This is a genomic window from Sinobacterium norvegicum (genome assembly GCF_923077115.1).
GTDB lineage: Bacteria > Pseudomonadota > Gammaproteobacteria > Pseudomonadales > Sinobacteriaceae > Sinobacterium > Sinobacterium norvegicum.
In genome coordinates, this window is sequence record NZ_CAKLPX010000001.1 from 1,729,523 (window position 1) to 1,787,193 (window position 57,671).

The 57,671-nt window shown below is 50.7% G+C and carries 56 protein-coding genes (2 of these 56 running past the window's edge); 35 read left to right on the plus strand and 21 right to left on the minus strand.

Features of this window, described 5'->3' with window-relative positions; translation table 11 throughout:
- The 4 genes from L9P87_RS07735 to L9P87_RS07750 all read right to left on the minus strand — a co-directional run.
- Positions 1 to 51, minus strand: partial view of a YajG family lipoprotein gene (locus L9P87_RS07735; protein WP_237444099.1) — the 5' portion only. Its footprint begins 513 nt before the window's first position; the window shows 51 of its 564 coding nt (coding positions 1-51); it begins with the start codon at positions 49 to 51; the stop codon falls past the left edge of the window.
- Positions 52 to 56: 5 nt separating this feature from the next.
- Positions 57 to 1,121: a DUF2333 family protein gene (locus tag L9P87_RS07740; protein WP_237444100.1), complete on the minus strand. Its 1,065-nt coding sequence runs from the start codon at positions 1,119 to 1,121 to the stop codon at positions 57 to 59.
- 26 nt (positions 1,122 to 1,147) lie between these two features.
- Entirely contained in the window at positions 1,148 to 1,609 is a 462-nt protein-coding gene (locus tag L9P87_RS07745) for a copper chaperone PCu(A)C (RefSeq protein WP_237444101.1), read from the minus strand.
- 97 nt (positions 1,610 to 1,706) lie between these two features.
- The gene (locus L9P87_RS07750) at positions 1,707 to 2,579 is read right to left on the minus strand and encodes a hypothetical protein (protein ID WP_237444102.1); all 873 of its coding nucleotides are present in this window, start codon (positions 2,577 to 2,579) and stop codon (positions 1,707 to 1,709) included.
- Between the two features lie 186 nt (positions 2,580 to 2,765).
- Here L9P87_RS07750 and L9P87_RS07755 point away from each other — a divergent pair, with 186 nt between their 5' ends.
- From L9P87_RS07755 to coq7, 12 genes are all read left to right on the plus strand, one after another.
- Positions 2,766 to 4,493 (plus strand): protein-disulfide reductase DsbD family protein, encoded by a 1,728-nt coding sequence (locus tag L9P87_RS07755; protein ID WP_237444103.1) that lies wholly within the window; start codon positions 2,766 to 2,768, stop codon positions 4,491 to 4,493.
- 276 nt (positions 4,494 to 4,769) lie between these two features.
- Positions 4,770 to 5,207 (plus strand): type II 3-dehydroquinate dehydratase, encoded by a 438-nt coding sequence (aroQ, locus tag L9P87_RS07760; protein ID WP_237444104.1) that lies wholly within the window; start codon positions 4,770 to 4,772, stop codon positions 5,205 to 5,207.
- Between the two features lie 36 nt (positions 5,208 to 5,243).
- Positions 5,244 to 5,696 (plus strand): acetyl-CoA carboxylase biotin carboxyl carrier protein, encoded by a 453-nt coding sequence (gene accB / locus L9P87_RS07765; protein ID WP_237444105.1) that lies wholly within the window; start codon positions 5,244 to 5,246, stop codon positions 5,694 to 5,696.
- A 26-nt stretch (positions 5,697 to 5,722) separates the two neighbouring features.
- Positions 5,723 to 7,063, plus strand: a complete 1,341-nt coding sequence (accC, locus tag L9P87_RS07770; RefSeq protein WP_237444106.1) for an acetyl-CoA carboxylase biotin carboxylase subunit — start codon at positions 5,723 to 5,725, stop codon at positions 7,061 to 7,063.
- 181 nt (positions 7,064 to 7,244) lie between these two features.
- Complete coding sequence (prmA, locus tag L9P87_RS07775) at positions 7,245 to 8,141, plus strand: 50S ribosomal protein L11 methyltransferase (protein WP_237444107.1); 897 nt, start codon at positions 7,245 to 7,247, stop codon at positions 8,139 to 8,141.
- Positions 8,142 to 8,182: 41 nt separating this feature from the next.
- Complete coding sequence (locus L9P87_RS07780) at positions 8,183 to 9,319, plus strand: DUF3426 domain-containing protein (RefSeq protein ID WP_237444108.1); 1,137 nt, start codon at positions 8,183 to 8,185, stop codon at positions 9,317 to 9,319.
- A gap of 191 nt (positions 9,320 to 9,510) precedes the next feature.
- Positions 9,511 to 10,497 (plus strand): tRNA dihydrouridine synthase DusB, encoded by a 987-nt coding sequence (dusB, locus tag L9P87_RS07785; RefSeq protein ID WP_237444109.1) that lies wholly within the window; start codon positions 9,511 to 9,513, stop codon positions 10,495 to 10,497.
- Positions 10,494 to 10,802 carry a DNA-binding transcriptional regulator Fis gene (fis, locus tag L9P87_RS07790; protein WP_237444110.1) on the plus strand — a complete coding sequence of 103 codons (309 nt, stop codon included), beginning with the start codon at positions 10,494 to 10,496 and terminating at the stop codon, positions 10,800 to 10,802. Before dusB ends, fis begins: the two co-directional genes overlap by 4 nt.
- A gap of 79 nt (positions 10,803 to 10,881) precedes the next feature.
- Positions 10,882 to 12,450 carry a bifunctional phosphoribosylaminoimidazolecarboxamide formyltransferase/IMP cyclohydrolase gene (gene purH / locus L9P87_RS07795; protein WP_237444111.1) on the plus strand — a complete coding sequence of 523 codons (1,569 nt, stop codon included), beginning with the start codon at positions 10,882 to 10,884 and terminating at the stop codon, positions 12,448 to 12,450.
- Between the two features lie 122 nt (positions 12,451 to 12,572).
- A complete protein-coding gene (gene purD, locus L9P87_RS07800; protein ID WP_237444112.1) occupies positions 12,573 to 13,862 on the plus strand; it encodes a phosphoribosylamine--glycine ligase in 1,290 nt (429 codons plus the stop codon).
- Positions 13,863 to 13,935: 73 nt separating this feature from the next.
- The gene (locus tag L9P87_RS07805) at positions 13,936 to 16,719 is read left to right on the plus strand and encodes a hybrid sensor histidine kinase/response regulator (RefSeq protein ID WP_237444113.1); all 2,784 of its coding nucleotides are present in this window, start codon (positions 13,936 to 13,938) and stop codon (positions 16,717 to 16,719) included.
- 40 nt (positions 16,720 to 16,759) lie between these two features.
- Positions 16,760 to 17,401, plus strand: coding sequence for a 2-polyprenyl-3-methyl-6-methoxy-1,4-benzoquinone monooxygenase (gene coq7 / locus L9P87_RS07810; RefSeq protein WP_237444114.1), 642 nt, complete (start codon positions 16,760 to 16,762; stop codon positions 17,399 to 17,401).
- 53 nt (positions 17,402 to 17,454) lie between these two features.
- Here the strand turns inward: coq7 and L9P87_RS07815 are convergent, their stop codons facing one another.
- The gene (locus L9P87_RS07815; protein ID WP_237444115.1) at positions 17,455 to 17,877 is read right to left on the minus strand and encodes an OsmC family protein; all 423 of its coding nucleotides are present in this window, start codon (positions 17,875 to 17,877) and stop codon (positions 17,455 to 17,457) included.
- A 375-nt stretch (positions 17,878 to 18,252) separates the two neighbouring features.
- Between L9P87_RS07815 and crp the strand changes: the two genes are divergently transcribed.
- Entirely contained in the window at positions 18,253 to 18,882 is a 630-nt protein-coding gene (gene crp / locus L9P87_RS07820) for a cAMP-activated global transcriptional regulator CRP (protein WP_237444116.1), read from the plus strand.
- Positions 18,883 to 18,956: 74 nt separating this feature from the next.
- On the opposite strand, the gene trpC is transcribed toward crp, so the two are convergent.
- The 8 genes from trpC to L9P87_RS07860 all read right to left on the minus strand — a co-directional run bounded on the left by trpC (position 18,957) and on the right by L9P87_RS07860 (position 26,311).
- Positions 18,957 to 19,751 (minus strand): indole-3-glycerol phosphate synthase TrpC, encoded by a 795-nt coding sequence (gene trpC, locus L9P87_RS07825; protein WP_237444117.1) that lies wholly within the window; start codon positions 19,749 to 19,751, stop codon positions 18,957 to 18,959.
- 26 nt (positions 19,752 to 19,777) lie between these two features.
- On the minus strand, positions 19,778 to 20,809 hold the full coding sequence (trpD, locus tag L9P87_RS07830) for an anthranilate phosphoribosyltransferase (protein ID WP_237444118.1): 1,032 nt from the start codon (positions 20,807 to 20,809) through the stop codon (positions 19,778 to 19,780).
- Positions 20,810 to 20,841: 32 nt separating this feature from the next.
- Positions 20,842 to 21,435 (minus strand): anthranilate synthase component II, encoded by a 594-nt coding sequence (locus L9P87_RS07835; RefSeq protein ID WP_237444119.1) that lies wholly within the window; start codon positions 21,433 to 21,435, stop codon positions 20,842 to 20,844.
- 25 nt (positions 21,436 to 21,460) lie between these two features.
- The gene (trpE, locus tag L9P87_RS07840) at positions 21,461 to 22,942 is read right to left on the minus strand and encodes an anthranilate synthase component I (RefSeq protein ID WP_237444120.1); all 1,482 of its coding nucleotides are present in this window, start codon (positions 22,940 to 22,942) and stop codon (positions 21,461 to 21,463) included.
- Between the two features lie 246 nt (positions 22,943 to 23,188).
- Positions 23,189 to 23,860, minus strand: a complete 672-nt coding sequence (locus L9P87_RS07845) for a phosphoglycolate phosphatase (RefSeq protein ID WP_237444121.1) — start codon at positions 23,858 to 23,860, stop codon at positions 23,189 to 23,191.
- A 4-nt stretch (positions 23,861 to 23,864) separates the two neighbouring features.
- Positions 23,865 to 24,533, minus strand: coding sequence for a ribulose-phosphate 3-epimerase (gene rpe / locus L9P87_RS07850; protein ID WP_237444122.1), 669 nt, complete (start codon positions 24,531 to 24,533; stop codon positions 23,865 to 23,867).
- Positions 24,534 to 24,611: 78 nt separating this feature from the next.
- Positions 24,612 to 25,304: an N-acetylmuramate alpha-1-phosphate uridylyltransferase MurU gene (gene murU, locus L9P87_RS07855; protein ID WP_290368497.1), complete on the minus strand. Its 693-nt coding sequence runs from the start codon at positions 25,302 to 25,304 to the stop codon at positions 24,612 to 24,614.
- Positions 25,305 to 25,309: 5 nt separating this feature from the next.
- Positions 25,310 to 26,311, minus strand: a complete 1,002-nt coding sequence (locus tag L9P87_RS07860; RefSeq protein WP_237444124.1) for an aminoglycoside phosphotransferase family protein — start codon at positions 26,309 to 26,311, stop codon at positions 25,310 to 25,312.
- Between the two features lie 179 nt (positions 26,312 to 26,490).
- On the opposite strand from L9P87_RS07860, the gene L9P87_RS07865 reads away from it, so the two are divergent.
- The 10 genes from L9P87_RS07865 to L9P87_RS07910 all read left to right on the plus strand — a co-directional run bounded on the left by L9P87_RS07865 (position 26,491) and on the right by L9P87_RS07910 (position 39,702).
- Positions 26,491 to 28,896 (plus strand): LPS-assembly protein LptD, encoded by a 2,406-nt coding sequence (locus tag L9P87_RS07865; protein WP_237444125.1) that lies wholly within the window; start codon positions 26,491 to 26,493, stop codon positions 28,894 to 28,896.
- Positions 28,886 to 30,175, plus strand: coding sequence for a peptidylprolyl isomerase (locus L9P87_RS07870; protein ID WP_237444126.1), 1,290 nt, complete (start codon positions 28,886 to 28,888; stop codon positions 30,173 to 30,175). Before L9P87_RS07865 ends, L9P87_RS07870 begins: the two co-directional genes overlap by 11 nt.
- Complete coding sequence (gene pdxA, locus L9P87_RS07875; RefSeq protein ID WP_237444127.1) at positions 30,175 to 31,158, plus strand: 4-hydroxythreonine-4-phosphate dehydrogenase PdxA; 984 nt, start codon at positions 30,175 to 30,177, stop codon at positions 31,156 to 31,158. Before L9P87_RS07870 ends, pdxA begins: the two co-directional genes overlap by 1 nt.
- A gap of 92 nt (positions 31,159 to 31,250) precedes the next feature.
- A complete protein-coding gene (gene rsmA, locus L9P87_RS07880; protein ID WP_237444128.1) occupies positions 31,251 to 32,105 on the plus strand; it encodes a 16S rRNA (adenine(1518)-N(6)/adenine(1519)-N(6))-dimethyltransferase RsmA in 855 nt (284 codons plus the stop codon).
- A 31-nt stretch (positions 32,106 to 32,136) separates the two neighbouring features.
- Positions 32,137 to 32,508: a Co2+/Mg2+ efflux facilitator ApaG/CorD gene (gene apaG / locus L9P87_RS07885; RefSeq protein ID WP_237444129.1), complete on the plus strand. Its 372-nt coding sequence runs from the start codon at positions 32,137 to 32,139 to the stop codon at positions 32,506 to 32,508.
- Positions 32,508 to 33,326: a symmetrical bis(5'-nucleosyl)-tetraphosphatase gene (locus L9P87_RS07890; RefSeq protein ID WP_237444130.1), complete on the plus strand. Its 819-nt coding sequence runs from the start codon at positions 32,508 to 32,510 to the stop codon at positions 33,324 to 33,326. Before apaG ends, L9P87_RS07890 begins: the two co-directional genes overlap by 1 nt.
- A gap of 332 nt (positions 33,327 to 33,658) precedes the next feature.
- On the plus strand, positions 33,659 to 35,581 hold the full coding sequence (locus L9P87_RS07895; protein WP_237444131.1) for a PrkA family serine protein kinase: 1,923 nt from the start codon (positions 33,659 to 33,661) through the stop codon (positions 35,579 to 35,581).
- Between the two features lie 13 nt (positions 35,582 to 35,594).
- Entirely contained in the window at positions 35,595 to 36,863 is a 1,269-nt protein-coding gene (locus tag L9P87_RS07900) for a YeaH/YhbH family protein (RefSeq protein ID WP_237444132.1), read from the plus strand.
- A 33-nt stretch (positions 36,864 to 36,896) separates the two neighbouring features.
- A complete protein-coding gene (locus L9P87_RS07905; RefSeq protein WP_237444133.1) occupies positions 36,897 to 38,423 on the plus strand; it encodes a SpoVR family protein in 1,527 nt (508 codons plus the stop codon).
- Positions 38,424 to 38,481: 58 nt separating this feature from the next.
- The gene (locus L9P87_RS07910; RefSeq protein WP_237444134.1) at positions 38,482 to 39,702 is read left to right on the plus strand and encodes a multifunctional CCA addition/repair protein; all 1,221 of its coding nucleotides are present in this window, start codon (positions 38,482 to 38,484) and stop codon (positions 39,700 to 39,702) included.
- A gap of 14 nt (positions 39,703 to 39,716) precedes the next feature.
- Here L9P87_RS07910 and L9P87_RS07915 read toward each other — a convergent pair whose 3' ends face one another.
- Both L9P87_RS07915 and L9P87_RS07920 read right to left on the minus strand, forming a co-directional pair.
- Positions 39,717 to 40,475 (minus strand): TSUP family transporter, encoded by a 759-nt coding sequence (locus tag L9P87_RS07915; RefSeq protein ID WP_237444135.1) that lies wholly within the window; start codon positions 40,473 to 40,475, stop codon positions 39,717 to 39,719.
- Positions 40,476 to 40,509: 34 nt separating this feature from the next.
- A complete protein-coding gene (locus L9P87_RS07920) occupies positions 40,510 to 41,496 on the minus strand; it encodes an AI-2E family transporter (protein WP_237444136.1) in 987 nt (328 codons plus the stop codon).
- Between the two features lie 331 nt (positions 41,497 to 41,827).
- On the opposite strand from L9P87_RS07920, the gene L9P87_RS07925 reads away from it, so the two are divergent.
- The 8 genes from L9P87_RS07925 to L9P87_RS07960 all read left to right on the plus strand — a co-directional run bounded on the left by L9P87_RS07925 (position 41,828) and on the right by L9P87_RS07960 (position 48,145).
- On the plus strand, positions 41,828 to 41,986 hold the full coding sequence (locus tag L9P87_RS07925; RefSeq protein ID WP_237444137.1) for a periplasmic nitrate reductase, NapE protein: 159 nt from the start codon (positions 41,828 to 41,830) through the stop codon (positions 41,984 to 41,986).
- 5 nt (positions 41,987 to 41,991) lie between these two features.
- On the plus strand, positions 41,992 to 42,549 hold the full coding sequence (gene napF, locus L9P87_RS07930; protein WP_237444138.1) for a ferredoxin-type protein NapF: 558 nt from the start codon (positions 41,992 to 41,994) through the stop codon (positions 42,547 to 42,549).
- On the plus strand, positions 42,536 to 42,871 hold the full coding sequence (locus L9P87_RS07935; RefSeq protein WP_237444139.1) for a chaperone NapD: 336 nt from the start codon (positions 42,536 to 42,538) through the stop codon (positions 42,869 to 42,871). Before napF ends, L9P87_RS07935 begins: the two co-directional genes overlap by 14 nt.
- On the plus strand, positions 42,868 to 45,378 hold the full coding sequence (napA, locus tag L9P87_RS07940; RefSeq protein ID WP_237444140.1) for a periplasmic nitrate reductase subunit alpha: 2,511 nt from the start codon (positions 42,868 to 42,870) through the stop codon (positions 45,376 to 45,378). Before L9P87_RS07935 ends, napA begins: the two co-directional genes overlap by 4 nt.
- A 10-nt stretch (positions 45,379 to 45,388) precedes the next feature.
- Positions 45,389 to 45,826: a nitrate reductase cytochrome c-type subunit gene (locus L9P87_RS07945; protein ID WP_237444141.1), complete on the plus strand. Its 438-nt coding sequence runs from the start codon at positions 45,389 to 45,391 to the stop codon at positions 45,824 to 45,826.
- A complete protein-coding gene (locus L9P87_RS07950) occupies positions 45,826 to 46,413 on the plus strand; it encodes a NapC/NirT family cytochrome c (protein ID WP_237444142.1) in 588 nt (195 codons plus the stop codon). The genes L9P87_RS07945 and L9P87_RS07950 overlap by 1 nt, the downstream gene beginning before the upstream one ends.
- 150 nt (positions 46,414 to 46,563) lie before the next feature.
- On the plus strand, positions 46,564 to 47,778 hold the full coding sequence (locus L9P87_RS07955; RefSeq protein ID WP_237444143.1) for an MFS transporter: 1,215 nt from the start codon (positions 46,564 to 46,566) through the stop codon (positions 47,776 to 47,778).
- Entirely contained in the window at positions 47,759 to 48,145 is a 387-nt protein-coding gene (locus tag L9P87_RS07960; protein WP_237444144.1) for a PPOX class F420-dependent oxidoreductase, read from the plus strand. Before L9P87_RS07955 ends, L9P87_RS07960 begins: the two co-directional genes overlap by 20 nt.
- Positions 48,146 to 48,176: 31 nt before the next feature.
- Here the strand turns inward: L9P87_RS07960 and L9P87_RS07965 are convergent, their stop codons facing one another.
- On the minus strand, positions 48,177 to 49,055 hold the full coding sequence (locus L9P87_RS07965; RefSeq protein WP_237444145.1) for an ATP adenylyltransferase family protein: 879 nt from the start codon (positions 49,053 to 49,055) through the stop codon (positions 48,177 to 48,179).
- A gap of 234 nt (positions 49,056 to 49,289) precedes the next feature.
- Between L9P87_RS07965 and cmoA the strand changes: the two genes are divergently transcribed.
- Both cmoA and cmoB read left to right on the plus strand, forming a co-directional pair.
- Positions 49,290 to 50,021 carry a carboxy-S-adenosyl-L-methionine synthase CmoA gene (gene cmoA / locus L9P87_RS07970; RefSeq protein WP_237444146.1) on the plus strand — a complete coding sequence of 244 codons (732 nt, stop codon included), beginning with the start codon at positions 49,290 to 49,292 and terminating at the stop codon, positions 50,019 to 50,021.
- On the plus strand, positions 50,018 to 50,992 hold the full coding sequence (gene cmoB / locus L9P87_RS07975) for a tRNA 5-methoxyuridine(34)/uridine 5-oxyacetic acid(34) synthase CmoB (protein ID WP_237444147.1): 975 nt from the start codon (positions 50,018 to 50,020) through the stop codon (positions 50,990 to 50,992). Before cmoA ends, cmoB begins: the two co-directional genes overlap by 4 nt.
- 507 nt (positions 50,993 to 51,499) lie before the next feature.
- Here cmoB and L9P87_RS07980 read toward each other — a convergent pair.
- Positions 51,500 to 52,525 carry a phospholipase A gene (locus tag L9P87_RS07980; protein WP_237444148.1) on the minus strand — a complete coding sequence of 342 codons (1,026 nt, stop codon included), beginning with the start codon at positions 52,523 to 52,525 and terminating at the stop codon, positions 51,500 to 51,502.
- A 125-nt stretch (positions 52,526 to 52,650) separates the two neighbouring features.
- On the opposite strand from L9P87_RS07980, the gene L9P87_RS07985 reads away from it, so the two are divergent.
- Positions 52,651 to 53,370 (plus strand): GntR family transcriptional regulator, encoded by a 720-nt coding sequence (locus tag L9P87_RS07985; protein ID WP_237444149.1) that lies wholly within the window; start codon positions 52,651 to 52,653, stop codon positions 53,368 to 53,370.
- Here L9P87_RS07985 and L9P87_RS07990 read toward each other — a convergent pair.
- Positions 53,367 to 54,308, minus strand: coding sequence for a LysR family transcriptional regulator (locus L9P87_RS07990; protein WP_237444150.1), 942 nt, complete (start codon positions 54,306 to 54,308; stop codon positions 53,367 to 53,369). The genes L9P87_RS07985 and L9P87_RS07990 overlap by 4 nt on opposite strands.
- 202 nt (positions 54,309 to 54,510) lie before the next feature.
- Complete coding sequence (locus L9P87_RS07995) at positions 54,511 to 54,948, minus strand: YaiI/YqxD family protein (protein WP_237444151.1); 438 nt, start codon at positions 54,946 to 54,948, stop codon at positions 54,511 to 54,513.
- Between the two features lie 185 nt (positions 54,949 to 55,133).
- Between L9P87_RS07995 and L9P87_RS08000 the strand changes: the two genes are divergently transcribed.
- Positions 55,134 to 56,747, plus strand: coding sequence for a sulfatase-like hydrolase/transferase (locus L9P87_RS08000; protein ID WP_237444152.1), 1,614 nt, complete (start codon positions 55,134 to 55,136; stop codon positions 56,745 to 56,747).
- A gap of 36 nt (positions 56,748 to 56,783) precedes the next feature.
- Here the strand turns inward: L9P87_RS08000 and L9P87_RS08005 are convergent, their stop codons facing one another.
- A complete protein-coding gene (locus tag L9P87_RS08005) occupies positions 56,784 to 56,954 on the minus strand; it encodes a DUF2986 domain-containing protein (RefSeq protein ID WP_237444153.1) in 171 nt (56 codons plus the stop codon).
- 19 nt (positions 56,955 to 56,973) lie between these two features.
- On the minus strand, positions 56,974 to 57,671 hold the 3' portion of the coding sequence (locus L9P87_RS08010) for a beta-ketoacyl-ACP synthase (RefSeq protein ID WP_237444154.1). It continues 535 nt past the right edge of the window; the window shows 698 of its 1,233 coding nt (coding positions 536-1,233); its start codon lies off the right edge, out of view; its stop codon occupies positions 56,974 to 56,976.

A 57,671-nucleotide genomic window follows, 5' to 3' on the forward strand; every position in this document is an offset into this window, starting at 1 on the left:
AGCGCAACCCGCCAACACCACTATCAACGTCATCAATACCGCACGAACCATTACCACTACCCTCTTGAAAGTAAGTCTCTAAGATCAATTATTGCCGCATTGGCGCGGGACACATAGGAGGCCATGACCAACGAGTGGTTAGCCACCAAACCGAAACCACTGCCGTTTAGAATTATCGGGCTATAGATGGTGCCCTGGGTCTCTTCTAATTCACGGATAATCTGACGCAGGCTGATCAGGGCATTTTTCTTTTGTAACACCCCGGCGAAATCTTTCTCCACCGCCTTTAAAAAGTGAATCAGGGCCCAGCTAGAACCGCGAGCCTCATAGAAGATATCGTCGATTTCGAACCACGAGGTCTTCACCTCCATCATTTGATCGGCGCCAGTCGCCTGGGTTGCGGCGCTGTCACCGGCCAGATCGGTATTGATGCGCGCCTGACCAACACTGGCACTTAAACGCTGTGACAAACTGCCCAGACGGCTCGATACCATGCCTAAGTACATGTGCAGATTATCGGCACGGGCGTAGAACTGCGCCTGCTTGTTTTGCTCATCGGTTAACCGTACTAGGTAGCTTTCAACCAGCTTCATGCCGTCGCGATACTCCGACTCACTGGCCGGCAAGACCCAACTGTTAGCCTGGAAATTAAAGCGGGGCTCGGCCATTGATAACTCTTCATCCTCACGGGATTGAGACTGTGAGCGGCTGTAATACTCACGCATCGCCCGCGATAAGTCGCGCACCTGAATCAACGCACCGTATTCCCAGTTAGGCATATTATCCAGCAGCACGCCGGGCGGCAGTCTGTCGTTGTGGGTATAGCCGCCGGGCTTGTCGAGCAGCGTCTCCATCACCTGCAGCAATGCTGAGGTTGTCGCCACCCCCACCACTTCACGACTTTCAATACCGACACGCTGCGTACTTTGCTCAATGCTAAAGAGGTCGGGTTCGCGACTCCAGTACCAGCCCATTGCGGCCAGCAAGACAATAATGACTAACAGTACCATGGCCAGCATTTTGAATGCCCTGCCGCCACCGAACCAATCCTGTAACTCTTCTCGCCAGCTATTGAGTTGCTGCGCCACCTTACCCGTTGCCATATTACGTCCAAATCTCATTCAATTATTCAATCTGTTGTTCAATATTAGCGGTGTTTAATCGACACCACCGGTAAATCTATCTGCTGAGCACTGCCATCGGAGAACTGCAGCGACATTTCAACATTTTCTCCGGCGCGAAGCGATGAGGTAACACCAATAAACATCACATGATATCCGCCGGGGGAAAACTCAAACTGCTCTCCGGCTGGAATAACCACCCGCTCAACTTGCTCCATACGCATGTTGTTCTGCTGATGAATATGCTGATGAAGTTCTACCCGTTCGGCCGCATTGCTATTGATTGACACCAGTACCTTGTCGGCGTCGCCACTGTTGGCCAGCGACATAAACGCCGCGCTGTTGACCTGTCCGGGAATGACTTCGCGCACATAGGCCTCGGAGACATCAATAGACCCGGCCATCACTGTTGTCGACATAAGCGATAAACCTAATGCCACCCCCATGATCGCCCTGGCAAAACCCATGGTGGAGAAAATATATCTCATGATGCAACTCCTCTTGTATTTTTTATGCCCCATCATCGCCTGTTTTACGGTTGGCAACAAGGGAGGTGGCGTCCGGAAAAAATCATCGACGAGATGTTTATTCTGGCTCAGCTGGCGGGGTGTCTGGCGCCGATGTCGTTGCGGTGTCTGTTCTGTCCACCTCTGCCAGCAGCGGCTGATCTAACAATACCACTCTGGGTAACTTACCCACCTCGATATTGGCACGGAAACGATAGCCCTCGGCCTTGGCCTTTAACTGCTGATATATCCAGCGGCCTTGGGCATCGTTTCTGGCGACTATTAGTAGCCGTGACTGCCATTGGCTGGCCAGCTGCGATATTGCATCGAGCTGGGCATCGACGGCGCTATTCTTCGCTGCTAAATCGCCGCTGTCGAGCAGGTATTCATTGTATTGGCTGTCGGCCATCGGCGCCTTGACCGCTCCATCGTCGACACTCTTATTACTATTATTGACCGTGGCTGGCGGGCTGTACTGTTTGATATAGGCAGCCATGGCGCGGGCGCCGGCATAGTTCGGGTCTATTTTCTGCGACTGGTAAACATAATCCTGTGCCGAGCGGACATTGCCGCGATCAAAGGCCTCTTTCGCCAGGGTGAGATAACGACGACTAATGTGCTTAATCCCCGCCTTGGCGGCGAGATTGTTCGGCTCAATATCGAGAATCTGACGGTAACGGTCATAGGCGTTGTCGCCCTTGGGTTTCATCAGCCGATTACGCTCGAAGGCCTGATCGGCCTCCATTAACATAAAGGCCACCCACTTGCGCTGGCGCTCCGCACTCTGCTGCTGCAGCTCGGCCTTGCTGGGCTGTAATTTGATCGGCACTGACGGCTGCGGTTTTTCCGGGGCGGCGCCACAGGCGGCCAAAAAAACAACCATCAACGCCACCAATAAATGACGGTGTCCTGCCAACTCGCCCGCTCTGTTCAATGCCTGTGCAGCCATCATTCTCTCTGTTATTCCTCAACTAATGCCTGACGCATAATCGCATCGACAAGACTTCGCTAACTTTCGGCGTTAGTATACATCACTCTTATCGGCATATTTGTTGGTATTATCACAGACCTTGGGGAATGTTTTACCATTCTGCTGGTCGAATACTGCAGTGCCGATTAATCACAAGGATATCCGACAATGCCCCGCCAGTGTTTTTCTTTCATTTTACTCACGCTGCTGACCTTGATCTCGCCGTTGGCAACCAGCCAAAGCGACCCCTTTGCCAACAGCTCGACCTCTGGCGATAGTTTTTTAACGGTCGATCAGGCCTATCAAACCGATGTCAGCGTCATCAACGAGCAACTCACCCGCATTCACTGGCAGATCACCGACGGCTACTACCTCTATCGCCACGCCTTCAAAGTTAAAATCAACGGCGACAATATTACCGATGCCGTTACCATTCCTGAGGGACTGGCCAAACAGGATGAATACTTCGGCGATGTAAACGTCTATTACCAACAGGCTGAGATCGACATCACCTCGCAACCAGCATCCGCCTATGACTTGAGCGTCACCTATCAAGGCTGTGCCGATGCCGGCCTGTGCTACCCGCCAGAAACCATCCACTATCGCGTCGACCCCAGCACCGGCAGTGTCGCCCTGGCCGATAGCAGCGGCGGCAACACCTCAGCCGTCACGGCAATCCCAGTCGCCCCCGCCATTGCCAACGATGGCAACAGTTCGATCTTCGTCATCATCATTTTCGCCCTGCTCGGCGGTATGATTCTCAACCTCATGCCCTGCGTGCTACCGGTACTATCACTGAAAGCGCTGGCAATGAACAACCAGGATATCGAGCACTCCCGCCAGCAAAGCTGGGCCTATACCGCCGGCGTTGTTATCAGCTTTGTTGCCATCGCCCTGCTGTTAATTATCTTACGCTCACTCGGCGAGGCGATTGGCTGGGGCTTTCAATTGCAGACGCCCTGGTTTGTGGCACTGCTGGCGTACCTCTTTTTATTCCTCGGCCTGGCCATGGCCGGCTATACCGAATTGGGCAGTTCACTGATGGGCGCCGGCCAGTCATTAACCCAGGGCAACAGCCGCCAGAGTTCATTCTTTACCGGCGTCTTGGCCACCGTGGTCGCCAGCCCTTGCACCGCACCTTTTATGGGGGCTGCCACCGGTTACGCGCTGACCCAATCAACACCCGTCGCCATTATCGTCTTCGCCAGCCTCGGCTTGGGCATGGCCTTGCCGATGCTATTGATTAGCTATATTCCCAGCCTCCACGACAAACTGCCCAAGCCCGGCGCCTGGATGATCCGTTTCAAGGAGTTTTTAGCCTTTCCTTTATATGCCACCGCATTGTGGTTGCTATGGGTGGTCGGCCGTCAAACCGGTATCGACGGCGCAATCACGGTACTCGGCGGTGGTATTCTCATCGCCTACGCACTGTGGGCATGGCGCGGTAAGAGCAAGGCCAGAGTCACCGCCATCGTCGCGCTGTTAGCCGCCTTCTACCCGCTGGCGAATAACCAGTTGCAGCCCCTAAGCCAGCAGAATAGCGTCGCCGACAGCGAGTACCAAGTCTTTAGCGAATCATATTTGGCCGAGCTACAGCAGCAGGGTAAACCGGTTTTTATCAATTTTACCGCCGACTGGTGTATCACCTGTTTGGCCAATGAAAAGACCGCGCTTAGCACCGAGAGAGTACAGGGGTTCTTCAAGCAGCAGGGCATCGTGGCACTGAAGGGCGATTGGACCAATTACAATCCCGAGATTACCGCCACACTGGCCAAGCATGGTCGTGGCGGCGTGCCGCTCTATCTTTTTTACCCAGCCGACAGTCAACAGCCTATTATTCTGCCGCAGTTGCTTACCGCCGATATCATCGAAGATCAAATAATGGATTCACTGTAAACTTAGCGGTGTCAAAATTCGGATTAACTTCGAGGAAAACACGGTGAATATGCTTACATGTTCACCGAATCGACAAAAATAGCATTTTTTGGTTGCCAAAAAGCCAAAAAATAGTGCAAAATCCCTCCCAATCGCTGAATAACGCTTGAAAACCGGTTTGACTCTGCTACTTTTAGAACTTAGCGGCAAGTTAGCGGCATAATAACCGATTATTCTAAGAAGTTTTATTTGGTAGCACATCGATATAGATGTTTTTATCGACAGAGGATTTTTACCGTGGCAAACATTCTTGTACTCAACGGCCCCAACCTAAACCTATTAGGCAGCCGCGAGCCCGAAATTTACGGTTACAGCACTCTGGAAGATATTAACCAGCAATTGGTGCAAAGTGCCAGTGATGCCGGCCACCAACTCGACGACCTGCAGAGCAACGCAGAACACGAGCTGATCGACCGTATTCACCAAGCACAGGGCAATATTGATTTCATCATTATCAACCCCGGCGCCTTTACCCATACCAGTGTTGCTCTGCGCGACGCCCTTGCCGGTGTGGCCATTCCCTTTATCGAAGTCCATCTTTCCAACGTCCACGCCAGAGAGCCCTTCAGAAAGCATTCCTATTTATCGGATATTGCTGAAGGTGTGATCTGTGGCTTGGGTGTCGACAGTTATCACCTCGCCCTGCAAGCCGTTATCGGCAAGCTCGGCGTTTAACCCCCTATTATTTAACCACCGTATTAAGGCGTTATTATGGATATCAGAAAAGTTAAAAAACTGATCGAACTACTTGAAGAATCAAACATCGATGAGCTTGAAATAAAAGAAGGCGAAGAGTCTGTGCGCATCAGCCGTAATGGTTCCTCTGCCACAGCGCCTGTTTATGCTCAGCCAGCAGCCGTTGCCCCCGCGCCCGTTGCTGCAGCTGCCGCACCTGCTGCTGCCGTTGAAGCAGAGCCTGCCACCCCGGCTGGCCACAGCGTTAACTCGCCTATGGTTGGCACCTTCTATCGTTCACCCGCACCCGGCGCCTCTTCTTTCGTAGAAGTCGGTCAACAGGTCAAGGTTGGCGACATTATCTGTATTGTTGAAGCAATGAAGATGATGAACCAGATCGAAGCCGACAAGGCCGGTACTGTGCAAGCTATCTTGGTAGATGATGGCCAGCCAGTAGAATTCGATCAGCCACTAGTCACTATCGGTTAATCCGCAACAACAGCGAGGTATCCACAATGGAAAAAGTTGTTATTGCTAACCGCGGTGAGATTGCTCTGCGCATCCTGCGTGCCTGTAAAGAATTAGGCATTAAGACTGTTGCTGTGCACTCCACCGCCGACCGTGATCTCAAACACGTCCGCCTGGCCGACGAGGCTGTCTGCATCGGTAAAGCACCATCGACAGAAAGCTATCTTAAGGGCTCAAGTATTATCAGTGCCGCCGAAGTCACCGGCGCCGATGGCATTCACCCAGGCTACGGTTTCTTGGCAGAAAACGCCGAGTTCGCCGAACAGGTAGAAAACAGCGGCTTCACCTTTATTGGCCCAACTGCCGATACGATTCGCACCATGGGCGACAAAGTCGCCGCGATCAAGGCGATGATTACCGCTGGCGTACCCACAGTCCCAGGCTCAAACGGCCCGTTGACTGACGACTCAGCTCGCTCGCTACGCATTGCCAATGAGATCGGCTTCCCGGTCATCATCAAGGCTGCTGCCGGTGGCGGTGGTCGTGGCATGCGCGTGGTTCACGATGAAAACGAACTGCTCAACAGCATTCAGTTGACCAAGTCTGAGGCTCGCGTCGCCTTTGGCGATGACACGGTTTACCTGGAGAAATTCCTCGGCAACCCTCGTCACGTTGAGATCCAGGTCTTAGCCGACGGCCAGGGCAACGCCATCCACCTGTTTGATCGCGACTGCTCACTGCAGCGTCGCCATCAGAAGGTATTAGAAGAAGCACCGGCACCGGGCATCCCCGATGACATCCGTGAGAAAGTGGCCATGGATTGTGTGCAGGCCTGTATCGATATTGGCTACCGCGGCGCTGGCACCTTCGAGTTCTTGTATGAGGACGGCGGCTTCTACTTCATCGAGATGAACACCCGTGTTCAGGTCGAGCACCCGGTGACAGAAATGATTACCGGCATCGACATCGTCAAGTGGCAGTTACGCATTGCCGCTGGAGAAAAGCTGACGGTCAAGCAGGAAGATATCAAAATCAACGGCCACTCTATCGAGTGTCGCATCAACGCTGAAGACTCGAAAACCTTTATGCCCAGCCCCGGTAAGGTCACGCACTACCATGCCCCTGGCGGCAACGGTATCCGTGTCGACTCTCACCTGTACAGCGGCTACAGCGTGCCTCCGCACTATGATTCTTTGATTGCCAAAGTCATCAGTTACGGCAGCACCCGTGAAGAAGCGCTCAACCGTATGGACAACGCCCTCGACGAGCTATTGATCGAAGGCATTCGCAGCAACGTTGCCCTGCAAAAAGAACTTGTTAACGACAAAGGTTTCCGCAAGGGTGGTGTTAATATTCACTATCTTGAGAAGAAACTCGGCCTGCAATAAGCTCGAACTTAGTGGCAGCATCCGTGACGGCAGCTACGCCGTCACCGCTGCCACTAATGCCCCGCCCTGCGCCACCGCGCAACTCTGCACTGATTATTGACCAGCCTTGACATCGTTTACTTGCCTTTTATCCGCCGCACTATAGAATCGCTGCTCAGCTTACCCCACAGGATTAACGACCATGCCATGGATTCAAATCAATTTTGATACCAACCCCGATGACGCTCCGGGATTAGAAGACGCCTTGTTAGAGGCCGGCAGCGTGGCGGTGACCCTGCAGGATAATGCCGACCAACCCCTGTTTGAACCGGCTATTGGCGAGACGCCGCTGTGGTCACACACCCGCGTCACCGCGCTGTTTGACGCCGAGGTTGACCTAAGTATGGCACTGCGCATGATCGCCGCCTGCTACCAGCAAGATCTGCCACCGCACCGCAGTGAAATCCTCGAAGACAAGGACTGGGAGCGCGAGTGGATCAAGAACTACAAGCCGATGAAGTTTGGCCAGCGCCTGTGGATCTGCCCAAGCTGGATGGCCCCGCCAGAGCCGGATGCGGTGAATATTTTACTCGATCCCGGCCTCGCCTTTGGCACGGGTACTCACCCGACAACGGCACAGTGCTTAGAGTGGTTAGATAGCGCCGATGTCGCCGGTAAAACCGTCGTCGACTACGGCTGCGGCTCTGGTATCTTGGCCATCGCGGCACTGCTGCTGGGCGCCGAGAAAGTCATCGGCACCGACATCGATCCGCAGGCACTGGTTGCCAGTCGCGACAATGCCCAGCGTAACGGTATTGCCGACGAGCGCTTCGAACTCTACTACCCTGAGCAAATGAATGAAAAATACCCCGAGCTGAAGGCTGACATCGTATTGGCCAATATTCTCGCAGGCCCTCTGGTCGAGCTATCCGACACCTTAACAGGTCTGGCTAAACCCGGTGCAGATGTTGTACTCTCAGGTATATTGGATGTACAAGCCGAGGCAATTCGCCAGTGTTATAGTCAACAATGTGACGTCCGACAAATAGTCAATCAAGAAGAATGGATTCGTGTAGACGCTGTTAAGTCTGCACAGTAGTATCGCAACAACAACAATTTTAGTAGGACGATACCGTCATTATGGAGCCAAAAGTTACTCGCTGCCCTAACTGCCAAACCGCATTTAGGGTAACAGAACATCAGCTAACGCTTGCCGCTGGCAGTGTGCGCTGTGGCTCCTGCCTCAACGTCTTTGCCGCCGCCGATCACTGGGACGACAACGACGATGATACAAATATTACCGACGACAGCCCCTCGCTGCCCCCAACTCTTGCCGAAGACCCGCTGTTTAATTTCAGTCTCGGCAACGATGACAGCCAGCACGACAACTCGACCACCGGCAACAGCTCGAGCAACAGCGCACTCAGCGATAGCTTTATCAACCTTGAGGCCCTCGATGAGCCGCAGGGCTTCAGCGATGTCGATGTCTTCAGCAACAATGAAGACAGCGACGATGACGAGGATGATGAATCGTGGGCTCGGGCGCTGCTTGAGGAAATCGAACAGTCCAGCCCAGAAGAACTGTACCAACCCACGAACACCCCAGACGAAACCGACAGCGACCACGCACAGCCCTCGGTCGATCACAGTCCCGCCGATGAGGTGGACGAGCAGCCAGCTGCCAGCCCTCATCAAGCCGACAGTTTCAGCGCAGACTCACCGATTGCCGACCGCGCCGCTCTGGTCAATGCCATTGAATCTGAGCCGGTCGAGCTACACCATCACCACAATCACAGTAAACAATGGCTATGGTCAGCCCTCAGCGTCTTAATGCTGGTCATTCTGCTCGCCCAGTACGCCTGGTTCAATATCAACAGCCTGAGCCGTGAAAGCACACTCCGCCCGTGGTACCAAAAAGTCTGCGAGCATATCGGCTGCCAATTACCGCCACTTTATGACATCAGCAAAATCAGCAGCCGCAACATTATCGTCCGGCCTAATACCGACAACGACCAACTGCTCAATGTCGACATGATTATTATCAATAACGCCAATTTCGACCAGCCCTACCCGAAGATTCGGGTGACCTTTAGTGATGTCAATAATACCGTGATCAGCTCCCGCGGCTTTACCAAGGATGAATATTTGCACGGCGAGCTGAGTGGCAGCAAGCAAATGCCTAAGCAGCGACAAATACATGTGCCGCTGCTATTGGTCAGCCCCGGTGACAACGCCATCAACTATAAGATTACTTTCGAAGCGGACGAAAAAAAATAATCAAGCCCTAAAGAGAAAAAATCGAACAAAAAAACAGCAGTTTTTCCGCCCTTCTCTCTTTCCCCGCCTCGCTAGAATCTGTATTATAGCGCCCCTCAAAACGGCTCTACTCGACCGATTTCAACGCTATTGTGCGTCGACCTGTTTTCGTCGTCGCCGTTATTTATCCACAGCTTAAAAGGTATCACCCGTTGGTCCAGATTGGCGCTTACAAGATAGAGGGAAAAGCGGTGCTTGCACCGATGGCCGGTGTTACCGACCGTCCTTTCCGTCAGCTTTGCAAGCAGTTCGGCGCCGCTCTTGTGGTCTCCGAGATGGTGACCAGCGATACCCGCCTGTGGAACACTCGCAAATCCAAGCTCCGTCTCGACCACCGTGGCGAAGTAGCCCCCCGCGCGGTACAAATTGCCGGTGGTGACGCCGAGATGATGGCTGAGGCGACTCGCCAGAACGTCGCTCTTGGTGCCCAGATCATCGATATCAATATGGGCTGTCCGGCGAAAAAAGTGTGTAAAAAAGCCGCCGGCTCAGCCCTGCTCAAAGACCAACAATTGGTACAGGATATTCTCGAGGCCGCTGTCGACGCTGCTGGCGACACCCCAGTGACGCTCAAAATTAGAACCGGCTGGTCACCGGATCAGCGCAACGGCGTCACTATTGCCCGTATCGCCGAAGATGCCGGCATCCGTTCATTGGCCGTCCATGGCCGTACCCGAGCCGATGCTTACAAGGGCGAGGCCGAATACGACACCATTGCCGCAATCAAGGCCGCCGTCGATATTCCGGTCTTTGCCAATGGGGATATTAACAGCCCAGAGAAAGCCGCCGCCGTGCTTGACTACACTCAGGCTGACGGCGTCATGATCGGCCGCGCCGCCCAGGGAAAGCCCTGGCTATTTGACCAAATCAATCATTTCCTCAGTACTGGCCAATACCTGCCGGCACCGAGCAACCACGAAATTCATCATGTTATGAATTCCCATCTCGCTGAGCTTTATGGCTTTTATGGCGAGTTTATGGGGGTACGTATCGCCCGCAAACACGTGGGTTGGTATTTGCAAGAACATCACATCAACCGTCAACTCAAGCAACAATTTAACCGCCTTGAGAGTGCCAGCGAACAACAATTTTGGCTGACCAAACTTTTTGACGACTTTCCCAAGGAGCACCACCCATGAACGATTCTGCAGCCGTGGCAATCAACACCGAAGACCGCGAATTAAAGAGCAACTTTACCCAGGCCCCTGTGGCCTCTGCCCAAACACTGCGCGACAGTGTTGAGACTGCGCTTAACAACTACTTTTCGCATCTAGACGGCCAGCCAGTCACAGAGGTGTACGACATGGTACTCGCAGAGGTTGAAGCACCGTTGCTTGAGCGTGTGATGCAATACACCCGCAACAACCAAACCAAGGCCTCCATCATTCTTGGCTTGAACCGCGGCACGCTGCGCAAGAAGCTCAAGCAGTACGACCTGCTGTAACGAATCTGAAAAGGTGAGCTTAGGCTCGCCTTTTTTATAATCACCCTAAACCCATTTATCCATCATCTAGAGACTATCAATGAGCGATTTACATCCCGTTAAAAGAGCCTTAATAAGCGTCTCCGACAAGAGCGGCATTGTTGAATTTGCCCGTGAGCTTATCGCTCAAGGCGTTGAAATTTTGTCCACCGGCGGCACCTATAAACTACTGAAAGACAACGACCTCAGCGTTGTCGAAGTTTCTGAGTACACCGGTTTCCCTGAAATGATGGATGGCCGCGTCAAAACCCTTCACCCGAAGGTGCACGGCGGCATCTTGGGTCGTCGCGGCACCGACGAGGCAATTATGACCGAGCACGGTATCGATGCCATCGACATGGTCGTGGTTAATCTCTACCCCTTCTCTGCCACCGTTGCCAACCCGGATTGTAGCCTCGAAGACGCTATCGAGAACATCGATATTGGTGGCCCAACCATGGTTCGCGCGGCGGCTAAGAACCACGCCCACGTCAATATCGTGGTCAACGCCTCGGACTATCAGGCGATTATTGCCGAAATGGCCGCCAACAATGCCAGCACCACCCTGGCCACTCGCTTCGATCTAGCCATCAAAGCCTATGAGCACACCGCCGCTTATGACGGCGCCATTGCCAACTACTTTGGTACCAAGGTTCCCGGCGGCAGCGAAAACTTTCCGCGCACCTTTAACACCCAGTTTGTTAAGGCTCAGGAGTTGCGTTACGGCGAAAACCCACACCAGAACTCAGCCTTTTACGTCGAGGCCGACCAACAGGAGGCGTCGATCTCTACCGCTCAGCAGTTACAAGGCAAGGCGCTGTCGTACAACAACATTGCCGACACCGATGCCGCTCTCGAGTGTGTTAAAAACTTTACCGCACCGGCCTGTGTCATCGTCAAACACGCCAACCCCTGTGGCGTTGCCGTTGCCGACAATATCCTCGATGCTTACAACCTCGCCTTTGCCACCGACACCGAGTCAGCCTTTGGCGGCATCATCGCCTTCAACCGTGCCCTCGATGTCAATACCGCTCAGGCCATTGTCGACCGTCAGTTTGTCGAGGTCATCATTGCCCCCAGCATCGAAGACGGTGTCAGCGACATCATCGCCGCCAAGAAAAACGTCCGTCTCCTCGAATGCGGCCAGTGGCAGCAAGCCGGTCACGCCTTCGACTACAAGCGCGTCAACGGTGGTCTGTTGGTTCAGGACCGTGATCAAGGCATGGTACTCGGCGCCGATCTCAAGGTTGTCAGCCAACGTCAGCCCAGTGAAGAAGAGATCCGCGATCTATTATTCGCCTGGAAAGTCGCCAAGTTTGTTAAGTCTAACGCCATCGTCTTCGCCAAGAACGGCCAAACCGTTGGCGTTGGTGCCGGTCAGATGAGCCGCATCAACTCTGCCCGCATCGCCGCCATCAAGGCCGAGCATGCAGGCTTGGAAGTAGCCGGTTCGGTGATGGCATCAGACGCCTTCTTCCCCTTCCGTGATGGTATCGATAACGCCGCCCAATCGGGCATCAGCTGTGTTATCCAGCCCGGCGGTTCGATGCGTGACGAGGAAGTCATCGCCGCCGCAGATGAGGCTGGCATGGCCATGGTCTTTACCGGCATGCGCCACTTCCGCCACTAAGCTGTAGCGACAATCGGCCTGCCCATTGGCAGGCCGACTCTGTTGCGCAACTTCGCCATCGCTTTGTTTTAGCCCGGGGCTATTTTAGCCGCACTGGGCATCACCAATTTTGGAGTAGGGTAATGAATGTATTAATTATCGGTAGCGGCGGACGGGAACACGCTCTCGCTTGGAAGGCTGCTCAGTCAGCAGCGGTCGACACCGTTTTTATCGCCCCCGGCAACGCTGGCAGCATCGGCGAAAATAAATTAAAAAATATTGCCATCGATGCGATGGACTTTGTCGCCCTGGCAGATTTTGCCGAGTCGAATAATGTTGGCCTTACCATTGTTGGCCCCGAAGCACCGCTTGTTGAAGGTGTGGTCGATTATTTCCAAAGCCGCCAACTGCGATGCTTTGGTCCCAGCAAAGGTGCCGCACAGCTCGAGGGTTCTAAAGCTTTCACCAAAGATTTCTTAGCCCGCCACAATATCCCCACCGGCTATTATCAAAACTTCACCGATGTTGATCAGGCTCTGGCCTACATTCAACAACAGGGCGCACCGATTGTTGTCAAAGCCGATGGCTTAGCCGCCGGCAAGGGCGTCATCGTTGCCGAGACTGTCGCCCAGGCTGAGGAAGCCGTGCGTGACATGCTCTCTGGCAATGCCTTTGGTGAAGCCGGTTGTCGTGTCGTCATCGAGGAGTTTCTCGGCGGCGAAGAGGCGAGTTTCATCGTCGTTGTCGACGGCAAAAATGCCGTTGCCATGGCCACCAGCCAAGATCACAAACGCGTTGGCGAAGGCGATACTGGCCCTAATACCGGCGGCATGGGTGCATATTCACCCGCTCCTGTGGTCACCGATGAGATTCATCAGCGTGTGATGCAAGAAGTGATATACCCCACGGTCGAGGGTATGGCTGCTGAGGGCAATGACTACACTGGGTTTCTCTATGCCGGCTTAATGATTGATGCCGATGGCACACCCAAGGTTATCGAATATAACTGCCGCTTTGGCGACCCTGAAACTCAGCCAATTATGATGCGCCTGCAATCCGACCTGGTTGAACTGTGTAATGCCGCCCTCGACAAGACCCTGGATAAGGTCACTACAGCCTGGGACCCACGTCCTGCCGTTGGCGTGGTATTAGCAGCGGGAGGATACCCTGGCGACTACACTAAAGGCGATGTTATCAGCGGCTTGAATAACAGCAGCAGCGCCGACCAAAAAGTCTTCCATGCCGGCACTGCACAGCAGGGCGACAACATCGTGACCAACGGCGGCCGCATTCTATGTGCCACCGCTCTGGGCAATTCTGTCACCGAGGCGCAACAGTCAGCCTACCAGTTGACCGCACAAATCGACTGGCAGGGCGTGTACTACCGCAACGATATCGGTTATCGTGCGATAGCGCGCGAACAAAAAAAATAACCCAGTAGTTTAGCGGGGGCTGCAATACCAGCCCCTTGCTGATTTTCGAGCTACTGAACTCAGGAGAATTCAGTTGTTTCGCTATCTCAATCTCGGCTACTTTTCGCTCATTCTCTTCGCCGGCTTAATCGCCTTGCCCGCCTCTGCGGCGCCGATCTTTGAAGTCACTCCGACGCTTAAACAACAAAGCCTCAGAGCCCATCTCGACCTCTATATTGACGATAACAATGATGTTGATCAGCAAGCCATTCTCGATCATGAGATGCAGATTGAGTTTATTCCGGCTAATTACTATCGATTGCAAAAGCTGCCTGAAAACAGCGCAATCTGGCTGCGTTTTTCCATTCACAATAGTGCCGACAATCAACGCATCACCCTGCGCATCCAACCCAATACAATCGACCAATATCAGCTGTATTCGCTGAACGAGCAGCACCTCACTCTACTCGCCGACGGAGGTGATACCACCGTTTTCAAAGATCGAGAAATTGTTTTACCACCGCTTTATCAAAATATCGACATTGCCACAGGCAGCACCCATACCTTTTATCTAAAACTCTATTCGCTTTCTACCCAGAGCCTCGATCTCGTCCTGTTCAATACTAACTACCTCCACAGCTATATCGCCGAACAAAGCTGGCTGGCCGGTGCGGTTACCGGCTTATTTGTCATCTTGGTCGTCATTAATTCATTGGCCTTTATACTGTTCCGACGAAATCCAATCTATCTGTATCAAGCGATTTATATCGCCGCCATTGCCGGTGTACTAATGAACCAGCTGGGCTACGGATACTACGTGTTTGGTTCAACCGAGCAATATAATTTTCAAGCGCTGGTGCTCTACACCAATATCGCCTTCATCTGCCTGATGCAAATCGTTATCTTGCTCAACAGCTTTAAGCCGCCTATTGGCCTCAACAGTTATACGCTGCTTCGCCTTGCGCAGTGCGCTGGGGTGGCATTCATCGCGGCCGAATTTTTGGCCCCACAGTCGGTGAACAGCAACTTAGCCAATGTTTATGCCCTGGTTATTTTATGCTCCGTCATTACTACCTCGCTGGTTGAGTACATTAAAACCAGCAACCGCCATCTGCTGTTTTTTGCCCTCATTCGCATCTTCGGTGTTGTCGGCATTCTGATCTATTTATCCAGCAGTATTTTGGAAGATCAGTCCAACTTTTCTGGCGTCATGCTGATCACGTTTATCGGTCTGATAGAGCTCAGTTTAATGAATGCTCTGTTTTTCTATCAATCAGCACAAAAATTTCGCTCAGAGACAGTTGGGATTATTAACCAGGCCATCAGCGACAGTCAGAAAGAACAACACAGTTTGCTACTCAATACCGTCAACAGCAAGGTCAGCGCCCCCGTCAGCGATATGATTTCAATCGCCAACCTCTTGGCTAAAGACGCCTTAAACAGTCAGCAACGCGAACACATCGTAGCGTTACTCACCAGCGGTAACACCTTGCTTAACACCCTCGATGAGGTCATTGATGAGAACCGGATTCTCAGTGGTAACATCCAATTCAGCGAAGAGTACTTCGAGCTGAATCAGCTGATACAACAGTGCTGCGACGGTTTTCAAAAATTGGCACAGCAGAAGAACATCGAACTGATTGCCAACCTACAAAACACCTTTGCCCTCAATTGCTATGGCGACCGCTTCCGTATCCGGCAGATTTTTTTAGTGTTGATTCACAACGCCATTTACAATACTGAATACGGCGAGGTGGTGGTGAGCTGCAAGACCTCGTTCACCGACAATAACAACGCCAGTATTACCTTGGTGGTTAAGGATACCAGCCACGGCATCAACATCCACCAACAGCGACAGCTGTTTAACCACCCCCAGAAGCAATTTTCAGACGAACCACCACTGGCGGCAATATATCATCTGGCCAAGCTGATGAAGGGCGATATCACCGTGCAGAGCCAGATCGGAGCAGGCTGTATTTTACGGCTTCAGCTTGACCTTCCCGCCAAGCCATTGAATGCCGACGATAATGATGTAAGCCAAAATCTGCACGGCCTAACCGCACTCATTGTCGACGACAATGAACGCAGCTGTTCAGTGGTTCGCGACTTCTTATCCGGTTGGGATATCAAGACCGACAGCGCAATTAATGCCAGCGAGGCATTAGCCAAACTACGCAACAAGGCCAATATCAGAGAGGCTTACGACCTGCTGCTAATCAACTATGAGCTGCAATCCCTCAATGGCTTGCAGCTGGCCGAACGAGTAAAAGATGACGACCAGCTTAACCAACTTGGCCATATTACTATTCTCATGGCCTCACAACTGAGCTCCGTCGAAGCCAGCCTCTATCGCGAGGCAGGCATTCATCGTCGAATAGAAAAACCCATCGACTATAACCAGCTAAAGCTGCTGTTGGTCGAGGAGGTTGAAAAACAGAATGAACGACGAAAAACCGCTGAGCTAACCCCAATGGCCAAGCCGAAGATCGACCGATTAGCGGTGCTGATTGCCGAGGACAATATCGTCAGCGCCAAGGTGTTAATGGGCATGTTCAAGAAGCTCGACGTCTATTGCCAGGCGGTGTCCAACGGTCAGGAGGCCCTGGAAGCTGTGCAGAAGAACTCCTTCGATTTGGTCTTTATGGACGGTGAGATGCCCGTACTCAACGGTATAGAGGCAACCCGAGCGATACGGTTGTGGGAGCAAAAAAACAATCTACAGCCAACGCCAATTCTGGCACTGACTGCGCATGTGCAGAGCCAATACAAGGAGGACTGTATTGCCGCTGGCATGAACGACCACCTCGCCAAACCGGTCGATATTCATCAATTACAGCTGGTGTTAAAACATTGGTCTGCACTGGTCGGCAACAACTGATATCATAGCGTGGTAATCAGCAGCACCAAGGTATAGCGCTATGACATCGCCGAAACTTTCTTTTCTTGACCGACTCTGCCTCAATGCCGATACCGCATTGCGGACTCTGATTCCTGGTGCCGCACAGGCCACCCGCGACAATCCCGCCAATCAGTATGATGAATCCATCGATCAGCAGGACTGCCGCCATATTGCCGGCTTGATGCGCATCAACCATACTGGCGAAGTCTGCGCCCAGGCACTCTATCAGGGCCAGGCCACCACCGCCAAACTGCCGGAGGTGGCCGAGGCGATGAACCATGCCGCCGCTGAAGAGATTGACCACCTTGCCTGGTGTGAGCAGCGTCTGCGTCAGCTCAACAGCCAACCCAGCCTGCTAAACCCGCTGTTTTATGGCCTGTCCTTCAGCATCGGTGCCGCAGCTGGCTTTATTGGCGATAAATACAGCCTCGGCTTTGTCGCCGCGACCGAGGATCAGGTCTGCAAACACCTGCAAGATCATCTCGAACAAATTGACCCGAACGACCAGCGCAGCCGGGCAATCCTCCGGCAAATGTTGGTCGATGAGGAGCAACACGCCACCCTCGCCCTCGACGCAGGCGGTCTTAAATTCCCCAAGCCAGTCAAAGAGCTGATGAGCCTGACCGCGAAGGCCATGACGGCAACAACTTACCGTATTTAAGAAGTAAGCAAAAAAAAGCGGCCCATCGGCCGCCTTTTTCGCTGAGCAACAACTTATTCTTCGTTGACAATAACGTAATCATGACTGATTTCAACACCGGCCGCTCCCAGCATAATCGAAGCCGAACAGTATTTCTCTGCCGATAACGATACCGCTCGCTTTACCTGCGCCTCCTTCAACGCCTTGCCGGTGACGACAAAGTGCAGATGAATCTTGGTAAACACTGCCGGCACCGCGTCGGCACGCTCAGCAGTAATCTCGACCTTACAATCGGTAAACTGCTGACGGGACTTTTTCAGCATACTCATCACATCGAAATTGGAACAACCACCGACACCCAGCAGCAACATTTCCATCGGACGTGGCCCCATATTACGGCCGCCGTGATCTTCCGGGCCATCCATAATCACACTGTTACCGCTGCCGGTTTCACCGACAAACATTGCGCCATCAACCCATTTTACGGTCGCTTTCATAGCTTCACTCTACTGTGTTATCTAATGAATACTGTCTAACGATGCTGATAACCTCATTACACCGTCGACACTTTTTTATCATCGCTCGATTATACGAGACTTTGCCCAGTTTTTCTGCTGAAATTATTTGCCCCATCGCCCACCTTATTACCTATGTCGCCACCTGTGGATAAAAGATGATAGCGGTCACAGTTCCTACAACCGCCGCGTTATATCAGGCCTCGGCGCTGTTATTGACCGTATACTTGTGTATATTGTTGAGTTATAGGGGGAGGCGAGCAGCCTTAATTACGCCACTAATATAATAATATGCGCTAATATCACTGCTTCTCCATTTTTTAAACCTATTACTTTTTTATAGGTGTGTTTTTACTTATGCTTGCTTTACAACCAGAAATTAAAGGCTTAGATGACTTTCTACAGCATTGTCACAAGCGTCGCTATCCTGTGCGCAGCACGATTATCTATGCCGGTGATCGTAGTGATTCGCTGTACTTTATCATTGGCGGCTCGGTAACCGTTGCCATTGAAGACAACAGTGATGGCCGTGAAATTATCGTCGCCTACCTGAACAAAGGCGATTTTTTTGGCGAAATGGGCCTGTTTGATCAGGACTCCCGCAGCGCTTGGGTCCGCGCCAAAACTGAATGTGAAGTAGCCGAAATCAGTTACGCAAAGTTTAATGAGCTGTGTGAAAACTATCCTGATGTCATCTATGCGCTGAGCACTCAAATGGCTAAGCGCCTTCGCCAGACCACCCGCAAAGTTGGAGACTTGGCCTTTTTAGATGTCACCGGACGTGTCGCCCGAGCACTGTTAGACCTGTGCAAGCAACCCGATGCACTCACCCACCCCGACGGCATGCAAATAAAGATTACCCGGCAGGAAATTGGACGCATTGTAGGCTGCTCACGAGAGATGGTTGGCCGTGTCTTAAAAACCCTGGAAGAGCAAGGTTTGGTCAATGTGAAAGGCAAGACCATGGTGGTATTCGGCACCCGATAGGCAGCTATACGCTAATACATCAAACAACAAAAAAGGCGCTTATTAGCGCCTTTTTTGTTGTTTATAATTTAGCGTTAAAAGAATAAACGCATCAGCTGGTCGCCCGGCTCGTCGGCACGCATAAAGGCCTCTCCGACCAAGAAAGCATTAACATCATGGCCGCGCATGGCCATCACATCATCGATACAATGGATACCACTCTCGGTAATCACGATACGGTCCTCAGGAATCTGCGCCAGCAGATCGAAGGTGGTATCCAGCGTGCAATCGAAGGTGTGCAGATTGCGGTTGTTAATACCAATCAAACGGGTCTCCAGCGGCAGCGTGCGCTCGAGCTCTTCGAGGTTGTGCACCTCGATCAATACATCCATGCCCAGCCATTGCGCCAGATCGGCCAGCTTTTTCATCTGCACATCGTCAAGACAGGCGGCAATCAACAAAATACAATCCGCACCAATGGCCCGGGCTTCCATCACCTGATATTCATCGATAATAAAATCTTTGCGAATAACCGGCAGGTCACAGGCGTTACGGGCAATCTGCAAATACTCATTACTGCCCTGGAAGAAATCGACATCGGTTAAGACTGACAGACAGGCCGCCCCGCCCTTTTGGTAGCTCTTGGCTATTTGCTCGGGATAGAAATCTTGGCGAATAACACCTTTGGAGGGCGATGCTTTCTTAATCTCGGCGATCACAGCGGCCTTACCAGCAGCGATTTTCTCTTCCATTGCGGCAACAAATCCGCGGGGCTTGGAAACCTGTTCCGCTATTTGCTGCAGTTCGCTATAGCTACGAACAACCTTACGTTCGGCAACTTCTTCGTGCTTGCGATTGACAATAGTCTTTAAAATAGTGGGTGTTGTCATAGTATTCTCGCTCTGTTCAGAGCTTGTTATTTATTAGCCGCGATTAGCGTCTGGGTAAATTCTGCCAACTCGGCAAGCTTGTGTTTCGCGGCACCGGAGCCAATAGCATCCTGGGCCATCGCAACACCTTCTTTTAAGGTCGATGCGATATTGGCGCAGTAAAGGGCTGCACCGGCGTTCATCGCCACCATATCGGTTGCTGTCTCATTGCTCTGGCTGAAGGCCGCCTTAATCATCGCCAAACTCTCATCTGGGCCACTGACAACCACATCCTCCAGAGAACCGCGCTGCAGACCAAAATCTTCTGGTACCACGGTGTACTCGGTGATGACACCGTCTTTTAATTCGGCGACAAAGGTCTTGGCAGCAATACTGAATTCATCGAGACCGTCTTCGGAATGCGCCACTATCACGTGTTCAGCACCCAGCTGGCGCATCGCCTCGGCATAGGGACGCACCCAAGCCTTGGAGAACACACCCAGCGACAGGTTGGTGACACCCGCCGGATTAGTCAACGGCCCCAAAAGATTAAAAATGGTTCTGGCCTTTAATTCCTTACGCGGGCCAATAGCATGCTTCATCGCGCTGTGGTGGTTTACGGCAAACATAAAGCCGAGGCCCACTTCTTTTACCGCCAGCGCCACCTGCTCGGCGGTAAGATCCAGCCTGACGCCGGCGGCCTCAAGCAAATCGGCACTGCCGGAACGAGAGGTCACCGAGCGATTTCCGTGCTTCGCCACCTGCGCACCGGCCGCTGCAGCAACAAAACTGGAGGCTGTCGAGACATTAAAAAGGCTGGAGCCATCACCACCGGTACCGACAATATCAACGAGGTTTTCACCCTCAACCGTCACCTTGGTTGATAGCGCTCGCATCACTGTCGCGGCGCCGACAAGCTCTTCAACAGTCTCACCCTTCATTCTCAAGGCGACCAGTAAACCGCCAATTTGGGCATCGGTTGCAGCGCCGGTCATCACCGCCGTCATCACCTCGGTCATCTCTGCTGTGGTTAAGCTTTCTCCGTCCATTAGACGGGCAATCGCCTGCTGTATATCCATGCTAAATCCTGAAATTATTAACCGGCCATACGCTAGCGGCGGCCGCTGGTATAACGTAAAAAATTGGCCAGTAAGTCATGGCCATGTTCAGTCAAGATAGACTCTGGGTGGAACTGCACCCCCTCTATCACCAGCTCTTTGTGACGCACACCCATGATTTCTTCGATGCGGCCATCTTCATATTCAGTCCACGCCGTCAGCTCTAAGCAGGCTGGCAACGTCTCTTTATCGATTACCAACGAGTGATAACGGGTGGCATTAAAGGGCAGAGAAAGCTGACTAAATACACCACTGTTGTTATGAAAAACCGGCGATATCTTACCATGCATCACCCGCCCGGCACGTACGATATTGCCGCCAAACACTTGGCCAATACTCTGATGCCCCAAACAAATCCCTAAGATAGGCAGCTTGCCAGCAAACTCCTCAATGACTTTCATCGAAATGCCAGCCTCATTAGGGGTACAGGGGCCTGGGGAAATAACAATATGGTCTGGCGCCAGTGTTTTAATCTGCTCGATGGTTATTTCATCGTTGCGATACACCTGCACATCAGCGCCGAGCTCACCCAAATATTGCACGACGTTGTAAGTAAAAGAGTCGTAATTATCGATCATTAATAACATGCTTCAATTCCTATGCCGGTACTGGTTACTGAGGGTGGGCCATAATGGCAGCGCGGAAGATTGCTCGCGCCTTGTTCATGGTTTCCTTCCACTCCAGTTTTGGCACAGAGTCGGCAACAACTCCGGCACCAGCCTGAACGTTTAAGATGTTATCTTTAATCACCGCGGTACGGATGGCGATGGCCGTATCCATATTGCCATTCCACGACAGGTAGCCGACAGCACCACCGTAAATACCTCGCTTGACCGGCTCGTATTGATCGATGATTTCCATCGCTCGTATCTTGGGTGCACCGCTTAATGTGCCGGCTGGTAGGGTTGCCCGCAGCACATCCATCGAGCTGCAGCCGTCTTTAATTTTGCCGCTGACATTCGACACAATATGCATGACATGGGAGTAGCGCTCGACCAACATTTGCTCACCAACAACAACGCTGCCAATGGTTGAGACTCTGGCGGCATCATTACGACCAAGATCGATCAACATCAAGTGCTCGGCAATTTCTTTCGGGTCAGCCAATAACTCTTCTTCCAAGGCGATATCTTCAGCCTCGTCATAACCACGGCGGCGGGTACCCGCTATCGGTCGCACCGCCACCTCACCGTTTTCAACCCGGGCGAGAATCTCCGGCGACGAGCCGACAATATGGAAATCATCCATATTGATAAAATACATATAGGGTGATGGGTTTAACCGGCGCAATGAGCGATAGAGGTTGATCGGCTGAGCGGTAAACGGCACCTGCAGACGCTGCGAGGGCACCACCTGCATGACATCACCGGCGAGGACAAACTCTTTAATTTCCTTCACCGCCTGCTCAAATGCCTGCTGACCGAAGACTGAGATGAAATCATCCTCAGTCATATCACCCTGACCGTCATCATGGATGGCAAGGGTATCCAAGGCCGGCCCGGGAAGAGGCAGCTTTCGCTCCAATTCATCCAAGCGAGCCTGGGCTTTATCGTAAGCCTGCTCATCACTGGGGTCGGCGTGGGTGATCAGGTGCAAAATACCCGACAGGTTGTCGAAGATCAGCACATCCTCAGAGACCATTAGCAGAATGTCTGGCGTGCCAATTTGATCATCGGGGCAGCTGTCTTTGAGTCGTTTCTCGATATAGCGCACGGTGTCATAGCCAAAATACCCTACCAAGCCGCCGTTAAACATCGGCAGGTCAGCCAGGTCTGGGACACGATAACGGGCTTGAAACTGCTCGATAAACTCGAGCGGGTCGTCGCTGGACAGCGATTCTATCACCTCACCGTCAGTAATGACCTCCACCAGCGAGCCCTGCACCTTTAACAGGGTTTTACAGGGCAGGCCAATAATCGAATAGCGCCCCCACTTCTCACCACCCTGAACGGATTCAAACAGGTAGGAGTAAGGCCCATCGGCGAGTTTGAGATAGGCCGACACAGGGGTATCCATATCGGCAAGTACTTGGCGAACAACCGGAATACGGTTATAGGGCTGGGCCGCAAGCTCAGCGTATTGTTGTGGTGTCATGGTGTATCCTGAGAGCAAATTTTAAGTCATAAAAACACATTGCCTACGCCGTGGCGCAGGCCATCATTTCCATCACCATCGCCAACAGGTTATATCCCGCATCGATAAGGCCACTATTTGCCTACCTATGGAAAGTGCCACCGTAATACCCCAACAATTAAAAGACATCGATTAAATTTAGACAGTCATTGTAACCAAGGCTGTGGATTTAACCAAGCCCTGCATTATTAACACTGCCGTCGGCCGCTACATAATCAATTCGTTCAGGCTGTCCACCACCCGGTCGGGGCGATCGAGAGCGATGTCGCGGCCATGGTTATAGCCATAGCTAACACCGACAACCGGCATCTCCGCCGCCCTGGCTGCCTCGATATCGTTACAGGAATCGCCTACCATCCAGCACTGCTGTGGCTCAACGCCGAGCCGCTGACAGGCCACTAGCAGCATTTGCGGATGCGGCTTGCTGTTATCGACACTATCACCACCCAATACCACGTCAAAGAAACCATCAATCCCCAAGCCGCTCAACAAGGCCGGCACAAAGGCTATCGGTTTGTTGGTGACAACAGCCATTGGCACAGCCTGAGCATGTAACCAAGACAGGTACTCTGTGACGCCACTGTAAAGAGCACTGGCCTGATTAAGGTAACGGCTGTAATGCTGGCGAAACAACTGTTCAGCTCGATCTATCTGCTCGGTGGACAGCGACTCTGTCGTCTGCTGCAAGCCCCAGGCAAGTCCGCGAACGACCAATATTCGAGCGCCGTTGCCCACCCAGTCCCGCACACGATCAATACCCGCCTCGGCCAATGATAACTCAGCCAGTGCGGCATCGAGGGCGAGAGCGATATCGGGCACGCTGTCGACCAGAGTGCCATCGAGATCAAATAATACCGCCTGTGGTTTTGTCACCTGCATGAGCTTAGGCCTTGGCGAGTTCTGAGCGCAGCGCATCAATCGCATCTTTATAATCAGGTTTGTTGAAAATAGCCGAGCCAGCGACAAAGGTATCGACACCGGCGGCGGCAATCTCTCGGATGTTATCCGGGGTCACACCACCATCGATCTCAAGACGGATATCACGGCCACTGGCATCGATCATGCGGCGTACTTCGACCACCTTATCCAATACTGAAGGAATGAATTTCTGGCCGCCAAAACCAGGGTTTACCGACATCAACAGAATCATATCGAGCTTGTCGATAACATATTTGAGCTCTTCTGGTGAGGTGGCAGGGTTGAGTACCAAACCGGCCTTGCAACCCAAGTCCTTAATCAGCTGTAGCGAGCGGTCAATGTGCTCACTGCCACCGGGGTGGAAAGTGATATAGGTGGCACCGGCCTTGGCGAACTCAGTAATCAAGCTATCAACAGGGCTGACCATCAGGTGCACGTCGATGGGCGCTGTTATACCGTAGTCGCGCAGCGCCGAGCAGATCATCGGACCAAAGGTGAGATTGGGAACGTAGTGATTATCCATCACATCGAAATGCACAATATCGGCACCGGCGGCCAACACGTTTTCCACTTCCTCGCCCAGGCGGGCAAAGTCCGCAGATAGGATAGATGGGGCAATTTGATAATCAGCCATAACAACCTCAACAATAAGAATGACGCGGATAGTCCGCTTAATTTGCGCGCAGTTTAACCTGTCGCCACCATAAGATCATCAGTCGCTGGCGGTTTTTGTCTGCGACACGGTGTTATTTAACAGTTCCAGGCGCTCGGGTGTGCCGATATCCAGCCATTCGCCGGTAAAATGTTGACCGGCTAACTTGCCTGTATCAGCCGCCGCCCGAAGCAGAGGCGAAAGAGCCGCCTTAGCCGTAGGGTCAAAGCCATTAAATAACCGAGGGGAGATAACACTGATACCGGCAAAGGTCAGGCCCGGCTGCCGAGAGTCAGAATTGGGGTTGGCTATACGGCCCTGCTGCAGTAAAAAATCACCATCGGGGTTGTGCTCGGGGTTGGCAACCAACACCAGATAAGCCAGGTCATCGCCTGTTAATGTGTCGACCTTTAGGACGCGGTAGTCAAAATCAGTCCAAACATCACCGTTAACCACGATAAAAGGGGCATCACCCAGCAAGCTTAAGGCCTGATAGATACCTCCTGCTGTTTCCAGCGGCTCGGGCTCAAAAGAGTAATGAAGCTCCACACCCCAGCGACTGCCATCACCGAGCTGCTGCGATATTTGCTCGCCCAGCCAGCCCAGGTTAATCACAATGGACTCAACACCGGCGCGGACCAGCGCCTCGATATGATATTCGATCAACGGTTTGTCGTTCACTCGTAGCAGTGGCTTCGGCGTGGTCAGCGTCAGCGGCTGCATGCGCTTGCCAAAGCCTGCCGCCAGAATCATCGCCCTCACGCAGCATCTCCCCAGCCTTGGGCGACAATCAAAGGCACCATGGTGCGCTCAAACCAGCCGGAGAATTCGGCAAGCTCGTCATACAGCCCACTCACCTCTTGTACATACTCGATGACCCGCGGTAAATCGGCCAAATAAGCCTGTTTATTATCGCGAATATTTAAGCGACAGAAAATCCCCAGCACTTTGATATGACGCTGCATGCCCATCAAGTCGAACCACTTCAGCCATACTCCGGTATCAAATGTCTGCCCCGTCTGCTGCTGATACTGCAGCCGGTATTGCTCAACCCAGGTAATAACCTGCGCTCTTGGCCAGCGGATATAACAATCCTTTAACAGCGACACCAGATCATAAGTCACCGGACCAATCACCGCATCTTGAAAATCAATCACCGCCAGTTCACCGTCGATGGCCATAATATTACGGGCGTGAAAATCGCGATGCACCACCACCTGAGGCTGAGACAGGGCAGAATCATTGAGTTTGCGCTCTAACCGGTCCAGCATGGCCTGCTCATCTCCAGCCAAGCGATAGCCCAACTGTGCATCGACAAACCAATCGGCAAATAATTGGAACTCTTGCGCCAAAAGCGCATCACTATACAAGGGGAGATTATCAATATGACTCCGGCTGAGCGACCACATCAGGTCCATCGACGCAGTGTACCAATGATCTGCACTTTCAGCCGACAACAGCGGCAGTAACAATTGATCGCCAAAATCTTGCTGCAACAAAAAGCCTTGCTCAAAATCGGCGGCAATAATGGCAGGTGCCTTAACGCCGGCCTCAACCAAACCCTGGGCTATCGCCACAAACTCATGGTTTTTTTCTTTTTCCGGCGGTGCGCTGACAGCAATATAGCTGCCCGAGGCATAAGACAAACGATAATAAACACGAAAACTGGCATCGCCGGATACCGACAACCATTGATAGGGCTGATCAATCAGCTCTGGTAACTGCTCTCTCGACCAATTTAATAACGCCTCGAACGACAATTTACGCCTCCATCTCATTTGCAATATAGGAACAACAGCTAGAATGTTTTATCATCGCCTAGATAATATCGTTGTATACCAACAATAACGTGATCACAGTGCCGTATTTACTCACATTTTTACCTCGGCATACAGCGGCACGCCCAACTTCACATCGAACTTTGGATATTTTATAACCCATGGCGTCGACGACACCACTATTAAACCGACAAACGGCCAGCGATTTCATCCGCCGCCGCTTCCCTCGCAAACAGTTAACCACTGCCATCACCCTGATTCTCTGCTCCGGCCAACTCTGGGCTGACAGCTGTGGCAACACCCGCGCCCTCGACTGGGTGCCTGCCTGCGATTTAAGCCCTGAACAACGTGCTCAACTGCGCCCCGGCTGCAACGGCATGTATGTCGCCCCAATCAACCCATCACCGGACGCCCTGCTTTCACCGGATGAAGCCCCCACCAAGGTCAGCGCCGACAGCACCGAGATTACCGATAAAAACAGCGCCAAGTTTGTCGGTGATGTGGTGATTAATCAGGGCAGCCGTCAGATTTTTGCCGATGAGGCCCGCGCCGACAACAGCAGTGACATATTAGAGCTCGAAGGCAATGTGACGGTGAGAGACAGCGGCATTCTGATGCTGGGCGAGAGCGGCTATTTCAACTCTGCCGATGGCACTGGGACGATTAATGAGGCCGAGTTTGTCATCCATCAGGCGGCGGTTCGCGGCGACGCTGAGCATCTCAGCAAAACAGGCGAGATGACGACAGAGTTATACAACAGCAGCTATACCCGATGCGCCCCGGGCAGTAACGACTGGTATATGCAGGCCACCGATATCAAGCTTGAACACGACGAGGGGGTCGGCACCGCCAAACACGCCAAGCTGTATATCAAAGACGTGCCTGTTGCCTACATACCTTACTTTACCTTTCCCATCGATGACCGCCGTAAGTCGGGCTTTCTGTGGCCGACCATAGGTACCGCCAAGGGCGGCAATGGCCTCGATATTACCGTGCCTTATTACTTTAATCTGGCCGAAAACTACGATGCCACACTGGCACCAAGGTATATCCATGGTCGCGGCCTCTCCACCGAACTCGAAACCCGCTACCTCAACAAATACAGCGAGTGGGTATTCAGTGGCGCTTATTTAGACGATGAGGAATACGAGGACACACGCTGGCTGGTTGGCGTCCAGGAACAAGGGGATATCAACGGCCTAAAGCACAGAATAGACTACACCAAGGTCTCCGACGATGATTACCTCAACGACATCAGCGCAGAGAGCCTGGACGTCAAGCGCCAGACCCACCTCGATCAAAAAGCAGAGCTTTGGTACAACACCTACGGCCTGACATTCAAGGCCAAGGCCCAGCAGTATCAAACCATTAACGACACCGTCAATGAGCCCTACCAAATGCTGCCACGACTGGAGGTTAACACCACCGGCTTTCCCGAGGGCAATCAGTTTAACTGGCTGCTAGTCAGTGAATTTACCGACTTCGCCCACAACGACGACAACAAGATTCAAGGCCAGCGCCTCTACTTAGAACCCGGTATTAGCTATACCTTCGAGAGCCGCTGGGGTTATCTAACACCAACAGCCAAGGTGCGCAGCCTGCATTATCAACTCGATGATGAGACCGGCAACCCGAACGAGAACAGAGAGGACTACAGCCCCTCAACCACTGCCGGTATGGCCAGTGTGGAAGCCGGCTTGTTTTTCGATCGCGACCTCAACCTTTTCGGCTCCGGCTATACCCAGACGCTGGAACCCAGGGCGTTCTATCTATACAGCCAGTATGAAGACCAATCGGACAACCCGCTGTTTGACACCGGCGAACTGACCTTTAGCTACAACCAGTTGTTCAGAGATACCCGGTTCAGTGGCCACGATTTAATCGATGATGCCAACCAGATATCGGCCGGTGTCACCACCCGATTCATCGACAACAGCACCGGCATTGAGCGCGCCAGCTTCTCGCTCGGCCAGATTTATTACTTTGATGAGCGTAAAGTCGGGTTGGACAGCAGCTCAGAGACTGATTTTGCCATCGACAGCCGCCAATCTGATATCGCCGGTGAAGCCAGTTTCAGGCCGACGGAAAACCTGCGTTTTATCTCGAATATTCTGTGGGATACCGAGCTGAATGAGACCAAACAGGGCAATATTACCATGCGTTACAACGCCAATGATTATGCCCTGCTCAACCTCAGTTACCGCACCGCCACCGGCGATGATTATTATGTCACCGAGACCGATGGCAGCAAGACGCTTTATAAGGGCGATACCAACCAGAGCGATATCTCCGGTGTCATCCCGATCAACGACAACTGGGCGTTTATTGGTCGATATAACTACGATCATTCGAATAAACGTTCTCTCGAAGAGATTGCCGGTATAGAATACAACAGCTGTTGCTGGAAGACCCAACTGGTCTATCAGAAGGGTATCGATGGCAATAATGAGGTAGAACACGGCGTCTACCTCCACTTTCAACTTAAAGGACTCGGCGGTGTCGGAAACGGTCTAGACCTTGACGACAGTATTGTTGGTTTTGAAGAGCGCGAAGAACATGATAAGTAAGTTGTACAGTATCCCCCGTATCATCACACGCTATAGCGCTATTGCCGCGCTGACCCTGATGCCTATCATCAGCTGGGCCGAAGTGCAGATGCTCGATCGCGTCGTTGTCGTGGTCGACGATGGCGTCATTATGCAGAGCGAACTCGATGAGCGCCTAGAGCAGATACATTACAATATTAAATCCCAAGGCAGGCCGACACCACCTGAAGATCAGCTGCGCAAAGATGTACTCGACACCATGATAGTCGAGAATTTGCAGCTACAGATGGGGCAGCGTGGCGGTGTTCGTATTTCGGACCAACAGCTTAACGAGGCCATGTCTCGTGTTGCTGGCCAAAACGGTCTCAGCCTCGAACAGTTCCAAAAAGCGCTTGAAGCTGATGGTTTAAGCTACCAGGCCACCCGCGAGCAGATTCGCCGTGAAATGATTCTTCAGCAGGTTCAGGCTGGCAATATTAACAACAAGATTCAAATCACCGACAAAGAAATCGAGAACTTCCTCAACTCTAAGGAAGGCAGTGCCTTGACTGCCGTTCAATACCATCTTGCCCATATTTTTTATGGCTTAGACGGTGGCAGCGAAGCGGCTGGCATGGCCAAACTTAAACAAGCTCAGGCTGCCATTTCGAAAGGCGGCAGCATTGATGGCTGGCTGAAAGTAAACGGCGCCAATAATGTCCGCGGCGGCGACCTTGGCTGGCGCCGTACAGAAGATATCCCCAGCGTTTTCAGTGACGTCACCCCAACACTCAGCGTTGGTCAGGTCTCCGACCCGTTTGCCACCGATAGCGGCATCCATATCGTCCAACTGATTGAAAAGCGCGGGGGCAGTACCAAGATGATCGAGCAGACCAAGGCTCGTCATATCCTATTAAAAACCTCGGCTATTCGTACTGACGAACAGGCTCAGCAACAGTTGAGCGAGATCCGTCAACGCATCATCAGCGGTGAGGACTTTGCCGTGCTGGCCAAGCAGTACTCGGAAGATATCGGCAGCGGCAGCGAAGGCGGCGACCTCGGCTGGTCCCGAAAGGGACAATTTGTGCCGGCCTTTGAAAAAACCATGGAAGCTGCCCAACCCGGCGATATCAGCCAGCCCTTCAAATCTCAATTTGGCTGGCATATCTTGCAAGTTGAGGACCGCGAGATGAAAGACATCAGCAATGAACGCCAAAAAAATGCCGCCCGCAACTACCTACACCAGGGCAAATTTCAGGAAGAGTTAGATGCCTGGCTGCTCAAAATACGCGACGAAGCCTACGTCGATATCAAGTATTAATGCTTCGCATTGCTCTAACACCCGGCGAACCCGCCGGGGTTGGCCCAGAATTGGCCATCCAGCTAGCTCAGCAATCACAGCAGGTTGAGCTGGTGGTCATTGCCAACGCGGCGTTACTGAGACAGCGTGCGGCAAAGGTTGGCCTAGCCATTAAGCTTGTTTGCTTTGACCCCGACGTGCCACAACTCAGTGGTCACGGCCAGCTCTCTATTATCGATACGCCGCTGTCGGCGCCTTCTATCGCCGGTGTGCTTAATATTGATAATGCCGAATATGTCATTCAGACACTCAGCATCGCCACCGATGGCTGTGTCGACGGTAGCTTCGACGCCATGGTAACAGCGCCAGTCCATAAAGGCGTAATCAACGACAGCGGCTTAACATTCAGCGGCCACACCGAGTTCTTAGCCGATCGAACCCACACGCCAAAAGTCGTGATGATGCTGGCCAGTGATCAAATGCGCGTCGCCTTAGCGACCACTCACTTACCGCTAAAAGCCGTCAGCGAGGCTATTACCACCGAGCTTCTCACCGAAGTCATCACTATATTGCATCATGACTTAGTCACTAAGTTTGCCATCAAGAAACCGCATATTATTGTTGCCGGCCTCAACCCCCACGCCGGCGAAGGCGGCCACATGGGTCGCGAGGAAATTGATACGATTGAGCCGGTACTTGCAGAGCTTCGGCAACAGGGGTTCTCATTAGAAGGGCCGCTGCCCGCCGACACCCTGTTCACCGAAAAATATCTGGGCCGCAGCGATGCGGTGCTGGCGATGTATCATGACCAGGGTTTACCGGTACTCAAGTACCAAAGCTTTGGCCGCGGCGTCAACATCACCCTGGGCCTGCCCATCATCCGCAGCTCTGTCGACCACGGCACCGCCTTGGACCTCGCCGGCACCGGCACCGCCGACAGCGGCAGCTTACAGGTGGCCCTCGATCAAGCCATTGCCATGGCAACAGCCAGCAACAACGCTTAATACCCAGGCAGCCAACCCCGTCTTTTTAGCGTATAATCCACGGCGCAGTACTTCTTACGGTACTGAAATCCAGTGTTTGCCATGAGAATTCTATGCCTAAGTACGACAAATCCGCCAAATCCGACAAGCCTCTTTACGGTCACCAGGCAAAGAAACGCTTTGGTCAAAACTTCTTAAGCGATGATTCAATCATCGCCAATATAGTGGCTTCTATCCGTCCTAAAGCTAACCAGCACTTGGTTGAGATTGGGCCGGGACAGGGTGCGATTACCGCCAGCATCATTGCCAGCGGTGCCCGCTTAGATGTTGTCGAACTCGATAATGACTTACTGCCAATATTGAAACTGCACTTTGGCCTAAAGGAAAACTTTACCCTCCACCATGCCGATGCTCTACGTTTCGACTATAACGCCCTCGTCGATGACGAGCAGCCTCTTCGTGTTGTCGGTAACCTGCCCTATAACATCAGTACACCGCTGATTTTCCACCTATTAGAGCACTGTAACAATATTACCGATATGCACTTCATGCTGCAGCTCGAAGTAGTCAAACGCCTCGCCGCTCAGCCGGATTGCAAGGCCTATGGCCGATTGACCGTGATGACGCAGTATTATTGCGATATCGAGCAACTCTTTATTGTGCCACCGACAGCGTTTCGGCCAGCACCCAAGGTCGACTCGGCCATCGTCAGACTGGTTCCTCATAAACAATTGCCCCATGTCGCCAAAGACGTCAACTTGCTTGAACACGTGGTTAGCATCGCGTTTCAGCAACGCCGTAAAACACTGCGTAACACCTTGAAAAAGCTCTGCTGTGAAGCCTTTATTGTTGAAAACGGTATCAACCCAGCCGCCAGACCAGAAAACTTAACGCTGGCAGAATACGTTACCTTAGCCAACGCTATTTACGACGCCAAGCAACAGGGTCGCGATATTACCGCCCCGTAAATACGATCGATTGACCACATGGTTTTGAGTTATGAACAACCCAATAGAAATCAATGTAAAAACTCGTTTTCTCGCAGAGGAATCGACACAGAATAAAACACGCTATGCATTCAGCTATCAGATTTCGATTACCAATACGGGCACTGAAACCGTCAGATTATTAACCCGGTATTGGAAAATCACCGATGGCAACAATAGCGTTAAGGAGGTTCACGGCGATGGCGTCATCGGCGAACAGCCCTTTATCGCCGCCGGTGACAGCTTTGAGTACATCAGTGGTGCCGCCCTCGATACCCAGGTCGGCAGCATGACTGGCAGCTACCAAATGGTGACTAATTCCGGGCACTGCTTCGACGCATATATTCCGACCTTTAAACTGGCAGCACCGCTGGCCGTGCACTAATGACCGCCTATGCCGTCGGCGATATACAGGGTTGCTTCCAGTCACTGCAGGCTCTGCTTGCAGAGGCTGACTTCAGTCCCAGTAGAGACAGCTTATGGGTGGCCGGCGACCTGGTCAACAGAGGCCCGGAGTCGCTACAGACCCTGCGTTTCCTTCACGCACTGGGTGATGCTGCCATCATCGTTTTAGGGAATCATGACCTGCATTTGCTGGCGCTGGCTAACTCAACCCGGTCAGCCGGAAAATCAGACACCCTCGATCAAGTCTTGGCCGCACCGGATTGGCCACAGTTAGAGCACTGGCTACGCCAACAGCCGTTGCTTCACGTCGACCACAACCTCAATATTGCCCTCGTTCATGCGGGGATTGCCCCTCAGTGGCCGATTGAACAAGCTCTGGCGCTCGCTGGCGAGGTAGAGGCAGCCATTCAGGGTGATGACTACCGCGACTATTTCGCCGCCATGTACGGCAACCAACCCGATTGTTGGTCTGAACAGTTGATCGACATCGAGCGCCTGCGTTGCATTACCAACTACCTGACCCGAATGCGTTTTTGCAACCAAGCTGGACAGCTCGACCTTCAGGACAAAAGTCATCGTCACAGCACTCGCCCTGGATTTAAGGCCTGGTTTGACTACCATGCACAGCAGCAGCCCGATGGTCCTGAGATTATTTTCGGGCACTGGGCAGCCCTCAATGGCGAGACTAATCAAAAACGTTACTTCGGCATTGACACCGGCTGCGTTTGGGGCGGCGACCTCACATTAATGAATATTAAAAATAAAAATAAAATTTCTGTAAAAAACGACAACAACTGACTTAACAACCAGTAACTGCAAAGCCTACAGACAATCATCCGATTGCCAAAAAACCTCCCACCTACAAAAAGATTATAAAAAAAATAATTTTTATGTGGCCTCTGTCGTTTTCAAAGACTATGCTTAAATCAAAGCAAAAGAATAATCAATGCGATAAATACGGCTTAATATTTCCACTCTAAGTATTTAATTGCATTACGGTTTTACTCTGCGCCTAGCGTGGAGACAAGATGTTGATTGTTATTAGTTGCAACTCAGTGACTCTACGGCCTGATGGTCGAGCTTGTGAATGGCGAATGTCACAGAGTTCACGCTTTAAGGAGCAGGGGCAAATGAGCATTTTCAACCATTTTCAGGACCGTTACAGCGACAATCAGCAGGAAGAAATCAGCCTGCAGGAATATCTCGAGCTGTGCAAAGAAACACCAAAAATATACGCCTCCGCTGCCGAGCGGCTATTGATGGCTATTGGTGAACCAGAGCTGATTGACACCTCGCAAGACCCTCGCTTTAGCCGAATTTTCTCCAACAAGGTCATTAAACGCTACCCCGTTTTTGACGAGTTCTATGGCATGGAAGACGCCATTGAGCAGCTGGTTTCCTTTTTTCGTCACGCCGCACAAGGCCTCGAGGAGAAAAAACAAATACTCTATCTACTCGGCCCCGTCGGTGGCGGTAAATCATCACTGGCCGAGAAGCTCAAATCTTTGATCGAAAAAGAACCCATTTACTGCATCAAAGACTCACCTGTTTTTGAATCGCCACTCGGTTTATTTGACCCCGAAGAGGATGGCGATATCCTGGAGGCCGAATATGGTATTCCGCTTCGCTATATCAAAAACATCATGTCCCCCTGGGCCGTCAAGCGTCTGCATGAATACAATGGCGACCTCAGTCAATTCAAAGTCATCAAAATACACCCGTCACGCCTCGACCAGGTTGCCTGCGCAAAAACGGAACCCGGCGATGAGAATAACCAGGATATTTCAGCTTTGGTCGGTAAGGTCGACATTCGCAAACTTGAAGACTACCCACAAAACGACCCCGATGCCTACAGCTACTCCGGCGCACTTTGCCGTGCCAATCAGGGCATTATGGAGTTTGTTGAGATGTTTAAGGCACCGATCAAGGTACTCCACCCTCTGTTAACTGCCACCCAGGAAGGTAATTACAACTCGACTGAAGGCTTGGGGGCCATTCCCTTCGACGGCCTTATACTCGCTCACTCCAATGAGTCGGAATGGCAAGCTTTTAAGGGCAATAAAAATAATGAGGCCTTCATAGACAGGGTCTATATTGTTAAGGTGCCCTATTGCCTACGCACCAGTGAAGAGTCAGAAATCTACCGAAAGTTGCTGGCCAACAGTTCATTGACATCGGCTCCCTGCGCCCCCGACACCTTGTCTATGTTGGCGCAATTTACCGTGCTTTCCCGTATCAAAGAGCCAGAGAACTCCAATCTCTATTCGAAGATGAAGGTCTATGATGGACAAAATTTAAAAGACACCGACCCCAAGGCTAAATCTATTCAAGAATATCGTGATAATGCTGGTGTCGACGAAGGCATGGATGGTTTGTCGACGCGTTTCGCCTATAAGATCCTCTCCAAGGTTTTCAACTTTGACTCGACAGAAATATCAGCAAACCCCGTTCATTTACTCTATGTACTAGAACAACAAATAGAGCAGGAGCAATTTCAGCCAGAGCTGCGCGACCGCTACCTCCGCTTCATCAAAGAATTTTTAGCGCCGCGTTATGTGGAGTTTATCGGCAAGGAAATTCAAACAGCCTATCTAGAGTCTTACTCCGAATATGGTCAGAACATCTTCGATCGCTATGTCACCTATGCGGATTTTTGGATTCAGGATCAAGAATATCGCGACCCCGAAACCGGCGAGATTCTCAACCGTGTTGCGATCAATGAAGAACTAGAAAAAATCGAGAAGCCTGCAGGCATTTCTAACCCGAAAGACTTCCGCAACGAGGTGGTAAACTTTGTTCTCCGCGCCAAAGCGAACAACAACGGCAGCAACCCGTCATGGAATAGCTATGAGAAGCTACGCTCGGTAATAGAGAAAAAAATGTTTTCTAATACCGAGGACTTATTACCGGTCATCTCCTTTAACGCCAAGGCATCAAACCGAGATCAAAAAAAGCACAATGACTTTGTCGATCGCATGGTAGAACGGGGCTATACCGAGAAACAGGTCAGGCTGCTGTCTGAGTGGTATTTACGGGTCAGGAAATCGCAATAATACGAGGTGGTCTATGGGTTATATTATCGATCGACGCCTCAACGGTAGAAACAAAAGCACGGTAAATCGCCAGCGTTTTTTGAAACGTTACCGCGCCCATATCAAAAAAGCCGTTTCCGACGCCGTCACTAAACGCTCCATTACCGATATCGAAAAAGGTGAGCAGATAACTATTGCCGACAAAGACATCGGCGAACCTGTTTTTGGCCACGGCAATGGCGGTCGCCGTAGCGTGATTCACCCCGGCAACAAGGAATTTGTCGCCGGCGACCATATGCCACGACCGACGGGTGGTGCCGGTGGGGGGGCGGGGGAAGGCAGCGCCAGCAACCAGGGTGAAGGCGAGGATGATTTTGTTTTTCAAATCACCCAGGAGGAGTTTCTCGAATTCATGTTTGATGATCTCGAATTACCCAACCTGGTCAAACGACAGCTTGCTGGCTCAAAGTCTTTCACTCAAAAACGTGCTGGCTATAGCGCTGTTGGCACCCCGAACCAAATTAATATTGTACGCTCATTACGCAGTGCGCATGCCCGAAGAATCGCACTAGGCTCATCAACCAAGCGACAGATAAAAAAACTTAATCAACAATTAAAAGAGCTGAAAGAGCAGAGTGAAAATGATAGCGAGCAGGTAAAAATCTCTGATGAAATCATTCAATTAAAAGGCAAGCTGAAACGAATTCCTTTTATTGATGACTTCGATATTCGCTACAATCTTCATGTCAAAACACCGACCCCAAGTTCAAAGGCGGTGATGTTTTGCATCATGGATGTATCCGGTTCAATGAATCAAGCCACCAAGGACATGGCAAAGCGATTTTTCATCCTGCTTTACCTTTTTTTGCAACGAAATTACGATCACACAGAAGTGGTGTTTATACGACATCACACCAGCGCCAAAGAGGTTGACGAGCAGGAGTTCTTTTACAGCCGTGAAACTGGCGGCACGATAGTCTCCAGCGCGCTAGCATTGATGCAGGAAATCATTGAGGATCGCTATCCCACCAGTGATTGGAACATATACGGCGCCCAGGCCAGTGATGGGGACAATTGGAATGACGACTCCTCCACCTGCTACAACTTGTTGACAGAAAGCATAATGCCCCACGTGCAACACTATTCGTATATTGAAATAACCCCCCGTGAACACCAGGCTCTTTGGCGTGAGTACGAACAGGTTTCGGCACAATTTCCCGACACCTTTGCCATGGAGCAAATAATAAACAACTCAGATATCTACCCCGTATTTAGAGAGCTGTTCAAGCGACGCGTTGCCTAAACAGTACGCCAATGATTAGCCATGGAGCTGACAATGGATCGACAACCCATCTCTACTGATTCCGAATGGACATTCAGTCTCGTCCAACAATATGAAGAGGAAATCGGTAATATTGCCGCTGAGTTTGGCCTCGATACTTATGCCAATCAAATTGAGATCATCAGTTCAGAACAGATGATGGATGCATACGCCTCGCATGGTATGCCACTAGGCTACAGCCACTGGTCTTACGGCAAGCATTTCTTGGGCATTGAGAAAAACTACCAGCGCGGCCAAATGGGGCTGGCCTATGAAATAGTGATCAACTCCGACCCCTGTATCGCCTATTTAATGGAAGAAAACACCATGACTATGCAGGCGTTAGTTATCGCCCACGCCTGTTATGGCCACAACTCATTCTTCAAGGGCAATTACCTATTCAAAGCCTGGACCGATGCAAAATCCATTATTGATTATTTATTGTTTGCTAAAAACTATATAGCCAAATGCGAGCAGCGCTATGGCCTCGAAGAGGTCGAAAAGACGCTGGACTCTTGCCATGCGCTAATGAACTACGGCGTTGACCGATATCAGCGTCCAGATCCCATCTCTGCCGAGCTTGAAACGGAGCGTCAGCAACAGAGAGAAGCCGATCTACAGAAACAGGTTAACGACCTGTGGCGAACAATACCTCGCGGAGACGATGAGACCGACGAGACCAATCAACATTGTTTCCCCTCTGAACCACAGGAAAACCTGCTTTATTTTATGGAGAAAAACTCGCCGCTGCTGGAGTCTTGGCAGCGCGAAATTATTCGTATCGTACGCAAGATTGCCCAATACTTTTATCCCCAGCGCCAAACTCAAGTGATGAACGAGGGCTGGGCCTGTTTTTGGCATTACACCTTGATCTACGAGATGTATGACCGTGGACTCGTTAATGACGGCTTTATGTTTGAGTTTTTACAGTCGCACACCAGCGTCATCTTTCAGCCTGATTTCGACAGTCCATACTACAGCGGCATCAACCCCTATACGCTGGGCTTCCACATGATGATCGATATCCGTCGAATCTGCGAACATCCCACCGATGAAGACCGGGAATATTTCCCTGAATTTGCCGGCACTGATTGGCAAGAAACATTGCAATTTGCCATGCGTAACTTCAAAGATGAAAGCTTTATTCTTCAGTTTTTGTCGCCGAAGGTCATCCGCGATCTAAAACTGTTTTATGTGCTCGATGACGATCAGAGCAGCGAGATTGAAATTGCCGCCATCCATGAGGAACGGGGGTACAAGAAAATTCGTGAAACCCTGGCGAGCCAATACAACCTCGGCGACAGAGAGCCGAATATCCAAATCTACAATGTTGACACCAAAGGCGATCGAGCGCTCTACCTCCGTCATATGCAACACAATCGCATGCCGCTGGATCAAAATACTGATGACGTATTAAAACACCTGAGCCGACTGTGGGGCTTTGATGTTCACCTGATTACCTCGGATAGTAACCGCAACACCACAAAAGAGTTTCACTTCAGCCACGAACACGCCAAGACGTCTGCCTTTGTACCCTACTAATTACCGCTCAATTGGGTATTATTAGCACACTCTCAACTTATCGTGGTAACTGGCAATAATGGATATTTACAGCGTTGGTGGTGCCGTTCGCGACCGCCTACTTGGCTTCCCGGTGAAAGACCATGACTGGGTCATCGTCGGGGCAACCCCCGAGCAACTACTGACACAGGGTTTTAGCCAAGTCGGTAAAGATTTCCCTGTCTTTCTCCACCCCGAAACGAAAGAGGAGTACGCACTCGCACGTACAGAGAGAAAGCTGGGCAAAGGCTATGCCGGTTTTACCTGTTATGCCGCCGCCGATGTCACACTGGAGCAGGATTTGCTGCGCCGAGATTTAACCATTAATGCCATGGCCGAAGACGCTGACGGAAATATATATGACCCTTACAATGGCCAAACAGATTTAAGCGACAAGTTATTGCGCCATGTATCCGACGCTTTTTGTGAAGACCCTCTTAGAATATTACGTATCGCCCGCTTCCACGCCCGCTATGCTCATCTTGGCTTTTCCATCGCTGACGACACCATGGTTCTCCTGCAGTCGATGGTTACCACCGGCGAAGTTGAACACTTGGTCAGCGAACGCGTTTGGCAGGAAACTATCAGAGCATTATCAGAAAAATCACCGCAGATATACTTTCAGACCCTGCGAGAATGTGGCGCTCTCGCTGTCATTATGCCAGAGTTCGACGCATTATTTGGCGTACCGCAACCCGAGGCTCACCACCCTGAAATCGACACTGGCGTGCATGTATTGATGGCACTGGAGCAAGTCTGCGCACTCAGTGACGACCTCCCTCCGCGCTTTGCCATCCTCTGTCACGACTTCGGCAAGGGCAAAACCAAACCCGAAGATTGGCCACGCCATATTGCCCATGAAGCAACCGGGCTCAACCCTATCAAAAAGCTTTGCCAAAGACTTACCGTGCCCAATGAATATCGAGAACTGGCGCTCATCACTTGCGAATATCACACGCACATCCATCGTGCTGTGGAGCTGAAAGCCAAAACCGTGGTGAAAGTGCTTGATGCCACCGACGCATTCAGACGCCCCGAACGCTTCCAGCAATTTTTGCTAGCCTGTGAAGCCGATGCACGAGGTCGCCTAGGTCTTGAGCTGCGCCCTTACCCACAACGACTTTTTTTTCAACGCGCGCTCCTTCAGTGTCAAGAGGTCAAGGCCAAAGACTTTATTGCTCAAGGGCTGAAGGGCAAAGAGATCGCCACCGCAATCAGTGCCGAGAGAGTCAATAGAGTCGCCCAGATCGAGCGCCAGTAACCTGACTCGCAGCATCAGCCAAACTGCTTAATCAATAGGCTGATGCTGATAGCAATACACACTATAACGGTCAGGGCTCGAACAAAACCAGCCCCTTTACTGATCACCGTGGCGGCCCCAATTCTGCCGCCGGTAAAAGCACCGGCAGCCATCACCAAGCCAACCGTCCAAACCACATGACCACTGAAAACAAACACCGTGAGGGAGGCAATATTAGAGGTGAAGTTCAGTGCCTTTGCATGCCCTGTCGCTTTGACAAAATCCATACCTTTTAATCGAACAAAGGATATCGCGAAGAAGGTGCCTGTACCCGGGCCAAAAAAACCATCATAGAAACCGACTGCCGGTGCAGCAGAAGCAGAGAACTGTCTATCACTCAACTTAGCCTGCTCGCTTTTCTGCCCCAGCTCTTTGTTGAAAAAAGAATACAGCGCGATGGCAATCAGACCAATCGGCATCAGCGTGAGCAAAAACTGATTGTCAATTAATTGCACCACATAACTCCCGATGGCTGAGGCGACAAACACAGCGGCAACCATCCATTTAATCGTACGAATATCGACCACTTTTCGCCGCGAAAAGTGAATCGTCGCAGCCATCGAGGCGAAACTACCTTGCAGCTTATTTGTCGCCAAGGCAGCGATAGGAGGTACACCGGCAAAAACCAGTGCCGGTAATGTAAGCAGTCCGCCACCGCCTGCAACAGCATCAACAAAGCCGGCAAAGACTGCCACCAAAAATAACAACGCCAAAATTTCTAGTGCAATATCCATTACGTCTTACAGCCTGATAGATGCATCATTCAAATTAAAGCTCTTCTTCAGAACTCAGAATATCGGATATCCACCGCGTCTCATCAGACTCCTCGGTGGCTATTTTCACCGTCATCGTCAAAGGCACTGATAAGAACATACCAATAGGACCCAACAACCAGCCCCAGAATACCAATGAAAAGAACACGACCAGCGAGGACAATCCCAGACTTCGCCCCATCAACCGGGGCTCAACCATGTTGCCAACAATATTATTCACACCGAGGTAAACCAATACGATAATTAAAGCCGTATCGGGGCCGTGCTGTATAAGTCCTAACAACACCGCCGGTACGGCGGCAATAATAGAGCCAATATTGGGTACGAAATTGAGCAAAAAAGCCATGATTGCCCACATCACCGGATAATCAATATCCAGCAAATATAGGGCGAAGAACACCACCAAGCCGGTAATGAAACTCATTAATGATTTAATCACAATATAGCGATTGAGGGTGGATGAAAAATGCTCAAACCTGGCCATTGACTTCACTGGATCATCGGCAATGCGCATCACTTTCAATTTAAATGAGCCTAGTTCGAGTAGAATAAAGGCAACGGTAAGTAAAATTAAAAACGTATTCGTTAAGGTACCCAAGACACGATTAAACGTCGTGCCAACAAAACCCATGACGGCACTAAGATCAAATAAGCGTTTCATTTCTGCCGCATTTGCCTCGAGACCATAACCCGAAAGAAAGGCTGCTAAGTTACTACCGATATTGCTTAAACTGTGTTGGTATTGCGGTAAGTTCTTGCTAAAGCCATCCAGCGACGCCCCCATCATCGAGGAAACAAGTAAGCCAAAGGCAATGATTGTCATCAACACAATGATTAGCGATACGACCTGAGGCACCCTCTGGCGAGTTAAAAAAAACATTAATGGCGCACTAATTGCAGCAATAAATAGCGCAATAAGCAACGGCGCCACCACTGCCTCAGCGGTCTTAACGCCCGCTAAAACGATCACTAAAGCGGCCATCGCCAATAGTGCCCTTAAAGCGCTGTGATTAACAGGATCAATTGGCATAATGGATTTACTTCCAACACGTTGACAACAGAAGGTATAAAGGTACAGGATAGTAAAATAAAAACCAGAGCAACGTGGATGGCTCGCCTCCAATACAATGGATTTTTCAAACCTGGCCAGCAATAACCCAGCACAACACTTGGTTAATAGCGCTATATATTAAAAATATTCTTAGAATATAGAATATTTTCTTATTCTTACTAATTATTTGATCTATAACTAGTAAGTTGAATTAATATACCTGCTATAATTTTTGTTAATAAAATACAGTCAGAGTGACACTATGAAAACTGATGATGTTGATACCAGCAAATCTGAAGAAATTGAAGTCTTTCTTTTCACCACAGTTATTGCCGCCCCCTTCTTGGCAATTGCTATCGTAGGTGGTTTTGGCTTTGCCGTATGGTTCTCACAAATGATTTTTGGCCCACCAACGGTCTAAGAACAATGAATACAACGCTGGATAGGAGCCGTCGTTTTTTCATTTCTGGCGGTCTCGCTGACAACACTGCAAGCAACAAAGTAAGCAGCGAAACTACCTTACCTTGGTTAATCAGTCAGTCTGCTTTTGACGCTAACTGCACTCGCTGTGGCGACTGTTTAACAGCCTGTCCTGAAGATATTATTGTTAAAGATGACAATGGTTTTCCGACGATTAATTTCAGTCAATCTGGCTGCGATTTTTGTGGCGATTGCGCCGCCAGTTGTAAGCAAGATATTTTTTTAGCAGCTGAGAGTAGGACGACTGCAATGGCCTGGCAGCAAGACGCCCACATCAATGAAAACTGCCTCGCCTATCAGAATGTTATGTGTATGAGCTGCTTAGATAGCTGTGACGCGTCTGCGATCAGTTTCAACTATCAACACAAAATCGCCCGGCCTAGCATCAACATTTCGGCCTGTACTGGATGCGGCTTTTGCCAGAGCAGCTGTCCGACACATGCGATTTCAATCACGCCTATAGCCGCAGAGAATGCTACTTTGGAGCACTATGAACACGTTTGAGCAACACCTTCAAAAGCCATCGGATGAATGGCATATTGCGAGTTTGATTGTATCGGTAAAACCAGATTTTTTACCCAGCGTTCAACAAGTTTTCAATAACCATAATAATGCTTCTGTTGAAGCCGCCGACGACAAAGGCAAGTTAGTTGTTGTCATCGAGGCCGACAGCACTCAATCCTTGGCTCAAATTACCGATGAAATTCGATTGACCGAACACGTCATCGACTCACAATTGGTCTACCATCAGATAGCCGATAAAAACACCTTACACCAAGAAATAGACGACTTAGAAATCACTACAACCTCTGTGGAGCAGTTATGAAATTAGATCGCCGACAATTTATTAAAGCCCAGGCTGCTGCCACTGCTGCTGCTGCCGCTGGCATTAGCATGTCCAGCCAAGCGAGCAACTTAATCACCAGCAGCAAAGACACCGAGCTTGAATGGAACAAAGCCCCCTGTCGCTTCTGCGGCACCGGCTGCTCTATTCAAGTCGCCACTAAACAGGGCAAGGTTGTCGCCACCCATGGCGATATTAAGGGCGAGGTTAACAAGGGGCTTAACTGCGTCAAAGGTTATTTCCTTTCGAAGATCATGTACGGCAAAGACCGCCTAACCACACCGATGCTTCGCATGACAAACGGCAAGTACGATAAGAACGGTGAGTTTGCCAGCATCAGCTGGGATCAAGCCTTCGACATTATGGCCGAAAAGTGGAAGGCAACCCTTGCCGAGAAGGGCCCAGAAGGAATCGGCATGTTTGGTTCTGGTCAGTGGACCATCTACGAGGGCTATGCTGCATCAAAATTAATGAAGGCCGGCTTCCGATCCAATAACATCGACCCGAACGCTCGACACTGCATGGCGTCAGCCGTTGTCGGCTTCATGCGCACGTTTGGCATGGATGAGCCTATGGGCTGCTATGACGATTTAGAGGCCGCCGACCGCTTTGTGCTCTGGGGCTCTAACATGGCGGAAATGCACCCCATTCTATGGAGCCGTATTACCGACACCCGCCTCAGCAAGCCCGATACTCGCGTGGCAGTATTATCAACCTATACACATCGCTCATTCGAGCTCGCTGATGTACCGGTGATCTTCGAACCACAGAGCGACCTCGCGATACTCAACTTCATCGCAAACTACATCATCCAAAACGACAAGGTCAATAAAGACTTCGTCAATAAACACACCAGTTTCCGTATCGGTGTCACCGATATTGGCTATGGTTTAAGGCCGGATAACCCACTCGAGATGGCGGCCAAAAACGCGACCAATGCAGGTGACTCATCTGCAGGTAGCTTTGACGAATACGCGAAGTTCGTCAGCAGCTACACCGCCGAATCTGTTTCCAAGCTGTCCAAGGTACCGGTTGAGCAGCTCATCGAACTTGCCGAGATGTATGCTGACCCTGACCTAAAAGTGATGTCACTGTGGACCATGGGCGTCAATCAGCACACTCGCGGCGTCTGGTGTAACAACCTCATCTATAACATCCACTTACTCACCGGTAAGATTGCTGAGCCCGGCAACAGCCCGTTTTCATTAACAGGCCAGCCATCAGCCTGCGGCACAGCGCGTGAAGTAGGTACATTCTCACATCGTTTGCCAGCCGATATGGTTGTCGCCAACCCCAAGCACCGTGCAAAGGCAGAAGAGATCTGGAAATTACCTTCAGGGACAATTCCACCCAAGCCAGGCCTCCACGCTGTTGCTCAAAACCGCGCCCTAAAAGACGGTAAAATTAATGTCTACTGGGTACAGGTGAACAACAATATGCAAGCGGCAGCCAACATTAACGAAGAAGGTTTGCCAGGCTATCGTAATCCTGACAACTTTATCGTTGTGTCAGATGCCTACCCTACCGTCACCTGCCAAGCAGCCGACTTGATTTTACCGACAGCCATGTGGGTAGAAAAAGAAGGTGGCTACGGTAATGCCGAGCGCAGAACCCAGCTGTGGCACCAATTAGTCGACGCTCCGGGTGAGTCGAAGTCTGATCTGTGGCAATTAGTCGAGTTCTCTAAACGCTTCACCACCGACGAGGTTTGGGATAAAGACATTCTTGCTGCCAACCCAGAGTACAAGGGAAAAACTCTCTACCAGGTACTATTTGAAAACGGCAACGTCGACAAATTCCCAATGAGCGACTTCAGTGAAAAGTATCCGGGCTATAACAACCCAGAGTCTGAGAAAGCTGGCTTCTACCTACAAAAAGGCCTGTTTGAAGAGTATGCCACCTTTGGCCGCGGCCACGCCCACGACCTAGCAATGTTCGACCATTACCATGAAGCAGATGTACGCGGCCTGCGCTGGCCTGTCGTCGACAGAAAAGAGACAAAGTGGCGCTATAAAGAAGGCTCTGACCCCTATGTTAAAGCCGGCTCGGACTTTGATTTCTACGGTAAACCTGATGGCAAGGCGGTGATCTGGTCACTGCCCTACGAGCCACCCGCAGAGGCGCCCGATGACGAGTATGATATGTGGCTGTGTACTGGCCGCGTATTAGAACATTGGCACTCCGGCTCGATGACGCAGCGCGTACCAGAGCTTAATCGTGCCTTCCCAAATGCCGTTGTTTTCATGCACCCTGATGATGCTACAAACAAGGGCTTACGTCGTGGAGACGAGGTCAAGGTTGTAACCAGACGGGGAGAGATTAAATCTCGAATAGAAACTCGCGGGAGAAACAAGCCGCCAATGGGCTTAGTTTATGTGCCCTGGTTTGATGCCAGCCAGCTAATCAATAAGTGTACACTTGATGCAACCGACCCGCTGTCCAAGCAGACGGATTTCAAAAAGTGCGCCACTAAAATAGTTAAAGTGTAGGGAGACAAAAATGAGAAAGCTTATAATTTTGACCTTTGTTGCCCTATGCAGCGCAATGGCTATCGCTGAAACAGCAACACTACGTTCTGTACCGATAGATCAAGAGGCAACGCCTCCTGTTACCCCGAAAGTGGTGAATGGCGATGTAAAGCAGGTACGAAACTACCCCATGCAGCCGCCAATCATCCCTCACCGAGTAGACGGCTATCAAACTGATATTTACGCTAACAAATGTCTTTCATGCCACTCTCGCAAACGGACAGGTGAATCAATGGCTCCCATGGTCAGCGTCACTCACTATATGGATAGAGCTGGTAATTTTAAGGCCGATGTTTCACCGGCTAGATATTTCTGTCTCCAGTGCCACGTCATTCAGGAAGATGTTCCAGCAGCCGTTGAAAACACCTTTACTGATATGGATGACCTGGTTCAACAGGGAGCTGAGTAATGATTGATAGAATCAAACGAAACTGGAAAATATTTTGGCGCCCTGCCAGACACTTCAGTTTCGGTATTATTATTATCGGTGGTTTTATTGCCGGCATTATATTCTGGGGTGGCTTCAACACCGCACTAGAATTCAGTAGTACCGAGAAGTTCTGCACCGGCTGTCACGAGATGGAAGCCAACGTCTTTGAGGAGCTTAAATCGACCATTCACTATTCTAACCGCTCCGGTGTCAGAGCCAAGTGTTCTGACTGCCACGTGCCCCATAATTGGACCGATAAAATGGCGCGTAAGATGCAAGCTTCGAAAGAGGTTTGGGGGAAAATTTTTGGCACTATCGATACCCGTGAGAAATTCCTCAAGCATCGTCGTCAGCTAGCTGAAAATGAATGGAGACGGATGAAGGCCAATGACTCGCTCGAGTGTCGTAACTGTCACGAGTTCGACTCTATGGACTTTACTCGCCAAAGTCAGCGGGCAGCCAAACAGCACTCCACCGCCCTTGCTGGCGGCGAGAAGACCTGTATCGACTGCCACAAGGGTATTGCTCACCAGCTGCCCAATATGCACGGAGTCGAAGGCTGGTAACGATTTCTGCTTTTAAAAAAACAGGCCTTTGGCCTGTTTTTTTTGCCTTTTATTCCGCCACATCGTTCGCTCTGCCAAATATCTCTTCTCCTCTCTACAGCGGTAACGTACAGTATCCTGCCATCTTCCCCCTCTATCTGCTGAAAATTTATGCCAGACAATCAAACAATCCTGTCTGAACGGCTTATTATTTGGTTAGTTGCCGCCGTGCAATTTCTCAATATTGTCGATTTCATGATGATTATGCCACTGGGACCTGACCTAGCCACGGCATTGGATATTGCCCCCAGTGATATCGCCTCAATTACCGCCGCCTACACTTTTGCCGCCGCGATATCGGCCATCGTCAGCGCCAAAAAGATTGATCAATTTTCCCGCAAGCCAGCCCTACTTTTTTTCATTCTAGGACTAAGCAGCGCAACGATGATTGCCTCATTGGCACACACTGGCACTCAGCTATTACTCTGCCGCGTCTTAGCAGGCTGCTTTGCTGGCCCAGCCACCTCGGTTGCCTTTTCTTTGTTGATCGACAACATCCCCGAAGAGAGAAGAGGGCGGGCAATGGGCAAAGTCATGGGGGCCTTCTCGGTCGCTGCTGTCGCCGGTGTTCCAATTGGCATGCAGCTGACTATCTGGTTTAGCTGGCAGGCACCCTTCATTACCATTGGCTGCTCTGGTCTAGTGGTGTTATTTATTATTTTATTAAAACTGCCACCCCAGCCTGCTAAGAATATTACTGGCAACAGCATCTCAATCACCAGACTACTGTCACAACCTGCAATTCGCAGCAGCTATTTGATGACTGCGGGGGCAATGTTCGCAGGCTTTCTGTTGATTCCTAACTTCTCTGCCTATTTTCAATATAACCTCGGCTACCCCCATGACAGTATCGGCACACTATACTTAACCGGCGGTATCGGTAGTTTTTTTGCGATGAGACTATCGGGGCACATGGTCGACCGATTTGGCTCCACACCGGTGGGCTGGTTTGCCTGGGTGCTGTCTGCTGGCACAATACTCATCAGCCTGGTACTCCATCAGCCTATACCGTTACTGCTGTTTTTCATCCTATTCATGTCGGCCAATGGCGCCCGTAACGTAGCGATACAGGCACTGGCCAGCAAGGTTCCTCCAGCCTCGATGCGAGGCGCCTATATGTCACTGCAGTCAGCGACACGCCATCTATCCACCGGTGGTGCCGCCCTGCTTTCCAGCCAAATACTCACCACGGCGGATAATGGCAGCCTTATCGACTTTAACTACTTGGCAGCAATCACTATAGCGGTATCGTTACTGGTACCTGTTAGTATGATAATCACCCAACAAAGAATGCAACTGGTTCACCATGAAAAAAATCCATCCTAGCCTAAAGAAACGCGATTACCTCAGTTTTACAACCTTTCGAAAAGTGGGTACCGCTGTATCCACTCCTGTCTGGTTTGCTGGTGATAACGACACTTATTATATCTTTTCCGCCGCCGATGCAGGAAAGGTTAAACGGCTGAAAAATAGCCCCAAGGCGACAGTTGCCGCTTGCGACTTCAAGGGCAGTGTTGATGGTGAGCTTGTTGCAGGGCAGGCTGTGATTCTGGAACATCAACAAGATATTGCGCTGGCGCTGGCCGCGTTGCAGACCAAATATGGCTGGAAAATGACGCTGACCAACCTGTTGTCACGATTGACAGGTAAATACCACAAACGCAGCTATATTCGTTTTATTGCCACGCTATAACACAGCTAGGCAGCAGCCTATATCGATGTATTTATTCCTTGGCGGCGGCCTGCAGTAATTGGGCAAAGCCCATTTTTGCCAGTTGTTGCAACTGCGCTCTGCTATCTAACATTATCGCACCTGCATATGCCAAGGCATTGACCGCTATCCCCTCTACCTCTGGCTGTTTTCTGGGGACCAACCACAGCCAACTTTTACTCATAAGTAAATTATATGGCGGCAGCCAACCGTTTAAATCGACGATGAGACTTAGCCTTGCGACCATGCGGAGATAATTTTGATAGGCAAAATTACCACGCTCTGACACCGAGCCATGCTCGGGCAGCCTCACCGCTAAATGCGGGTAAGGGAACCCCTCAACACAACCGATACTGTCACCAAGCTTGCTTTGATTTAGAATACCCTCAAAGGCGAAATCGCCGCTGTCAGATAACGGAGAACTGATAATCTGTAGGTGTTTATGATTAACACTGGCACCCGATAACTCCGAAGAATTGTAAAATGCCAAGCCGCCGACATTAGACAACATAAAGCTCAGCGAGAAGAAGTCGGCCGGCGTCAGCGGCACAGACTGATCCTCTTCCTCTTTCGCGACCATCAATAAATGCCTGGGCATAACATTGAATTTATTCAATAAACAAACATGCGAAGCCGAGATATCGCCCACATAGAGAGATGGATTATACGGTAGAAAGGGATTGTCTGCTTTGTTAGTCGTCGCCTTGTTTGTTTGCTGTTTACGCAGGCGCGCCATCAGCGGTAGGCCGCAGGACTGAGCCATGGCGCCAGCCGTCGCAATTGTTTGCAGAGCACCACTGGTCTCAGCAACCTCTATGCTGTGTTCAATACGCCGATTGATATTATCCCTACTGAGCTGATAAAAGCCTTCAGTATCAACTGTTGCCATCATAAACAAACTGCTGTTGTTATTTTTTTTATTAGTATCGCATTGCAACAGGGAATAATCGACAATAATCTGTACCCGCCGCCTGAGACCAAGGCATTTCATAGTCAAATAGGCATGACGCTTTCTCGAGACGACGACTCCACAACTGCAGCCAAAAAATGTACAATCCGGCCATCTCCACTCTATTGCCACTCAGTTGCTAAGCTGAATGTGCTTATCTCGTTTTGGTAAAAACCGATGACCAATAAAATTGATCAAATATATGCCGATACCACCGGTAGACCCGCCGACTTTCGCTTTGACGACAAGGTTGCCCAGGTCTTTGCCGATATGATTAGCCGCTCGGTACCCGGCTACGGGCTGACCTTGGATATGATCGGCGTCATCGCCAAGCATTATGTCACCAACAATAGCCACTGCTATGATCTGGGCTGCTCTCTTGGTGCCTCAACCCTGGCCATCAGACACAATATTGAAGCAGTCGACAGCACTATCATCGCCGTCGATAACTCGCCTGCGATGATTGAACAGTGTCGCGCCAACCTGGAATCCAGCCAATCTCTGACACCGGTTGATTTAAGGGCAGAAGATATTCTTGCAACCACCTTCGATAACGCCTCTCTCGTGACGATGAATTTTACCCTACAGTTCATTGCCAGCGAACAACGGCTTGCGCTATTAAGTCGAATTGCCGACGGCATGAATACTGGAGGCGCACTGGTCTTGTCTGAAAAAATTGCCCTGCCCGGCAGTATGGAGCAGGCCTTAATGACTGACCTGCACCATGATTTCAAGGCCGCCATGGGTTACAGCCAGCTAGAGATTGCGCAGAAACGTCAGTCGATCGAGAATGTGCTGATCCCCGATACCATTGAAAGCCATAAAGAGCGGTTACATGAAGCCGGTTTCTCACAGGTGCATGTTTGGTTTCAATGCTTTAACTTCATTTCTTTACTGGCAATCAAATGATCAATTTTGACGAGTTCTTCCGCCAATTGGCCGATAGCGATCACCCCCTGCACCCCTTTGCTGAGCAAATCAATACAACCATTAACAGCATCTACACCCCCTATAGCCACGGCGATGAAATCAGCTGGCAGCAGGCGATTGAACAACTGCCCGAGCTCAGCACCGAATCCACAGATCTCAATAGCTCTGCAGTTACCGCCCGCGGCGCTGTCTCAGAGAACCAGCAACAGCAGCTCCATAAGGCACTGATGGGGCTACATCCATGGCGCAAAGGACCATTTGACCTGTTTGATGTTTACATCGACACGGAATGGCGTTCCGATTGGAAATGGCAACGGGTCGCTGCCCATCTTGGCAGTTTGAGGTATAAGAATATTTTAGATGTGGGCTGTGGCAGCGGGTATCACTGCCTCAGAATGGCTGGCGCAGGCGCTAATACTGTGGTTGGTATTGATCCATCACTTAAATTTCTCTATCAATTTAAAGCCATAAATTACTATACACAAGCCAATAACGTTCACTTGCTGCCGCTGAAAAGTGAACAGTTACCCTACCGTATGCAGTGCTTTGATACCGTCTTCTCGATGGGTGTACTCTACCATCGTAAAAGCCCATTTGAGCACTTAGAAGAGCTCAAATATACACTCAAACCCGGTGGCCAATTAGTACTTGAAACCTTGGTCGTCGATGGTGGACTTCATACCGTACTCGTCCCGGATGACCGCTATGCGCAAATGCGCAATGTATGGTTTTTGCCCAGCTGTGATGAACTACTGCGTTGGGTTGAGCGAGCAGGCTTCATCAACGCCAAGGTAGTCGATGTCGATACCACCAAGCTTGAAGAGCAACGCTCCACCGACTGGATGAATTACCAGTCGTTACAGGATTTTCTCGACCCTAACGATCACGCCAAGACAGTTGAAGGCTATCAGGCCCCCACTAGGGCGACCATTATTGCGACAAGAAAGTGATTAACTGATGCAGTAGCGCATACTGCTGCTTTTCTGTACACCCTCCTAAAGCCACCCTATTGCTCGCCGAAGAGCAGTCACCCCAAGGTTATGCACAGAATTACCCACTGATTCTGTGCATGGCTTTACGCAATTTTGACTGTTCGATATTTAATCAACTTTGTTTGCCTCGCCGATTTCACTCTGGTAGGGTGTTAATGAAGTCATTTATTAACACTGTGTGTAAAAAAACAAAATCAAACCGCAGCGTGATCAATGGCCTGAGCCAGCAATGGTTCAGCGACAGTTTTTTTGAAGTTTTACCAGGGATACGTAGACTCGTATCAGCTAATTATTCAGTTGTAGCCAGCCATATCGATCACAATAACTTTATTGTTTTAATATCGCCGGCCTAAGCAGTGAGGAAAAGCACCATGAAACATCAACACGGTTCTATCGCCATCAATATATCGGCGCTGCTCTTTCTAGTCGCCCTCAGCAGTGTCTGGGCTCAGGCCTTCTTTTGAATTACAACCAATCGGTTAACATAAAACCGAAGCTCAAACGATTAGTGTAATTATCGTAGTCGATTAAACTCTCGCCGTAGCCGTTATAGTACTGGATATAGCCCTTGATATGCCCCGGCAGTGGCAGCGGAAAAGTGTAATCCAGCTGAACGCCGCCATTATTGTCCCCGGTCTGTAAGTTATTACGCACCAAGACTGTTATCGATTGCTGATTGGCAAACTGATATCGCCCCTGCAGCTCGCCATAGCCAAGATAATCGTCAATATCCGGGTTATCGTCGCGGTCCTCATCTTCTTTGATTCGATACCACGGTTTGACAGTAACATAATAAGGGCCGTTCTCGAGGCTAAACTGAGCGAACAATCTATTCCAGCTGCGTGAATACAATGAGCTTCGCCCGTTTGACTGATGGACAAAGCCAATATCAACTTTTTTCAACGTCCAGCCACCCAGCTCAATCTCGGTCTCTAAACTTCCCCACGCCTCAGGCTCATAGTTTGTCTCTCTAAACGGTGCCGATGCATCGCTGTTATAAGCCTGCCACCAGGATGTCTGGGTATAGCCCACATAAAAACCACCGTCTTGACCAAAGAGTGTATTGGACAGTCGAGCCTTTAAGCTCACCTGAAACTTTATTTCAAGCTTATCCAATGCCTCTCTTCCCTCCAGTTCAAGGCCATGTGGTCCGGAGATTTTATCGTTATAACTTATCGGTAAAATATAATTGGGACGGTGCGGTAAAATTGCAAAACGGTTATCTGACTCCCACTTTTCGCTTTCCTCCCGATGATCAAGAGCGTCACTTTGACCGGCAAAGAAACCATCGGTACCATCGCTTTTTTGCTCTTTCGTTAACAACTCTTGACAGACCGCCTCTATCTCATCGACAGTGGTCGAGCCATCGCTGCGATTCAACTGCTCAAGCATGCACTGCTGTCGCGCCTGTTCTTCAATAGCGTGCGCCGAAGCAGCCGCTAAACCAGTCATCATAACCAACGCTAAAGCATGGCTTTTAAGGGGCAACATAAAAAATCCTTATAATTATTTAGGCGATGCTAAAACTTGCATATTTCATCATTTCTGCCATAACAAATACAGACCCTGTCATTCTATTGGCAGTATTTTTCTGTATCAACCCCGCAGAGTTGACTATGGCTATTGGCAGCAGTGACCATCATCAAACGACTCGATTTCGATCTCGACGCAATAGCGTGGATGATATTTACCAAGAGCTGAAAGAGCAAATTCTCCGCTTTCAAATCCCGCCTGGAGCACGTTTAACCGAAACTCAGACAGCTCAGAAATTTGGTGTCAGCCGCACCCCTATTAGGCAGGCTCTGCAGCACTTAGAAACCGACGGACTGTTAGTCATCAGGCCAAAACAAGGCTGCTTTGTCCGAGATATCGACCTAGAGTCAATGCGTCATTATTTTCATTTACGTGAATACCTCGAACAGATGGCGGTAAGAACCGCCTGCCAGAATATGACCGACCATGCGTTACAATCACTTGCCCAACAGTGGCAACCCAATACATTGGCACTGCACAATACTGACAACTTACTTGAGCAAGATGAACGCTTCCATCTACAACTGGCCAGAGGCGGCGGCAACCAGGTGTTGCCTCGCTATTTGCGCGAGCTAAACGGCCATATTCGCCTTATTCGCTACGCCTTAATACAGCAGGATCCTCATCCGGACGACCTTGCTGAAGAACACTTTAACATTGTGCAAGCGCTGCTAGAGCGAGATGAAGACATGGCCTGCCGACGTATGAGCAGACACATCCATTTGCGCACCAGCGCCCTCGACAAGATCGATTTGAGTGGCTTAACGCCGGTGAAGCCAACGCAGCATGATCAGCTGAATTAGTAACCTTCCTGCTCGGTCATCAATGTCATTTGCTCCCTCAACCAGCGGTGATCGGGGCTGTAATGCAATAGCGGACTCCAAACCATTTTCAGCTCGAACGGCGGTATCGCAAAAGGTACCTGGCGAACAACAAACATTGGCGAATCAGCGTATACCTTAGCCAGCTTTCGGGGCAGCGTAGCGACTAAATGCGTCTGTGCAGCCAACAATCCCGCAACCTGATAATGACGAGTAAAGACAGAAATTTTACGCTCTTTACCCATTTGCGCCAGCGTATCGTCGACCCGACCTAGACGCTGAAACTCTCTGGGGCCCATGCCCATTCCCTTACCGATACCGGTTTTGCTGACCCAGATATGGCTGGCTTCGAGGTAGGCTTCAAAAGTGAAATCCTGCGCCAATGGGTTATCCTTATGCATCAAGCAAATGAAGTTATCGTACCATAACGCCTTCTGATAAAAGGCATCAGGTAGATTGCTGAAACGGTTGATCGCCATGTCAACCTTGCCCTGCTCAAGGTCACGAATACTGACGTCCGAAGGCGTCATCATATCAAGACTGATATTCGGCGCGACCTTGTTTAAGTGCGCGCAGAGCCGGGGTAACAGTGTCGCCTCACCATAGTCGCTGGCCATAATACGAAACACCCGATCGCTGGTCTCGGCATTAAACCCTTCAACAGGCTGGACGGTTTTCTCCAACATGGTTAAAGCCTCGCGAATAGAGGGCTTTATCTGCTGTGCTCTTTGGGTCGGCTGCATTCCTTCGCTGGTTCTCACCAACAAAGGGTCATCAAACCAATCTCGAAGCCGTCGCAGACTGTTACTCATCGCCGGCTGCGTAATACCTAAACGCTCCGCTGCACGAGTGACACTGCACTCATCAAGCAAAACATCGAGATATACCAATAGGTTAAGATCCATTTTCTGAACATTCATGGCGATGATACCTGCAATGATAAACATAAATTTTACAAATCATAACAGAAAAACTAAAGTATTCACTACAAACTTTACCGCGGGCCAAAGATAGTAAAGGCTCAAACCATCTCACTCTGTCGGGCTCCCAAGCCCACTAAGCCACATCACCCTTGGTGATGTGGCTTTTTTATTGCCTAATCAAAAACTAACGACACTAATCCTAAGCTAATAACCGGTCTAGTTGATTGGCAAATTGCATCCTATCACTGTGACTCATTGGCGCCTGACCGCCGGACTGAACACCGGAACTACGCAGCGTCTCCATAAAATCCCGCATATTTAATTTCGCACCGATATTATTTTGGGTATAGCGTTCTCCGCGTGAGGTTAATACCAAAGCCGCCTTCTCTATAACCTCTGCCGCCAGCGGAATATCACTGGTAATCACTAAATCTCCTGCCTCGCAACGTCTGACAATTTCATTATCAGCAACATCGAAGCCACCGGAAACTTGCAGGCTGGTAACCCACTTCGACGGAGGCGCAGGCACCAAATGATTGGCAATCATGGTCAGCGGTGTCGCCGTTCGCTCCGCCGCCTTAAATAATATTTCTCGAATCACTTTTGGACAGGCATCAGCATCGACATAGATATGCATTGTTCTTTATCTCTTAAACTATGGGGTTCACACAAAGCGGTTATCTTACCGTCGACTCACCGGAAAAGTTAACGCAAAGTAATTGAATAGCAGGGACAGACTCCTTTTAATACCTTATGATTAACTCAACATGACATGACATGACATGACGAACAATAAAAACGCCCAACACTAAGAGTACCGCTATGAAGCTTTCTCGCTATTTTTTAGCTCTGATTACCATTGCCTGTTCAACATTGGTCTCAGCCAAACAACCCAATATTATCATCATGGTCGCCGATGACCTAGGTTGGGCCGATGTCGGCTTCCATGGCAACATCGAAATCGATACCCCTTCACTGGATAGAATCGCCGCCGAAGGCAGCCAGCTCGACCGTTTCTACACCACCCCTATCTGCTCACCAACACGGGCAGCCTTGATGACCGGCAGAAACCCGATGCGGCTGGGCGTAGCTTATGGCGTCATTATGCCCTGGGATAATACCGGTATTCATCCAGATGAACACTTCATGCCACAGAGCTTTGAAGCCGCGGGCTATCAAACCGCCATGGTTGGTAAGTGGCACCTTGGTCATGCTCAGCAGAGCTATCACCCAAACAGCCGTGGTTTTCAACACTTCTATGGACATCAGCAAACTGAGGTTGGTTTCTACCCGCCTTTCGCCAACCAGGGCGGTAAAGACTTCCAACAAAATGGCGTGTCGATTGATGATCAGGGCTACGAAAGCTATTTACTGGCCGATGAAGTCTCTCGCTATATCGTCGAGCGAGATCAGAGTAAGCCGTTCTTTATCTACATGCCGTTTCTCGCCCCTCATACCCCGCTGGATGCCCCTCAGGAGCTACAGGACAAATATAAAGACATAAATACTGACTTAGCGCCCGCTCGGAGCCCCGACACCGACAACACCCGCACAACAGCCAAAATACTATTACGGCCCAGCGCCAGACCAATGTATGCCGCCGTCGTCGACGGTATGGATCAAGCTATTGGGCGTGTCTTGACAACCCTCGACGAAGAAAAACTGACCGATGATACCATCGTATTGTTCTTCTCTGACAATGGTGGCGCAGCCTACAGCGTTGGTGGTGCCGATAATGTGCCGCTTCGCGGTGGTAAAGGCGATACCTTTGAGGGCGGTATCCGTGTGGTATCCGCTATTCGCTGGCCCGGAAAAATAGCCGCCGGTAGAAAGATGGGGACAATTATGTCGGTGATGGATGTCTTCCCGACACTGTCAGCCGCTGCCGGTATTGAACCGCAAAACCAGCGTAAATTTGACGGCATCAATATGTGGCCGGCCATCGCCGATGGCAAAAAGATTGTGCGCGATGACTACCTGTTTTTTGCCTCTGAAACCCCCATCTATGGCCATTTCAATCTCACCATTTTTAACAACCAGTGGAAGTTGATTCAAGTCGTCGACCAAGATCAGATGTCGACCACCGTGACTAACTACCTATTCGACATCAATAATGACCCCTACGAATATAATAATATCGCCGCTAATCACCCCTCTGTGGTTGCTGATTTAGCGGGCAAGATTCACGATTGGCGGGCACTGTATCCAATCAACGGTACGCGCTCGCACCTTGTACCGCCACCGGGCTGGAGAGCACCAAAGGATTGGGCCGATTATACGATGCCGCTGGACAAACTACAGAATGAGCCCGCACCGGGTATGCCGCCGGCGTTTGCTCTCAGACCGCTGGATAGAATGCATGGAGAGAGAGGGCGTTTAGTCTATGACTGTGAGACCACGTGGTGGTCTCTGGGTTTGTGTATTAAAAATAATTAGCCGGTGATGTCATAAGTGGCTGGACTGTCCAGTCACTTACTCGTCGCCACCAGCCGCTGCTTCGCCACTTGCAGCATGCTGCTCTGCCAGCTTGGCTCGATCGGCTTTGCTGATATATTTCGGCTTATTACTGTTTGCCGTTGCAGTACCCTTGCCCCTGGCGTCCTTCTTTTTGATAATCTGCTTAAGTTTTTTGCGTCTATTCATAATATTACCGCTGCCCGTATTAGTCCTTAACCTTGCCAAAAATAAGCGAGGTATTGATGCCACCAAAGGCAAAATTGTTGTTCATCACGGTATCACAATCAATATCACGACCACCGCCGGTAATATAGTCGATGTCGCCGCATAATGGGTCGATTTGACCGAGATTGATAGTCGGGGCAAACCAGCCTGACTGCATCATTGAAATACTAAACCATGACTCTAGTGCCCCGCAGGCTCCCAGAGTATGCCCCAGATAACTTTTCAACGAACTCAGCGGTGTTCGCTTTCCAAACACCGCCGCGGTCGCCTGACTCTCAGCAATGTCACCCTTGTCTGTCGCCGTGCCGTGGGCACAAATATAACCGATGCTATCGGCGCTGATGTCGGCATCTTGCAGCGCCTGTTCCATCGCTATCTGCATGGTTTCCTGCCTCGGCTGAGTAATATGAGCTGCATCGCAGTTGGTCGCGAAACCCAATACCTCAGCGTAAATCGTCGCACCGCGATCCTTGGCATGCTGATACTCTTCCAAAATTAAGGTGCCGGCTCCCTCGCCGATAACAAGACCATCACGCTGTCGATCAAAAGGTCTTGGGGTCGAGTGCGGAGCATCATTGGCAATACTGGTAGCATACAGGGTATCAAATACCGCCGACTCGGTTGGGCAGAGCTCTTCCGCTCCGCCAGCAACCATAATCGTTTGCTTGCCATATTTGA

What these genes read in the sequence shown, in the direction of transcription:
- fis (WP_237444110.1), top strand. Translation starts at nt 10,494, where the DNA reads ATGAACGATTCTGCAGCCGTGGCAATCAACACCGAAGACCGCGAATTA.
- murU (WP_290368497.1), bottom strand. Translation starts at nt 25,304, where the DNA reads ATGATTCTGGCGGCAGGCTTTGGCAAGCGCATGCAGCCGCTGACGCTG.
- L9P87_RS07985 (WP_237444149.1), top strand. Translation starts at nt 52,651, where the DNA reads ATGGCTATTGGCAGCAGTGACCATCATCAAACGACTCGATTTCGATCT.
- L9P87_RS07920 (WP_237444136.1), bottom strand. Translation starts at nt 41,496, where the DNA reads ATGGCCGCTTTAGTGATCGTTTTAGCGGGCGTTAAGACCGCTGAGGCA.
- prmA (WP_237444107.1), top strand. Translation starts at nt 7,245, where the DNA reads ATGCCATGGATTCAAATCAATTTTGATACCAACCCCGATGACGCTCCG.
- L9P87_RS07995 (WP_237444151.1), bottom strand. Translation starts at nt 54,948, where the DNA reads ATGCATATCTATGTCGATGCTGATGCCTGTCCAAAAGTGATTCGAGAA.
- L9P87_RS07890 (WP_237444130.1), top strand. Translation starts at nt 32,508, where the DNA reads ATGACCGCCTATGCCGTCGGCGATATACAGGGTTGCTTCCAGTCACTG.
- L9P87_RS08000 (WP_237444152.1), top strand. Translation starts at nt 55,134, where the DNA reads ATGAAGCTTTCTCGCTATTTTTTAGCTCTGATTACCATTGCCTGTTCA.
- napA (WP_237444140.1), top strand. Translation starts at nt 42,868, where the DNA reads ATGAAATTAGATCGCCGACAATTTATTAAAGCCCAGGCTGCTGCCACT.
- accB (WP_237444105.1), top strand. Translation starts at nt 5,244, where the DNA reads ATGGATATCAGAAAAGTTAAAAAACTGATCGAACTACTTGAAGAATCA.
- L9P87_RS07865 (WP_237444125.1), top strand. Translation starts at nt 26,491, where the DNA reads ATGGCGTCGACGACACCACTATTAAACCGACAAACGGCCAGCGATTTC.
- purD (WP_237444112.1), top strand. Translation starts at nt 12,573, where the DNA reads ATGAATGTATTAATTATCGGTAGCGGCGGACGGGAACACGCTCTCGCT.
- L9P87_RS07815 (WP_237444115.1), bottom strand. Translation starts at nt 17,877, where the DNA reads ATGAAAGCGACCGTAAAATGGGTTGATGGCGCAATGTTTGTCGGTGAA.
- accC (WP_237444106.1), top strand. Translation starts at nt 5,723, where the DNA reads ATGGAAAAAGTTGTTATTGCTAACCGCGGTGAGATTGCTCTGCGCATC.
- L9P87_RS07870 (WP_237444126.1), top strand. Translation starts at nt 28,886, where the DNA reads ATGATAAGTAAGTTGTACAGTATCCCCCGTATCATCACACGCTATAGC.
- L9P87_RS07780 (WP_237444108.1), top strand. Translation starts at nt 8,183, where the DNA reads ATGGAGCCAAAAGTTACTCGCTGCCCTAACTGCCAAACCGCATTTAGG.
- L9P87_RS08005 (WP_237444153.1), bottom strand. Translation starts at nt 56,954, where the DNA reads ATGAATAGACGCAAAAAACTTAAGCAGATTATCAAAAAGAAGGACGCC.
- L9P87_RS07925 (WP_237444137.1), top strand. Translation starts at nt 41,828, where the DNA reads ATGAAAACTGATGATGTTGATACCAGCAAATCTGAAGAAATTGAAGTC.
- L9P87_RS07950 (WP_237444142.1), top strand. Translation starts at nt 45,826, where the DNA reads ATGATTGATAGAATCAAACGAAACTGGAAAATATTTTGGCGCCCTGCC.
- L9P87_RS07755 (WP_237444103.1), top strand. Translation starts at nt 2,766, where the DNA reads ATGCCCCGCCAGTGTTTTTCTTTCATTTTACTCACGCTGCTGACCTTG.
- cmoB (WP_237444147.1), top strand. Translation starts at nt 50,018, where the DNA reads ATGATCAATTTTGACGAGTTCTTCCGCCAATTGGCCGATAGCGATCAC.
- L9P87_RS07740 (WP_237444100.1), bottom strand. Translation starts at nt 1,121, where the DNA reads ATGAGATTTGGACGTAATATGGCAACGGGTAAGGTGGCGCAGCAACTC.
- coq7 (WP_237444114.1), top strand. Translation starts at nt 16,760, where the DNA reads ATGACATCGCCGAAACTTTCTTTTCTTGACCGACTCTGCCTCAATGCC.
- L9P87_RS07895 (WP_237444131.1), top strand. Translation starts at nt 33,659, where the DNA reads ATGAGCATTTTCAACCATTTTCAGGACCGTTACAGCGACAATCAGCAG.
- L9P87_RS07955 (WP_237444143.1), top strand. Translation starts at nt 46,564, where the DNA reads ATGCCAGACAATCAAACAATCCTGTCTGAACGGCTTATTATTTGGTTA.
- L9P87_RS07980 (WP_237444148.1), bottom strand. Translation starts at nt 52,525, where the DNA reads ATGTTGCCCCTTAAAAGCCATGCTTTAGCGTTGGTTATGATGACTGGT.
- L9P87_RS07900 (WP_237444132.1), top strand. Translation starts at nt 35,595, where the DNA reads ATGGGTTATATTATCGATCGACGCCTCAACGGTAGAAACAAAAGCACG.
- trpE (WP_237444120.1), bottom strand. Translation starts at nt 22,942, where the DNA reads ATGACACCACAACAATACGCTGAGCTTGCGGCCCAGCCCTATAACCGT.
- apaG (WP_237444129.1), top strand. Translation starts at nt 32,137, where the DNA reads ATGAACAACCCAATAGAAATCAATGTAAAAACTCGTTTTCTCGCAGAG.
- L9P87_RS07845 (WP_237444121.1), bottom strand. Translation starts at nt 23,860, where the DNA reads ATGCAGGTGACAAAACCACAGGCGGTATTATTTGATCTCGATGGCACT.
- L9P87_RS07945 (WP_237444141.1), top strand. Translation starts at nt 45,389, where the DNA reads ATGAGAAAGCTTATAATTTTGACCTTTGTTGCCCTATGCAGCGCAATG.
- L9P87_RS07905 (WP_237444133.1), top strand. Translation starts at nt 36,897, where the DNA reads ATGGATCGACAACCCATCTCTACTGATTCCGAATGGACATTCAGTCTC.
- L9P87_RS07960 (WP_237444144.1), top strand. Translation starts at nt 47,759, where the DNA reads ATGAAAAAAATCCATCCTAGCCTAAAGAAACGCGATTACCTCAGTTTT.
- L9P87_RS07965 (WP_237444145.1), bottom strand. Translation starts at nt 49,055, where the DNA reads ATGATGGCAACAGTTGATACTGAAGGCTTTTATCAGCTCAGTAGGGAT.
- pdxA (WP_237444127.1), top strand. Translation starts at nt 30,175, where the DNA reads ATGCTTCGCATTGCTCTAACACCCGGCGAACCCGCCGGGGTTGGCCCA.
- L9P87_RS07750 (WP_237444102.1), bottom strand. Translation starts at nt 2,579, where the DNA reads ATGATGGCTGCACAGGCATTGAACAGAGCGGGCGAGTTGGCAGGACAC.
- rsmA (WP_237444128.1), top strand. Translation starts at nt 31,251, where the DNA reads ATGCCTAAGTACGACAAATCCGCCAAATCCGACAAGCCTCTTTACGGT.
- crp (WP_237444116.1), top strand. Translation starts at nt 18,253, where the DNA reads ATGCTTGCTTTACAACCAGAAATTAAAGGCTTAGATGACTTTCTACAG.
- trpC (WP_237444117.1), bottom strand. Translation starts at nt 19,751, where the DNA reads ATGACAACACCCACTATTTTAAAGACTATTGTCAATCGCAAGCACGAA.
- rpe (WP_237444122.1), bottom strand. Translation starts at nt 24,533, where the DNA reads ATGGCTGATTATCAAATTGCCCCATCTATCCTATCTGCGGACTTTGCC.
- napF (WP_237444138.1), top strand. Translation starts at nt 41,992, where the DNA reads ATGAATACAACGCTGGATAGGAGCCGTCGTTTTTTCATTTCTGGCGGT.
- L9P87_RS07910 (WP_237444134.1), top strand. Translation starts at nt 38,482, where the DNA reads ATGGATATTTACAGCGTTGGTGGTGCCGTTCGCGACCGCCTACTTGGC.
- L9P87_RS07915 (WP_237444135.1), bottom strand. Translation starts at nt 40,475, where the DNA reads ATGGATATTGCACTAGAAATTTTGGCGTTGTTATTTTTGGTGGCAGTC.
- L9P87_RS07835 (WP_237444119.1), bottom strand. Translation starts at nt 21,435, where the DNA reads ATGTTATTAATGATCGATAATTACGACTCTTTTACTTACAACGTCGTG.
- trpD (WP_237444118.1), bottom strand. Translation starts at nt 20,809, where the DNA reads ATGGATATACAGCAGGCGATTGCCCGTCTAATGGACGGAGAAAGCTTA.
- L9P87_RS07745 (WP_237444101.1), bottom strand. Translation starts at nt 1,609, where the DNA reads ATGAGATATATTTTCTCCACCATGGGTTTTGCCAGGGCGATCATGGGG.
- cmoA (WP_237444146.1), top strand. Translation starts at nt 49,290, where the DNA reads ATGACCAATAAAATTGATCAAATATATGCCGATACCACCGGTAGACCC.
- L9P87_RS07990 (WP_237444150.1), bottom strand. Translation starts at nt 54,308, where the DNA reads ATGAATGTTCAGAAAATGGATCTTAACCTATTGGTATATCTCGATGTT.
- purH (WP_237444111.1), top strand. Translation starts at nt 10,882, where the DNA reads ATGAGCGATTTACATCCCGTTAAAAGAGCCTTAATAAGCGTCTCCGAC.
- L9P87_RS07935 (WP_237444139.1), top strand. Translation starts at nt 42,536, where the DNA reads ATGAACACGTTTGAGCAACACCTTCAAAAGCCATCGGATGAATGGCAT.